We start from the raw sequence: 57,671 nt of genomic DNA on the forward strand, positions 1-57,671 counted from the left end.
CCATGATCTCATTGATCGGAACATTCATATATTCTTCCAGATAATCTTTCATGATATGAGCCAATACGATCTTATATCTTAGGATATGTTTAAAGGATTGATCAAGCGAAGCTTTTTTCTGCATAAAATTTTACCTCCTACTCTTATATATGCGCTCAAGCTTCATTTTTCCCAATTTTTATTCAAACTTTTTTTTACTTTTAATAATAAAAAACCTCTATGCCTTCCGACATAGAGATCTTATCCGATTTTATGAATCCTTTGATTCAAGATCTTTAAATGTGCACCAATTATAGGAAGCTGATCCAATTGTCCGATATCGACCCATCTCACATATTCATCATCCGGTATTTTCCCATCTTGATATTCATATATTTTCATTTTCCATACCTTATGGGAATATACATGTTTCATTTCTTTTATGAATGTATAGCCCTCTGTATCATAGCTTTCATATTGAGGCAAACGATAAAAATCTTTCATCAGGCCATCCCGATCATCTTTACTTAAAAGAATCTGATGATCTTTGATGATCAAAAGTGTCTGATACGTCAATACAGGAGCTTTCTTAGGTTTTGTTTTCACCGGAAAATTCATCTGTGTCTGATGCGCATAGCCAAGACATTTTTGATTCAAGGGACATTCTTTACAAAGAATGACCTGTGGCATGCAGACCAAAGCACCCAGTTCCATTAGGCCTTGCGTAAAATCACTCGGATTGCTTCCAATCATCATTTCACTGACGATTGCCTTTACTTTCTTTACTGTTTTCTGTTTTGAAATATCATCATCTATTTCCAGCAGCCGTGTTACGACGCGCAATACGTTTCCATCAACAGCCGGAGCAGGCATACCAAAAGCAATCGAGGCAATCGCCCCTGCCGTATAAGGACCGATACCACTGATTTTTTCCAGTTCTTCCACATCAGACGGAAGCTGTCCCTGATATTGTTCAATGACCTGTTTAGCACCTTCATGAAGCTTTCGCGCACGATTATAATATCCCAGTCCTTCCCAGCTCTTTAACACCTTTTCCAAGGGGGCGGTTGCTAAAGCAGTAACGGTTGGATATTCTTGCATCCATCTTTCATAATAAGGCAGCATCGTTTCAATTCTTGTCTGTTGCGCCATGATTTCACTTACCCATATCGCATAAGGATCCTTACTTTCACGAAAGGGCAGTTTTCGATGGTTTGACACGAACCATTCACATAATTCCTTTTGTATTTCCATATGATTCTCCAAATAAAAAGCTCGCCATTGAGCTTTTTACATATGTTTGACACGATCTCTTTCTTCAGCCCGCTTTGCATCATTGAAGCGATCGACCGTACCTACCAGATAACCGGTGATACGACGAATCTTTTCAAATGACTCTGGTGCCAAATGAGTTTCAATATCAACATCATCGCCATTGAAGTTCAGCCTGACTTCATCAATTTTCTTGCCGGCATACTTTTTCTGTGCCCATTCAACATAAGCTTTACCTTCTTCTTCGCTTATTTCACAATTACTCGTTACCAGCACATCATTTAACTGAATTTTATAAATCATCCGCTTCACCTCCATATAGCATCATTATAAAACAGCACTATTCAGATGTCGATTCTTTTGACTGATTTATTTCCAATATTTTTTCTGACTGCAAAGCATCGATACTTGATACCTTATCCAGTTTTTTCTGAATCTGCCGAGTACGTACACCGACCAGATTATCCAATTCTTTTTGAGCCATATTCAATTTATTTTGTGTATTTTCTAACACTGTACCAAACTTCTCAAATTCACTCTTGACAGCTCCCAATACTTCCCAGACTTCACTGCTTCTCTTCTGAATCGCCAATGTTCGAAAGCCCATCTGCAGCGAATTGAGAAGAGCGGCCATGGTCGTTGGTCCCGCAATATTGATCTTATAATCACGCTGCAAGCTTTCTACAAAGCCTCGGCGTACCACTTCCGCATAAAGCCCTTCAAACGGTAAAAACATGATCGCAAATTCTGTCGTATTAGGAACATCAATGTATTTATCATGAATATCTTTGGCACTCTTTTTGATAACAGCATCCAATTCCTTCTGGGCAAGTGCGATCTTCGCCGGATCACCTTCATCATAAGCATCTACCAGCTGGGCGTATTTATCTCCCGGGAATTTTGAATCGATCGGCAGATAAACGATTGATCCCGAGCCATCACCGGGAAGCTTTATCGCAAATTCTACGACATTGCTGCTGCCTTTCTTAGTAGCGACATTTTCTTCATACTGCTCCGGAGATAAGATTTCCTCTAAGATGGCCTTCAGTTGAATTTCTCCCAAAATACCACGCGTTTTAACGTTGCTTAAAACCTTTTTCAGATCGCCTACACCGTTTGCCAGCGTCTGCATCTCTCCTAAGCCTTTATATACCTGTTCCAGACGATCATTCACCAACTGAAATGACTGACTGATACGCTTGTCTAAAGTTTCCTGCAGCTTCTCATCTACGGTAAGACGCATCGCTTCCAGCTTCTTGGCATTATCCTCCTGCAGAGAGGTGATCTTGCTTTCAACAGTTAAACGCATCGCCTCCAGCTTGCTTTCATTCTGCAAGGTAAGACCATTCACTTTTTCTTCTAGCTTACTTGTTGTTTCCGACAACTGTTTACGAATGGATTCATTGGTCTGAAATGACATTTCATTCATCCCCTTGATCGTTTCATTCATCTCACGCAAACGTTCGCTCATCAGTTCATTACTGACCTTCTGTGTTTCATTTAATGTTTGAATCTTAGAATGAAGATTTCTCATTTCATCCTTATTTTTATTAGGCTTAAGCAATAAAACAAATAAAAGCACAATGATAACTGCACATAATATATATAAAACTATAAATTCCATTTTCCCACATCCTTATCTTTGTATATTGTAACACAAAAATCATTTTCTTCATAAAAAAAGCTGCTAGCTGGTGGTAATAGCAGCAAAAAAAGCTTTTAGATAAATATCTGATATGTGAGAAACAGATAAACTGTATATCAAACACTTATCTTCATTCTTTGAATATATAATATAAAAATATATCAGTATAATTTTCTAAAAATTCGTTAAATGATCCCATTTAACGCATATCCATTCATTTTCTAAAGAATAGCGCCCCTAAAGGCGCTTTTTTAGACATTATTTGTATTTCTCTTCCAATTCACTTGTATCTGTTCCAAAAGTTTTTAACGGCTGAGCAAAGATCTTCGTATCTTCTTTCTTTTGATTCTTATTTTTAATTTTTTTATAGAAAAAGCGAATCATAAAATAAGCTATGCCGATTACGATCATGACTGTTATGATGTCTTTTCCCGTTATAGGCATATTCATAATAGACCTGCCTGTGGTTTCAAAAGTATCCGCTATCATTTCCTCAATGGATAATGAAGTATCATAATAGTTTTTCTCAAAATTTGCCCAGAAAATAGTGAATGCTTCCTCATCCATGATCTTATCAGCTTCTAAGCCGCTGAGATAACGGAATTCACCGTTCATTTCTTCTTTTGAATCATCTAAAGATGAAAAATAAGCAAAGACGAAATGTCCTTCATCACTGAATTTTTCTCTATATAATTCCTCTAAATATTGATCAGCCGCTGCTTCATCAAAAGAATCCTGCCAAAATTCATCAGTACCTTTGATCAAAATGATATATGGCTGTACGCCTGTTTCAGAATAAAAATAATTCAATCCTTTTGTTAAGAGATTACTGTCATGTATCCATCCCAGTTCATCCTCATACCACTCTGTTTCTATGACGATCCCCTGCAAAGGTTCCCTTTTTGTCGTATTATCAGGAATATTTTCATCTGTTGATGCAGGTGAATAACCAAGAAAGCTCATTATGGTAGAGATCAATACATAAAAGATAAAAAAATATCCGAAGCCTTTTAATAATATCTTGAACCTAAACTTTCTCGGCTTTCTTAGTTTTGAAGGCTTTGGCTTTCTCCTTACCTTTGCTTTTGGTTGTCTTGGAGGAGGTACATGATAAGTACCATGATTTTCTATCCCCTCATCAAATGAAGATTCATCATAATCATCATAAGGCGGTGTGTACACTACTTTATGTTCAAATGCTGAATCAGGTTTTCTTTCAGGTTCTGGACGCTTATTAGAAGATGTGCCGGTTGATGGCTTTGGTGAAGAGGATGCTGTACTTCTTCCTGAAGTACGTCCGCCGGCACTAAAACCACCGGAAGATCTTCCTCCGCCGCTAAATCCCCCGGAAGAGCGTTTATTCCCTAAACCGCCACTGCTATGTGATCCGCTGCTGCTTCGATTTGCTTTACTGCTGCGTGCACTGCTTTCAGAGCTTTTACTGCTGCGCCCGCCACTGCTTCTGCCCATATGACCGCCCCCATTCTTAATTACATATATTATATATTATTTTAAGTAAAACTGGATTCCATAATTGAAAAAAAGAGGCCTCTTAATGAATCTTCATGAATTGCTTTCGTCCTCCTGTATTGAGATAAATAAAGAAGACGATATCAAAAAGTAATAATAGTCCATTCAACAATAGGACGATGATCGTAGGTGAAAGATATTCCGTCAGTTGCAATCCCAAGAAAATAATACCAAAGGATGCAACCATGCCACCAATCGACGTAATATATACCGGCATCGACTGTTTCACGATAACCGCAGCATTATCCCAATCCAGACGATAGAAATGTAAGTTTAAGATCAACCCTAAAGCACTGATGAAGAAACTGCTGGTCAATGCCGTTACTACACATAACAGAAAATCACCCATTGATAAGTTCAAAAAGATAAGTGCCATCACGCTGCATATCAGTGCACAAGGTATGATGACTAATAAATTAACGCTCATCTTCGCCATAAAAATATCCATGACATCGACTGGATAGGATTTTAAAGAATCAAAGTTTTTCCCTTCCAGTGATATCGAAGAATTCGTCGTACAGCTCACCAGCGATAAGAATAAGATTGCCCCGCAGAACACCGGCATGATCATTTCAGGCATGACACTCTGTACAAGCTGAATTTCATCTCTCATAAAAATGCACAGATAGGCAAAACCGATCACCAATAATATCGGCATCACCGCCGTATTCATAAAATATACGGTATTTGAGAAATACGTTCTTAATTCTTTATTGAAAAGAGCTTTAAACGATGAATTTGCTTTCGTGGCTCTAAGTTTAAAGTTTTTTACTTTATAACCGGATTTGATCTGTGAATTTAATTTCATGAAATTCTTTGAGAATAATCCGACAAATAAACCAAAGACCACTACATTGATCAAAATACCTAACACATACTTGAGTATATTTCCAAAGACCATGCCATCAAAAAGAAAAGACATGAACGGAAGATATCTTTCCATATTCGCAACCAGCCCCAACAGCTGTCCCGCTTCCTGATCTAACAGACTCTGATAAGCGAAAATAAGTACGAACACGGCTCCCATCAGAATAATATAGAAAATATTATTCATCAGATTTTTATATTTAAACTTTCCTGCCATATACATAGACAAATAAGCAAGAAGCGCTGCCATTACCATTGGTACCAATGGTATGATCAGCCAGGCAATGAAGCCTAACACATAGTACATCAGACCATAATGGCATACAAGACCGACAATTACGATCGAAGGTGCCAATAAAAAGAAACCATAAAAATATTCAAGAAATAAAAAAGATAAAAATTTACTTACAAGTACTTCTGATTTCTTAATTGGCAGTGACATCAAAAGATCATAATCCTTAAAACCAAAAAGATGTCCTCCGGCACTTTGATAACCAAAGACCAGTAACATAAATATCGTTACCATGCCCATGACATATAAAGCAATATACTGATATCCCTCTGGAAATGCCACTACCATTCCCGAAACATAGACGACTGACATATACATGAATAATATTGCCAGCAGTATCAGCATACCAAATCCCGCAGCCTTCTTTTTCTTATTACGGTGTGTGGTCGTTCTAAACAAAAGGCCCTGGATCTGAATCTTCATTAAAAGCCATAAATTAGTCATGTTCAGCCAGCTCCAAGAAAACATCTTCCAGCGACTGATCACCTACGACCTCTTCAACCGTACCATCCTTGATGATCTCGCCGTTTTTAATGATACATACATGATCACATAGCTTTTCTACAACTTCAAGCACATGTGTGGAGAAGAAGATACATCCTCCTTCATCACAGATTTCACGCATGATCGTTTTTAAGATATGGCTTGCTTTTGGATCAAGACCGACAAAAGGCTCATCTAATAAAAGCAGTTTTGGTTCATGAATCAAAGCGGCAATAATTGCCAGTTTCTGTTTCATACCATGGGAATAAGATGAAATGGAATCACCGAGATTTGCTTCCAGTTCAAAGGCCTCACTGTATTTTTTAATCAATTCCATTCTTCTTTCACTGCTGATTCGATATATATCAGCAATAAAATTCAGATACTTGATTCCTGAAAGCCCATCGTATAATTCAGGATTGTCAGGAATATAAGCCATGATCGATTTACAGGCGATCGGATCTTTTTTAATGGATTTACCATTGATCAGGATATCACCTTCTTCAAAATCAAGAATACCGGCAATGCTTTTTATCGTAGTCGTTTTTCCGGCACCGTTATGACCGATAAAGCCATAGATCTCACCGGATTCAACTTCTAAGTTAATTTGTTTCACCGCAGGCTTTCCATCATAACTTTTAGAAAAATTTCGGATACTTAACATAAATGTCCTCCCCTTTAAACATGCACAGTATATTCTTTTTTCCGATCAGTTACAACCAGAATGACAAATTTGTCAGTCCTTTTTAGAAAAATGCTTTGTAATAAAAAAAACAATAAAAAATCCACATAGGATTCCGGCGCTATCGATCAGTACATCACTTATCTGACCGCTTCTCCCATCAATAAACAACTGCAGCGTTTCATCAAGACAAGCAACCAATATGCTGGTTCCTATGCCTTTTTTCCAACAGCTAAAGGAGAATGCGGCCAATCCTCCTAACACGGCATATTCACTAAAATGAGCACATTTACGAATAAATGTATGAAATAACTCAAAATCTACAGGTAAATGTAATAAGCTGTATAGCTGATACGATAAACTGCCTGATAAGTTACTTGACTGGGTCGCCGGAAGAAGTGAATTAGACCAGATAAAACATATCCAGATAACGTATAAAATAAATATTTTTTTACTTTTCATGATTTTATTATATCATTTCATTTAATTATAAACAAAATAAATTGAAAAAATAAGCAAAGTTGACTATAATAATACCGTTACGTTGCATCTTAAAGAGCGACAGTAAGGAGAAAACTATGTCACAATCTAAAAAAGTAAGACGTCTGGTCTTGCTCAGCATGTTTATCGGAATTGAGATCGTGCTTATGATTACCCCTTTAGGTTTTGTACCGATCGGGCCGATCAATGCAACCACTCTTCATATTCCTGTTATTATTATTTCTATTTTATTAGGTACCAAGGAAGGCGTTATTCTGGGAATCGTATTTGGACTGTCTTCGATTTTCACAGCGACTTTTCGACCCACAGCCTTTTCATTCTGTTTTTCACCTTTTTATTCTATTGGTGAGGTCCATGGTAATTTTTCTTCCATACTGATTGCAATGGTTCCGCGTATTTGCATTGGTCTTGGCAGTGGGTATCTTTATAAGCTTTTACGTAAAAAACTCAGTGAATCACCGGCTATTCTGATCAGTGCTGCGGCAGGTTCACTTATCAATACGATCTTAGTCATGTCCGGTATCTGGCTGTTCTTCGGAAGAGAATATGCCGCTACTGCCGGCTTTGCCTATGAAACATTTATGAATGTCATTAAAGCTACCATCTTTACGAATGGTATCATAGAAGCCATTTTAGCGGCCATAATTTCAGCAGCAGTTATCAAGGCCCTCAAGGCAAAAGGAGCACATATATGAAAAAAACTATCGTTGTCGGCATTACCGGTTGTGTAGGTGCCTTTAAAAGTGTTCAGCTCGTCAGTGATCTGGTGAAAAAAGATTTTGATGTCGAGGTCATCATGACACAGAATGCAACCCAGTTCATCGCTCCCTTGCAGTTTGAATCATTGACCCATCATCGGGTGATGAGTGATACATTTGATCGTCAGCACTCTTATTCCACCCAGCATATTTCAATTGCCCAGAAAGCGGATCTGTTTATCGTTGTCCCGGCAACAGCTAATTTTATCGCAAAAGCCGTGCATGGCATCTGTGATGATATGCTGACGACAACTTTTCTGGCTTGCGACTGTCCAAAGCTGATTGCCCCTGCCATGAATACAAAAATGTACACAAATCCTGTTACGCAGGATAATCTCCGCTTATGTGAGAAATATGGCTATGATATCATATCCCCTGTCAGTGGTCATTTGGCTTGCGGTGATACCGGTATCGGTAAGCTGGCAGCACTTGATCAGCTGATGGACGCCATTGAGGAAGGCCTTGTCAAAGAAAAACCGTTAAATGGAAAAAAGGTATTGATCAATGCAGGTCCTACCCGTGAGAAAATCGATCCAGTACGTTTCCTATCCAATCATTCCAGCGGAAAGATGGGCTATTCCCTCGCAAAAGCAGCTCGCAATCTGGGAGCAGAGGTCACGCTTGTCAGTGGCCCTACCCAGTTAAAAGCACCTCGCAACATAGATGTTATCCATATTGAAAGTGCTGAAGAGATGTTCCAAGAGATGACAAAACGATATAAAGAAGCTGACATGATCATTTGTGCTGCGGCAGTTGCCGATTACACACCTGAACATACCAGCAATCAAAAAATCAAAAAACAAGAAAATGACTTATCCTTAACTTTAAAAAAGACTCAGGATATCTTGAAATATTTAGGTGAACATAAAACACATCAGGTTTTATGCGGTTTCGCAATGGAAACTGAAAATGAAATCGAAAATGGCAGACAAAAGCTATTATCTAAAAATTGTGATCTATTAGTCGTCAACTCTTTAAATAAAGCAGGAGCCGGCTTTCAATATGATACCAATATCGCAACCCTGCTTACTAAAGATGAACAAATTAACTATGATATCATGAGCAAAGATGAATTAGCTTATCATATACTTTCTAAACTGGAGGTTTTATATGCTGCTCGTCATTGATATAGGAAACACAAATATAACGATCGGTATCTATAAAAACGATATGCTGATAGGTAACTATCGTTTAACCACATGGTTCAAAAGAACTTCAGATGAATATGGTTTCATGATCTTAAATTTTTTAATGGACTCTAAAGTAGATGCATCGCAAATCAAAGATGTCATCATCTCAAGCGTCGTTCCTAAGATCATGCATTCATTCACCAACTCTATTCGTAAATATATCAATAAAGAACCTATCCTTGTAGGTCCGGGAATTAAAACAGGCATTTCTATCAAAACGGAAAATCCAAAAAAAGTAGGTGCTGACCGTATCGTTGATTTAGCCGGATGCTTCTACAACTATCAAGGCAATGCCCTTGTCATCGATTTCGGTACTGCCACTACCTATGACTATATTTCTAAAGATGGTGTCTTTAAATACGGTGTAACAGCTCCCGGTATCGGGATCAGTGCAGAAGCACTTTCAACGTATTGCGCAAAACTTCCGGAAATTGAAATTGAAAAACCAAAGACGATCCTTGCGACAGAAACCATTACTTCTATGCAGGCAGGATTGTTTTACGGATATCTAGGAAGTGTTGAATATATTATTCAGAAATTCAAGGAAGAGCTCCATCAGCCGGATATGCTGGTCATTGCGACAGGAGGTCTTGGTAAGATCATTTCACAAAATACTACAATGATCGATATATATGATCGTGATCTAACTTTTAAAGGATTAAAGGTCATTTATGACAAAAACAGGAACTAAATGTTCCTTTTTTTGCCTTTGTACTTTTTGCCAGCATACTTGTATTTTTTATTTACATTCCAACGGCTTTTCGTTATAATGAGATGAGGTGATCACTATGTTTAATAAAACATCTAACTTTTTTTTTCAAAAATATGGAGATACTTATACAACGCTACCAGTCGAGGCCAGTGAATATCCAAAAGAAATACTCCAAATAGATAACAAGGAAGTTTCAACCGCTTTCTACAATGAGGATGATATTTATATCTATGTTGACGAAGGCATCGTCATGCTTTGCATTTCTAAAGAAAACCAATCCAATACCTATGAACAATTTGTGATTCATCATACGATACGCTTAAAAAAACATTCATATTTTAATTTCTTTGCGATAAGTGAAACAGCCACCGTATCCATCTATAAGCGCCATGAAAATGTTGTAACGATCAAACGCATCAATGGTGAACATATCTTCTGTAAAAGAATACTTCCAACGGTTTCTGTCAAAGAAATTCTTGTTTACTACTATCAAGTAAAAAATACAAACTATGTTTTCGCAGGTGAAACACATCCATATTGGGAATTAACCTTCATTGACAGCGGTCAATTGATCACTGAGGTTGAAGGAAAAGAATATTATTTAAATCAATATGATTGCATGTTGTATTCTCCCGGTCAATTCCATTCACAAAAAACAAGCGATAAAGATGCCTGTTCATATTTGACGGTCATTTTTGAAACAACGGATTTCCCTGCTGATTTACTAAATAATAAGGTCTTCCATGCATCACGCGGAATTATCAATACCTTACAGGAATTTATCAATGCTACTGAACGTAAGGATCCTTTCTATAAAGATCTGTGTATCTGTTATCTGAATGAAGTCATCATTCAGTTTCTACAGTTACAATCAACCAAAACAATTAAACCTGCTTACTCACCAATGCAGCAAAAAATTGAAGATGAGCTATTAAATGAAATTATTATCTATATCAATGATAATATCTATTCACCCATTACCGTTGAACAGCTTTGTCATGAATTTTCAACTTCACGCTCATCCCTCCAACAGCTTTTCAATAAAAATTTAAATACTGCTCCTAAACAATATATCAGTCATTTAAAGCTTAAAAAAGCGAAATATCTCATCAAAGAAAATAAATATACGATATCAGAAATATCTGAAAAGCTCGGTTTTACAAGCATTCATTATTTTTCCAGAAAATTTAAACAGGAGTTTAATCTGGCACCAAGTGATTATGCGAAAACCATCTACAAATAAATAGAATTGCCTAAATAAAACACTATTGCATTTGCAATAGCGTTTTTCATATTAAAGCTTTTCCTGATGAGTTGCATACAGATATTCGTCAATCGTATTTACAACCCGATCCTTTACTAAAGCTTCCGGATCATTTATAAGTCTGCCTTCCCTCACCTTCGTATATTGGATCGGCATAAACTGGCTCATAAGATTTAACGGCACTTCCGGCAGGCTCCTTAAATTACTCATCAGCTTAGCAATAGCCTGCTGTACTTTTTCATTTGGAAGATAATAACGGCAACGATCTGAGAATGAGAATTTACGCTTGATCCTCAATTCATTTTCATTACCAGTATAATACTTAGCCCATTTATCCGGTTTTTCAAGCATGGCTTCTTCTAAAACATCAATCAGATGACTTGTTTCAACATCAGTTCCCTTAAAAACTTCTTCTTCAATATAAGATAAAGCAAACAGACCTTCACGCATTGCAAAAGTAAGACCAGGACCAACTTTTAGAATGCCAACGCCATCTTCGATTAATTCTTTCAACTTGATTTTTGTCTGATAATCTGTAGAATGACCCTCAAATACCAAGTTTGGATATTCCTTGATTGCAGCCATTAAATCTTTTGCCTTTTCACGATCATATTCTGTACATCCGGCATCCTTTTCCTCAACTCCCGGCTGAACGACAACCGCAATAACTTCATTCCAGGCTTCTTCAAGTCCTTCTTTCTTGAAAGCTTCTTCAAAAGCACTCACCGTTGCCTTAAAATCTTCTACTTTCGTAACTTGAATACCTGAATCTTCCACAGCACCCTGTGCCCCACCCGGAATCGGCACCTCACTACCAACGACATAAACAGGATGAACAGCATCAGGATTTGTTTTTAGAAGTTCCTGATAAGCATCTTCAGCCACTCTTGCCAGGTGTGCTCCACGACGGGATATGATTTCATCACTTAAGCGGATATTCGGATCATCATCTGCTACCTTCATTGAAGTGTCAATATGAATCTTCGTAAATCCGGCTAATACATAACTGCGAATCAGATCTTCAGCATTTTTCATCGCTTCTTTCTCCGGAAGGTGTGTCCATGTCAGTGGTCCTAAATGATCCCCACCCAGAAATATACGAGAGAAATCATAATCACACTTATCACAAATATCTTTCACAAATTTCGTGAAATCAGCCGGTTTCATTCCTGTATAGCCACCAAACTGATCCACCTGATTTGCTGTTGATTCAATCAGGACTACTGCATGATCTTTTTTGGCACGCTCGATAGCGGCTTCTATAACATAATTATTTGCACTGCAGCAGGAATAAATACCTACATGTTCTCCTGCTTTCTGCTTAGTAACAATTTGTTTTAACGGATTTGTATTCATAATTACCTCCCTTATTAACAAGCTTATTTTAACACGATTCCCATTAATTTTATATATATTAGTTATATTTTACAAATTAAATCATAATTTATGCAAAAAAAGAGAAGTCAATCGACTTCTCTTCATGAAGGTTTAGAGTTAAATATTGTAATATCTTATGCGTGCCAAGGAACTGAAATAGGTGTTGTGTAATCGCCGGCAGCTCCACCAAAGATACCGAATACACATCCTACGATACCAATTACTAAAAGCAATAAGATACACTTAGTTGCAGACCAATTTTTCTTCTTGATCAGCCAGTAGCACAACAATGTGATAGCTAATGATAATGCTGCAGGTAATACACCATCTAACAGTCCCTGAACATCGATATAGTTAGCAACTGTTTCACCAGCATCATTAATTGTAGTACCGTTAGGAATCATCATTCCTAAACTTACGTTAGCATAGTTGCAAGTCAATGCACCAACTACGAATACACCCAGCATAGAAGCTGCACGAGTGAACTCTTTAGCATTCTTCGTTAATACAGCAATAGCGCTTGTACCTAAGCTGTAAGACCAGTACATCAATCCATAACGTAAAGCCATTTCTACACCGAAGCAGATAATGAAGTAAAGGATTGGTCCGATCCAGCTACCATCGATAGCCATATTACAAGTGATACCTGCTGTGATAGGAACTAATGCGAACCAGAACAATGCGTCACCAATTCCTCCCAGAGGTCCCATAGCTGCAACACGTACCGAACGAATCGTGTTAATATCAGCCTTCTGCTGTTCCAATGAAAGAACGATACCCATAACGAATGTTACTAAGAATGGGTGAGTATTGAAGAACTCAAGGTTGTGTTCCATTGAAGCAGATAAGTCTTCTTTATTTGTGTGGATTTTCTGTAATCCCGGTAAAATAGCCCATAGCCATCCTGCAGCCTGCATTCTTTCATAGTTGAAAGAAGCCTGTAACTGACAAGATCTCCAAACCATTCTGTTTAAAGTTTTCTTATCAAGAGGAGCAGCAGGAGTTAAATCTTTATAAGTCGTAGCATTAGATGCCATCACTTACACCTCCGTTTCCGGCATTTTCCTTAATTTTTAAGTTTAATGTGAAGTCATTGATAGCAATAGCAATACCAATGAATGCTATCAGGATCAAAGCAGCTCCTGAAGTAGCATCAACATTACCTAATACTGCAGCAGCAGCGAATCCGGCAAGGAAGATACCCCAAAGGTCGTTAGAAAGCATGATCTTCAATAATACGGCAAATCCGACATTACGCATCATACCACCAGCAGCACCTAAACCAGCCATCAGCCATGAGAAGTCTTCTGAGAACTGAGTCAATGTTTCACCTAATGCTTCTCCACCAAAATAAGCAGCAACAGCCATAGCAGCGAATAATGCACCTAAGATGCACATAGAGATGTTGTTAACCATCGTAATTCCGCTAGGATTTGCTTCAGCAGCAGCCTTATCAGCTCTAGCCATCATTGTTGACATGAAAGTAAATGTCAAAGTAACGGCATACTGTCCAAACAGTGAGAAGATTACGGCAGCACCTAAAGCCTGTTCAGTTGGTAAACCAACATTTACAGCTAAAACAACACCAACAACACCACCAAGAACGGCGTTAGGAGGCTGAGCACCACCAACAGGCATGTTACCAACCATCATTAATTCATAAGTACCACCTACTACAAGTCCTGTCTGAGGATCTCCTAAGATAAGACCAATGATCGGACAAGCAATAATTGGACGATACAAAATTTCAGTTAATGAGAATTGGTCAATAGCAAAAATAAATGTAGCGATTGCTAATAAAATAGCTTGCATATTGTCATTTCTCCTTTTTAATAATGTAATTTTATTTAAATAATTTGTTTACGTCTTCTGCAGCAATATCAGGTACACGTCTGATTTCCAGTTCAACTCCAAGTTCCTGCAGTTTTCTGAAAGCCGCAACATCTTTGTCGTCAACGGCAACAGTTGTTGCAACCTGACGTTTTCCATCAGCCATGTGCATATTACCGATGTTTACTTTCTTTATAGGTACGCCACCTTCTACTAAAGCCAGTACATCAGTAGGATTGTCACATACGATGAAAATCTTTTGAGCATCTGAGGCTTTATGGATAGTGTTAATTGTTTTTTCAATTGTCCAGTAACGCGTCTGAGCGTAACTAGGAGCAGCCATATCCATTAAACCTTGACGAAGTGTATTGCCAGCTACCTCATCATTAGCGACAAGAATCAGGTTTGCCCCGATCACACCACACCACTGTGTAGCAACCTGTCCGTGAATCAGGCGGTTGTCAATACGTGTTAATACGATATTTGTCATAAAGTTCTCCTCCCCTTCATATCAGTTTGTAATTATATTAAGACCTCACAATCTTTAACAATTACACTGATATTGTAAAGCGTTTTCAACTATATTTCTTTACTTTTTTTATTTTTTTATTTGCACTTTTTAATATTTACAATTTTTCTTTTTTTAACATTTATAAAAATTATCTTAAATTATGTGAAAATTATCGCAAATTAAAAGCCCTGAATCCAGGGCTTAAATTCCATCTTCGTCAGCAACATCCTCATGTTTTGTAAGCACAAAATGAACGACCTGATCTTTTCCTGTATTTACAGCCATTTCAACAAGTGCATCCATATCGCTCACAAAACCGCGAGCCATTGAAATCTCAATGATCATTCCTAAGTTGGTTCCACCGAGAACCTCAACTCTTTCTTTTCTGCCGACACCCACTTCGACAGCCGTCTTAAAAGGTGAACCGCCGGCAAGATCAGAAAATACCAAAATACCGTCACAATCGCTTAAGCGATCCATTGCCGCATTCAATTCTCTTGTCAGATCATCGACAGAATAATCTTCTAAAAAATCAACCATTTCATATTTTTCAGGCATGCCGGCAATCAGCTTGACGCTTGAACTGATTCCGGTAGCAAAATTGCCATGACCCGTCACTAAAATTCCAATCATATCTTTTCTCCTTCTATCTATTTTTTTGTATATGGGTATAAAATAACACCCTTCACGACACGGTTCACTTCACCGCTTGGACATGGATTATCCGGTGTGATACCATAAGAGAGCGATTTAAATAAAGCCACGCACTGAGCAACTGTAATATAATCCAATCCTAAAAGCACGTTGTTATGCTTTTCGCCATTAAAGGAATAGTAATAATCAACAAGCTCTTTTACCTCAGGGCGATCTGTATTCGTAACCGCAAAGATCTTATTGCCCTTTCGCTGACCGCTCATTTCCTTGATCAGATCAAGCTCATACTGATAAGAATAAGCATCATCGCTCAAATAAATAACGGTCAATGTATTATCATCAATAATTGACTTTGGTCCATGTCTGAATCCCAATGGTGTATCATACATCGTCGCCACCTTACCGGCTGTCAGCTCCAGCATCTTCAAGGCGCTTTCCTGTGCTACACCCTTTAATGCATTTGCTCCCAGATAAACGATGCGATTGAAATCATAATCCTTTACGATCTCATCAGCCAATGTAAAATCTTTATCTACAAACTGGCTGCCACATTTGATCACGCTTTCTAATTCACTGGCAACTTCATCCAAACGGTCTAATTCAAAGCATAAAAGACATGCTAAATACATATTTGTAAATGAACTTGTCATCGCAAATGACTGGTCATGTGTTTCATCTGTCAAATTGATGGCATAGCAGTGCTTTTCTTCTTTGGCACGTTTTGACAAAGCACCATTCTTATTGCAAGTAATAAATAAATGGTAAAGATTTTCACATACCACTTCGGCAGCCTCAACAGCTCCTATTGATTCCGGTGAATTGCCGCTGCGTCCGAAAGAAATCAGAAGCGTTGGCTTTGTCCTTGAAAGATAGTTTTCCGGTGTTGCGACAATATCTGTCGTACCATAAGACTTACACTTGAAATTAGTTTTCTTATTCAGATAAGAAAATAAGCTGTTGCCCACAAACTCACTGGTTCCTGCTCCGGCTAAAATAATATCATAATCAGCCTGCGAGGTCACCTGTGAAATAAACGCCTTCAGCTCATCCTTGTGATCTTTGATCTGCTGGATCGTTTTTACCCATGTAGCAGGCTGCTGATGAATTTCAGTTGCCGTAAAAACAGCACTTGATTCATCCAGTTGTTCTTTCGTAAAGTTGAATATCATGGTATCCCTCCTATTTTCATCTTAATTATAGTGTTTGAGTTGTAAGATTTCAACAAATTAGTTAAAATAGATAATAGGAATATCAAAATATACAAATGATTTTTCCTAAACATAGTTTAAAATAAGTATAGGTATAAAAAGGGAGGAAAATTTATGATTATTCAAAGCAAAAAAGTCTGGATTGCCAATCAGTTTATTCCTGCACAAATCGAAATCATGAACGGCAAGATCGAAAACATCTACCCTTATGAAAGTAAACAAGTGGATCAGGATTACGGTGAAAAAAGAATCGTTCCGGGATTCTTAGATATTCACACTCACGGTGCTTACAGCTGGGACACTAATGAAGCTACAAATGGCGGACTAGAGAATTGGTTAGCCAATGTCACTCATGAAGGAGTTACCGGCTTATGTCCAACAACAGTTACCCAAAGCGAAGAAGTGCTGACAAATGCTGTCCGCCACGTTGCTGAAGTTTATAAGACAAATCCTAAAGGCGCTGAAATTCTCGGTATTCATTTTGAAGGACCTTATCTTGATATGAAATACAAAGGAGCACAGCCACCTGAATATATCGCTTCAGCTTCTGTTGAACAGTTCAAACATTATCAGAAAGCTGCCGACGGATTGATCAAGATCATTACCTTGGCGCCTGAACATGATACAAATTTTGAATTGACAAAATATTGTTCACGAAACGGTGTCGTAGTCAGCATGGGACACTCAAACGCAACTTATGAAGAAGCTGCCATGGCAGTCGCAAATGGCGCAAGAAGCATGACGCATGTTTATAATGGTATGTCCCCATTCAATCACCGCAGCAATGGTCTGGTAGGTGCCGCTTTCAGATTCAGAGATGTTTTCGGTGAAGTGATCTGTGATGGAAACCACTCGACATTAGCAGCCTTGAATATCTATTTTGAAACAAAAGGACGTGATTATGCGATCATGGTCACTGATTCTTTGATGGCAAAAGGAAATCCTGTAGGAAGCCGCTTCATGTTTGGCGGACATGAAATTGAAATTTATCCGGACGGAAGTGCTCATCTGACAGAAAGTAAATCATTGGCAGGAAGCACGCTGAAGGTAAATGAAGGATTAAGGATCCTTGTGGAAGAAGCTAAGGTTCCATTTGATGCCGCTTTAAATTCATGCACGATCAACCCGGCAAGACTTTTGCGCATTGATGACCATAAAGGTAAATTATGCACAGGTTATGATGCCGATATCGTAGTACTGGAAGATGATTATTCAGTAGCACAAACCTACTGCAAGGGAGAAGCACAGCTATAATGGCCCAAAAGAATCAGCCTTCAGTATCCGGCTTTTCTGTTTATCAGGATAAGCATGGTCGAGATGTCTATTATGACTTTATTACCAAGAACGGTTATCTGATCTTAGAAAGCAATGCCGGCCAATTCAGTTTATATCAAAAACGTTTCATCATACCTTTGATCGTTTTTGCACTTCTTTTAAATTATCGGATCGGCAGCTTCTATTTTGATATCTATATTGCCGCATTAGCTGCCATCATCGTTCTGGTAGGATTAGAGTTTTTATTTCGTTTCCGGTTTTTAAGATCGCTGACGGTCATTCCAAACTTCAGGCCTGAAAGAAAAACCAGCTATCTTGAACAGATCAATGAAACTAATGAAAAAAATGTTCTTTTGATCAAGGCGCTTCTATATCTCTTATTTGGTGTTTTATTAGCTGTTTATGCATTTATGAAAGAAATCACTGAATTAGAGCTGATCATCATGCTGATCATTTCAGTTGTAATCTGTATTTATGGGATCATCTATTTTGTTGCACTGGCCAAAAGAAAAAAATAAAAGATAAGGAACTATATAAGTTAAGTAATTTTCTAAAATTACTGACTATACATAGTTCCTTTTTATTATATTTCTCTTAGATAAACAATTAATTTTGCGTATTGATGCCTTTTTATAAATCATTGATCTTCATTCTCTCAAGATCATCTTTTTTATGCTTTCTTTTCGCCCACGCCGATACACTAAAAATTACGATGCATGGGCAATAGTAAGGAATAAATAAAATCAGATAGTAGAGAAAGATCAAAAAGCTTAACGGCATTTCAAGAGCAACTAAAAACATACTAAATCTAATCAACATGACCACCAATAATACAAGACTGAGGATAGGCAGGACATATCGCCAGCGATATACTTTTGTGTAAATCAGATATTGAGCTAAGCCAAGAAGAATCATAGGAATCAGCATTCTTCCTATTGAAATAAGTACAAGCCATAACATTCCGCTTACCATCAAATTATCCAAACTATTTCTCCCCTTTCTTCTCTTTTCTGTATTCTTGAATCAAAATTTTTGCTTCCTCATATCCAATACGATCATCCAAGGCCATTTTCTTGATCAGTGTGATATAAGGTTCTTCCCTATTTTCACTGCTGATCTTTATTTTTTGGATCAGCCTGTCCAAACGAAGACGAACGGTTGGATATGTCACACCATAAATCTCTGCAATTTCTTTTAATGAACCACTGGCAAGAACAAAATTCTTAATAAAAGTCAGATCTTCATCTTCCAGTGCTTCGATCCACTCTGTTTCCTTCATACCACACTCTCCTTTTCTTCAATAATATTATATCACACTTTAATATTATTAAAAGTATTATTATATTTTTCTAAATAATATTAAAAAAATCATGCTCTTTGCATGACTATCTTTTTAAATATACCCATTCCTTATCATTTGAATAAGAAGCATCATATCCATATCCTAAATAATTAAAATGTCTGATTTCCTCTAAATCTTCAATTTGATGTGAGGCCATATAACGCACCATCTCACCACGTGCCATCTTGGCCTCCGTTCCCTTCACCTTTAGCTTACCTTTATCTAAAGAAGCAAATACACAGGTAATCATTTTTCTATTTTCATTCAGATAAGGTTCAATGCATTGTGAATACTCCTTAGAAGCCAAGTTTAAAACGAGATCATCATCATGAAACAATTCATTCGCCAAATCATCTTTCCAAAAATCATATAAGCTTTTATTTTCATTGATATCTAATCTTGTCTGCATCTCCAAACGATAACAGCGGATACCATCAAAAGGACGTAACAGCCCATAAAAACCGGACAGGATCACTAAATGCTTTTCAACATATTCCAACTCATCACTCGTAAAGACAGCCGGTGCCATATGCTGATACTGCAAGCCCTCATAAGCAAAAAGAGCAGGTATCAAGCCTTCATGAAGATCCATCTTTTGAAAGCGCTCATGATTTAACGTTGCAATTTTTTGATTACATTTCATACAATCTGCAAGTTCTTCAATGCTCATCTTCTGAAGTCTATCTTTCAACATTTCAGTCTTATCTAAAAATAATGGAAGCTGATGCCATCCAAAATCTTCATGATCATTCATTTTTTTAGCGGGTGATATTATTATTTTCATACTCTAATGATAACATAAAAATGGGCCCGATGAGCCCATAATCATTCAAAAATTAAAATTTTAGTAATCTTCTACTTCTAATGCAAAGTAAGACTGAGGATGATCACATACCGGGCAAACAGCAGGAGCTTCTTTACCAATATGTAAATGACCGCAATTCAAGCATTCCCAGACAACTACGTCATCTTTCGCAAAGACAACTTTTCCTTCAATATTTCCTAAAAGCTTGCGATATCTTTCTTCATGATGCTTTTCAATAGCAGCAACGCCTTCCATCATCTTGGCAATATCTTCAAAACCTTCTTCATGAGCAACTGCTGCAAATTCCTTATACATATCTGTCCACTCATAGTTTTCACCTGCAGCTGCATCCTTTAAATTTTCAACAGTACCAGGCATACCGCCATGAAGTTTCTTAAACCATAATTTCGCATGTTCTTTTTCATTTGCTGCTGTCTTTTCAAAATAGTTCGCAATCTGCACATAACCATCTTTTTTAGCTTTTGAAGCATAGTAAGTGTACTTGATAGAAGCCTGTGCTTCACCTGCGAAAGCAGTCATTAAATTCTTTTCTGTTTTTGATCCTTTAAGTTCCATTGTTTTCATCTCCTTTTTTATCATTATACACATAATTCAATTAAATGTTAAGCTTTATTCGAAAGAATATGTTTTCTTTTCAATTCAGCTATGCCTCCAATATGATGCTTGAAAAAAAGCCTATAAAAAACACCGCAACGATTACAACCAGATTCAACATTGACCCATCCTCCTTAATTTTATTTTTATCCGTAAATGAATAAATATTGATTATTATTTATTCTTCATATATTCATATTATATCATTTTTATTTATATATTGATATATTTTTTTGAATAAATAATAACAAGCACCTCTTAAATGAGAATGCTTCTAGGCTTCCAGAATAACGCTTGAGAAGAAGCCGATAAAAAATGCTGCAACGATGGCAATTAGATTAAACATGATCAGATCCTCCTTACATGTTCAGTATACCCACTAATGCAACATTATTTATGTTTATTTAAAAAAATGACCGAATCGGTCACGTTACTTTTATATAAAAATTATTTTTTCATTCTTTTTTTTGGGAAAAATGACCATTTCATGGATATAAAATAGTAGGTGCCATGAAAAGGAGGGAGAAACTATGACACCCGTATTTTTTGTATGGAGGGATTACAGATGGGTTTTGAACCCTTCATTCTTCTCCAACTATTCTATGAGAATATGATAGTTGTGAAAGAATGCTTGCGTTTGATCTTTCTGTTTTACAGAATAAACAAACGATAAGCTGTGATCCTCCCTCCTAAATGAAACCCCAGTGCCACGAACACTGGGGTTTCCTATTTGTATGGAGTTCATCCGTTATTATTCTAGCATATTTTTTTTCATTTGTCATTAACATTTCTTTTTTATGTACTCTGAATGATTCCCGGATAAAGGCCATAAAATCGTTCCTATTCCCCGCTTTTTCCATAATTGGAAAGCACACGTGCGCTTGGATCATCGACCTGACAGCCCTCCCAAGCCTGATTCGGCATCCAGAAACCAGTGATCCATCCGGCTTGCCCCGGATAATATTTTTCGAAGATTTCACGATACAAAAGACTTTCTTTGGTAAAAGGCTTCGCATGATAACTGTATTTCTGACAACGTGCTTCAAACATTTCATCACTGTATTTCTCTTCTGCATATTCTTTTAAATAATCAACCATGGAATGGCCTACCGCATCAGAAAAAGCAGCTTTCTCACGCATCAGGATATCATGAGGCAATAAATCATCTTTTTCAAATGCTTTTCGCAACAGATATTTGCCGATGCCGTAGTGATTCATCTTTAATTTAGGATCGATCGCCATCACGCCACTGATCAGCTTTGAATCACTGAAAGGAACCCTCGCTTCTAAAGAATTGGCTGAAATACAGCGATCCGCACGAAGTACATCATACATATATAGCTCATGGATACGTTTTTCGCTTTCCTTCTGAAACTCGATCTCATCAGGTGCAAAGTCGGTATATTTATAACCAAAAAGCTCATCGCTGACTTCCCCGCTCAAAAGCACTTTAATATTTGTATGTTGTTTGATCTGTTTGCATAACAGATACATTCCGATACTGGCTCGAATCGTCGTAATATCATAGGTTTCCAATGTATAGATGACCTCTTCCAGACAATCTAATACATCTTTTTTGCTCATTAGAAAGGCTGTATGATCACTGCCGATATAATCAGCTGTTTCCTCGGCATATTTTAGATCGATCGCATCTTCACGCATGCCGATGGCAAATGTTTGGATAGGTGTGGATAGCTGTTTCTGGGCGATGGCACAGACAAGTGATGAATCTAATCCGCCACTTAAAAGAAAACCTATAGGTACATCACTATCCAATCTTTTTTTCACAGCTTCATATAGTGTGTCATGAATCATCTGTGCTGCACTGTCAATATCCTGATAGTTTTCTTTGGAAGGAGTTATCGGGTCATGATACTGAATAAACTGACCGTCCACATAGGTCGTGCCGATCGGAAATGGATGGATATCCTCACAAAAATCAATCAATGCTTTGGCTTCTGAAGCAAAGGCAATCTTATGAGTATCTTTGGTATAGCCATAAAATAAAGGACGAATGCCCAAAGGATCACGGGAAGCAATCAATGATTTTTTCTGATGGTCATAGATGACACAGGCATATTCCGCATCCAGTCTTTCAAATAGACCAATGCCATACTTTTCATACAAAGGCAAGATGACCTCACAGTCACTCTTGCTTGAAAATGAAACTCCTTCCTCCTGCAACTCTTTTTTAATCTTTCTAAAGTTATAGATCTCACCATTGCATACCATCACATTTTTCTTATAATGCATCGGCTGCATGCCGCTCGCTTCAATTCCCATGATCGAAAGCCGGTGAAAACCTAAGACAGCCTGATCCTGAATTAAAATTCTTGAACAGTCCGGGCCACGATAAGCAATTTTTTGAAAACTGTTTTTGAATACGGACATATCGATCTGATCATCATTGACACATAATATTCCACACATATCTTTCCCTCCGTTTAATTCATACAATAATATCCCTGATACGGATTCTTGGTTTCCGGCAATAGCCGACGATATTTTGAATGAAGCAGTTTTTCTTTATCCATCTTAAAGATTTCACAAAACTCAGAAATCTCAGCTTCAATCTCACTGCCATCCACGACATCTTCATAATTTCGTTCATCAGAAGAAGCGATGCGTACATAAATGACACCGCCATGCTGACCTACGCCCACATTTTCAACCGGATCAAGTTCATCCCTGCGATTTAAGACAATGATCGTCCCACCGGCCAGATACTCTCCAAGGCAGGCTCCGGCTGTTTCACCGATCATCAATAAAGGCTTGCTGTCACCATATTCTTTCATATGAATTCCGCCGCGTACACCGATATAATCTCGGATGAAGATCTTGCCGCCGCGCATGCCATAGGCACAGATATCACCGCAATGGCCATGGACGATGATCTTTCCGGCATTCATCGTATCCCCTAAGCCTTCTTGGGCATTGCCTTTTAAGATCAGCGTTGAACCATCTAAAAGTCCGCCGCAGTCATTTCCGGAAATTCCTTCAATTTCAATTGTCTTGCCACTGCTGGCAGCTCCGATATAACGCTGTCCGCAACAATTCTCACATACGATTTTTTCACTGCTTTGCATGATCGCTTCATTGATCTTGCGGGCAGTTAAATTCTCACAATTGATTTTCATCTTACTCACCTGCATAACGTACCTTCAATATCTCACATTCTTTTTCATTCAGATCGACGGCTGCCAGCATCAGACGGTTGCCCTTCAAAGATTCGATTGAATTGATGCCCATGCCACCCATGATCTCTCTGATCTCATAGGTCCATGAGCGAATCAGATTCACTAAGGCCTGTTTTCCGATCTGAGGATTTAAGCGGGCACATAAATCTTCTCTTTGGGTCGCAATGCCCCAGTTACAGATACCGCTGTGGCAATTCTGGCAAAGATGGCAGCCAAGAGCAACAAGAGCCGCTGTACCGATCGAAACGGCATCAGCACCTAAAGCAATAGCTTTTACGACATCCGCTGAATTACGAATACCACCGCTTGCAATCAAGGATACCTGATCACGAAGTCCTTCTTCTCTTAATCGTTCATCAACACTGGCAATGGCTAACTCGATCGGAATCCCGACATGGTCACGGATCCTTGTCGGTGCTGCCCCACTGCCGCCGCGATAACCGTCAATACAGATGATATCGGCTCCGCTGCGGGCAATACCGCTTGTAATGGCAGAAATATTATGTACGGCCGCTACTTTCACGATAACCGGTTTTGTATAATGGGTCGCTTCTTTGATCAGCATGACCAGCTGATGAAGGTCTTCAATCGAATAAATATCATGATGCGGTGCCGGAGAAATCGCTTCGCTTCCCTGTTGGATCATCCTCGTCTTAGCGACGATTTCCGTATTCTTATTGCTCGGCAGATGACCGCCGATTCCCGGTTTAGCTCCCTGACCGATCTTGATCTCAACGGCCGCACAGGCATCAAGGACCTTTTTTTCGATACCAAAACGTCCACTGGCTACTTGTACGATCACGTGTTCTTTATCTTTGAAGAAATCCGGATGCAAACCTCCTTCTCCGGCATTATAATATGTATTACATTCCTTCGCCGCTTCTAATATAGACTTGTGAGCCGGATAGGATATGGCCCCTAACGACATGGCACTGAAAAGGATCGGTACATCTAATTTCAAATAAGCTTCATCTTTTAAGATCAGTTTCCCATTTTCGTCACGTGATACATCTCGCGTTTTTTTACCCAGAAAGACTTTTGTTTCCATCGGTTCACGAAGCGGATCGATGCTGGGATTGGTCACCTGTGAAGCATTCAGCATCAAATGATCAAAGTAACACTTCTGCTTTTGGGAAGAACCCATGCTTGAAAGCAGGATACCGCTTTGTGTCGCCTGTTTATAAATTTCCTTGCGTTCTCTTTCTGACCAATAGTCATTGTGGTGCATTTCATTACGGTTCCTGATGATCTTTAGGGCATGTGCATGACAGAACACCACGCATCGCTGGCAGTTGACACATTTCATCTCATCAACGCATAAACGATGATTCTCATCAAAATAATGCACGCCATAACCGCACTGTTTGACACAAACTCCACAGGTATCACAGCGATCGCTTCTTAATACCTCATATTCATTGAGCGCATAGATATTACGCATGCTTTTCACCTCGCTTATAGATTACCGCTTCACTTGCCCGAATACACGATATCTTATCCACATCTTCCTTCAAGGCACGTATCGCACTTTCCTCGGAAGCCAGATAAAGCGTCGATTCATTTTCAGCCATCACCAGACTTCGAAGCTTGCACCTGTCATTTAAAGCCATGATACCGTCTTTAAAGCCTACGATGATGGAAAAAGGGCCGCATATCAGATAATCCGCAAAATTCTTTCGCAAATAGGTATAATAGTTTTTTTGTCCATCTTCCATTTTCTCGATCTCGCTCCAAAAAGGTGCTGCCAGGATATGGGCACATTCTTCAAGAGTAAACCCGTGATGACGCGTCAGATCATCAATCATATAAGCAATCGCTTCTGTGTCTGTCTGCAATGAACATTTATATCCTACCATTTCCAACATCTTACGATTGGTATCATAACTGGAAATCTCTCCATTATGAACCAATGCCATATCCAATAAAGAAAACGGATGTGCACCGCCCCACCAGCCGGGTGTATTGGTCGGATAGCGGCCATGAGCGATCCAGCAGGTTGCCTGATATTTCTCAAGCATATAAAAATCACCAAGATCTTCCGGATAGCCCACACCTTTGAAGACGCCCATATTTTTTCCCATCGAAAAACAGTAAGCCCCTTCAATTCTTTCATTGATATCCAGCATCGTCGCAACCATGAAATTCTCTTCTTCTTTCATGGTTCTCTGTTCCAGCGGTAAGACGAAATAACGCCAGATCAGCGGTGAAGAGACCACACCCGGATTTTGTCTTGTTGGAATTTCCTCATACTTAAATACTTTGAATTTATCAAAAAGCTCACTTTCAAACGTTCTTTTTGCTGTTAGATCATCAAAAAACATATGAATGGCATAATCATCCTGATACTCCGGATAAATGTCATACCCGACAAATCCGCCGCCAAGACCATTGCTGCGCTCATGCATCGTCTGAATCATCGTAATGATCCTGCTGCCATCGACCAGATGTCCGTCTTTAGAAAAAATGGCTGCAATGGCACATCCGGCAGGAATCCTTACTTCTCCCTCTCTTTTCATACAACCTCCAGAAATAAAAAAAGACGCTCTAAAAAATAGAAACGTCTTTGTTTGTGTCTAGTTTACATTTTCTTTCATGAAATGTCAATCATTTTTTTCATCAGAAATTTTATTCAACAGTCACTGATTTCGCCAGATTTTTCGGCTGATCGATATCACATCCCATCTTTGCCGCCAGATGATGGGCAAGCAATTGGTAAGGTACGATCGAAACGATTCCCTGAAGGAATTCACTCACCTTCGGCAAGAAGATCACTTCATCTGCTTCTATGCTCTCATGATAGAGATCCTCACGAATCACAAGAAGTATGCGGGCACCTCGTGCCTTGACCTCTTTCATATTCGAGATGCTCTTATCCACCAGCTTCTCATCACTGATCAGAACCATGACCGGTGTATCCTCTTCAATCAAAGAAATTGTTCCATGCTTCAGCTCTCCTGCCGGATAAGCAACCGCCTGGATATAGGTGATTTCCTTCAGCTTTAAGGCACCCTCCATGGACAAAGCATAATCAATGCCGCGTCCGATAAAGAAAACATTTTTCTTATTCATGATCGAAGCAACGAAACCATCTAAATTTGTATCACTGATCAGCTTATCAATATACATATCTATCTTTTGCAGCTGTTTTTCTATCGTATGCAGCTGCAGCGAAGAAAGCCGGTCCATACATGAATTCAATGCCAATAAACAGCATACAGCCACTTGAGCACAATAGGCCTTGGTCGTCGCAACCGATATTTCTACACCTGCCAGTGTCGGCAAGACATACTTGGCTTCTTTTTCAAGCGAACTTCCCTTTACATTGACAATCGCACAGCTATCCACTCCCATCTTATTCACCATGCGAATGGCTGCCAGCGTATCCGCCGTTTCTCCTGACTGTGAGATACAGATGACCAATGTTTTCTCATCCAATATCGGTGAATTATAACGGAATTCACTGGCAACCTCACATTCACAGCGGATGCGGGCATATTTTTCAATCAGATTTTTCGCAAGGACCCCTGCATGATAAGCACTGCCGCAGGCAACAAAATAAATACAGTGATACTTTTTTAGATCGATCATCGTCTTTGAAAGCTCTTGTAAACTGTTTTTCATATAATGATGGATCGTATCCATGACCACTCTTCCTTCTTCATGGATTTCCTTCAATAAGAAAGAATCATAACCACCCTTTTCAATCGTTGAAATATCCATCTCACTCTTTTGTACCTGCACATCCACACGATTCAGATCTGAGTCATAACATTCAATTTCTTGATTCGTGATCCTGACGATCTGATCTTCATCAATCGTGGCATAGTTACGTGTAAAACGAATAAACGCACTGAGATCACTTGCCAGAAAATTACCCTCTTCACCGATTCCTAAGATCAGTGGTGAATCCTTACGCATACCGTAAATCACACCTTCTTCATCCTCAAACATGATTGCAAACGCATAGCTTCCTTTTAATATCTTGGCAGCTTCCCGAAGAACCTTTAACTTATTTTTTTCACTTCGATATAGGATTGCCAGACATGCACAGGCAACTTCACTGTCCGTTTCACTCTTAAAAACGATCCCTCTTTGTTCATACGCTTTTTTCAAAGCTGCCGCATTCTCGATGATACCATTATGGACAAGCGTGACACCTTCTACCCGGTGCGGATGAGCATTGATCTCATTCGGTTCACCATGCGTCGCCCATCTTGTATGAGCGATACCACAAAAACTTTCAGGCTTATCCTTGATCTTCTTCTCAAGCTCACTGATCTTGCCCTTTGCTTTTATTATCTCAATTTGACCGCACTGAAAAGAAGCGATACCACTGGAATCATATCCGCGGTATTCCAACGCCTTCAGCCCGCTCAACAAAACACCATGCGCACAAGGTCTGCTGCCGGCATAGCCAATTATTCCACACATTATTATTTTCCTCCTATTAAATGAAATCATTTTTGTTTCAATGTTGATTTTGATTTTTGTATGATTTCTAACGATATTTGCATACCGCAGCAGTACCCGCCGAATCTTTCGATAACCTGCTGTCCTCGTCAACTAAACTAGTCCTGGCGCTCAACTAATATAAATTACGACCCTCCTCATTTATACTAATCTAGTCGTTATTATATCATAATGAATTAAAAAATTGAAATAAAAATCATTGAGTTTTTCGTGATGGAATGCTACCATAATCCCATGGAACTAAAAACGATGATCGAACGATATCTTCCCTTGAATGAACAGGAAGAAAAAGATAAACATTTTATTTTAAAAGCTATGGAAATACATGATAACCTGTTGGAAAGAAAAAACAGATTCATGCATTTTTCTGCTTCCTGCTGGATCACCAATCAAACGCGTACAAAGGTATTGATGATCTATCATAACATCTATGATTCATGGTCATGGTGCGGTGGTCATGCTGATGGCGAAGCAGATCTATGTGCCGTAGCTCTTAAAGAAATGAAAGAGGAAACGGGAATTGATCAGTATCACTTGCTTTCTAATACACCTTTTTCTTTAGAAGTTTTAACCGTTGATGGTCATGTGAAAAACAATGAATATGTTTCTTCCCATTTACATCTCAACCTGACATATCTTATTGAGGCTGATGAAAAGACACCTCTTATCCTGAATAAAAAAGAAACAAAGGGCATCAAGTGGATACCTGTTTGTTTACTGAAACAGGAAGTAAGAGAAACATGGATGATGGAAAATATCTATCAGAAGCTGATTGATAAGATGAAAGGAGCAAAAGAATGAAAAATATCATGGTTGTCGCAACCGGAGGTACGATTGCCGGCATTGGGGAAAAAGGCAAGACAGTTGCTTATCATGCCGGTGAGATCAGTGTTGAGGACATCTTGCAATCGATTCCCAGCGTAGAAAAAATGGCACATATACAAGAAGTGCAGCTCTTCAATGTCGATTCCAATGAAATGGATGAAGACAAATGGCTGGTACTGGCAAAAAAGATCAATGAACTGATTCAAAGAGAGGATATCGATGGGATCGTGGTCACTCATGGAACAGATACGATCGAAGAAACCGCCTATTTTTTGAATCTGACGATTCACTCCGACAAACCTGTTGTCATAACGGGAGCCATGCGTCCCGCTACTGCCACAAGTGCCGATGGTCCGTATAATCTCTATCAGGCCATTGCATTGGCAAGCAGCGATCAGTCAAACGGACAGGGAGTCATGGTCCTTTTTTCAAATACGATCTATTCCGGCAGAGATATTCAAAAGGTCAATAACTATAAAATTGATGCCTTTGATCAGAAAGCCTTTGGTTGTCTTGGCTATATGCAAGATGAACATGTCTACTTTTATTCAAAGACCTTTAAATGTCATACCTGTCAGTCAATCTTTTCGAAACAGTTGCCTGACTCCCTTCCAAAAGTAGGCATTGCCTATTTCTATGCAGGAGCCGATCCTTACATTCTCGATCATCTTGCCCAGGACCATGAAGGAATCATCATTGCCGGAAGCGGAAATGGTAATTATTCTCAGAAATGGCTGCAAAGAATCAATGAGCTTTCAGAAAACAAACAAATGATCTTTGTAAGAGCCAGCCGTGTTCCTTTAGGAATCGTCTTTAACGATCATGTCTTCGATCCCCATGAACATTGCATCGCTTCCAATACCCTAAGTGCCCAAAAAGCAAGGATCCTTTTATCTTTGGCTTTATCGATCACACATGATCATAATAAAATAAAAGAAATTTTTGAAAATTATTAGCTGCCTCGCAGCTTTTTTTATATTTAAAAGGACGCCTAAGCGTCCTCTAAAAGTCTTTTCGCAGCTGTTTCATCCCTAAAATATTCATCAAAAACAATCTTTGCTTCATTTGGAAATAAAGCTTCAAACTTATCAAAATCAATCGCCTGTTTTTCATATAACTTTAGACATCTCGAAAGAACTTCATCCATCTTTTCCTCACCGATTTGTTTTTCTAAGGCAATCAGTGCCAATGCACCAAAAGAATAAGAGAGGGCTCCCAATTCTTCATCCGCAAAGCTGTCGATCGGCATCGGAGGTACTTCATAGGTTGTCATGATATTGCGGTAGTCATGTAAATATTCTTTTTCCGTTTCTTTTTTAGATTGGATATGCAGGGCATCACAAACCCGGTACGTAAAATATTGGGTCAGACCTTCATCAAAGAAACGGGCCCGCTGAATATGCTTCTCACAGAGCGGATTCCAATGAATATGAATGATTTCATGGATCAGCTGCCTGGCATCGTTACAGCCTTCTTCTGTAATGAACATCGTATTTGGAAGCACAAAGCTGCCATATCCCTCAGGAATAACGATGATCTTATGATCCTGTATCGCTGCTTTTTTATAATGATTCATGAAATCATTTGTATCATAGATGATCTTCTCAACTTTTTGAATGACTTCCTGTTTTAAATCTTCATAAAAGATCGAACCAAAAAATGTTTCCTGCTGATGATAATTTCCAATCACAAAGGTAGGATTAAAGCCTTTTAGACAGCCATCGATCTCTTTTAAATTGCTTACGACACAGCGGTCATCTTCCATCTCAACACAAGCTTCAAAGCGATCACTGTCATCGGGCTCAAGCAGATGATGCACGTAAGCTTCATCATCCGGTCGAATAAAACAAGGGTAATAGATCGTTTCATGACGTAAGATATAAAAATCATCACTTGTCTTTTCTTTGACATAAGGATAATTGCCACTCGTACCGTCTAAAATACCTTCATATTCTATCTTAAGATTTCCGCTTACCTTGTCAAAATGAATGAGTTTGAAATTAGAATCTGTAATTTCTTCCTGAAAGCATAATTCTTTATCATCACAGAAAAGATGAATGATCTGAAATGACTTATTTATCGCAAAATAATCAGTATCTTTGACATTCCTTATCAATGTTGCTTTGATCTTATTGCTTAAGCGCAGCCATAATTGATTCATGATATCACCTCTTATACAAAAAGGATGAGCAATCCCCATCCTATCCGCTTATTATTTGCAATCAAAGCCACTGCTTTCCAATGAATCCAATGTCTGTTCCAATGAAATATAAGATACGTTTTCACCATCAGCCGTAATCAATTCCGCATCCATCAATTCATTGAAATCTGCCTCGGTAAAATCGATCGTAATGTTTTCAATAAGCATATTTCCTGAAAATTCATAACTATATTCTACACCTTTTACATCATAGGCAGATCGATAACTCTCGGCAATCTGTGCCATTTCTTCTTCACTGTAGCCTGTCGTTGTATAATCCATTTCATTTTGAACCGTCTGGCGGGTGATCTCATCTCCGTTTGATTCAAAGGAATTGGTAACGCTGACACCATTCATATCTGCTGTGCAGACCGTTGTCTTCGTGTCGCCGCCGTTTGAACATCCTGCCAAACATAAAACACATAAAATCGCTGTTAACTTTTTCATTTTTTCTCCTCTTCTTATTATATCCTTCATCATCATTTCCCTTATCATTCTTTTTCCTCCTTTCTTTCTCTGATTCTATTATACACAAATTTGTAAATAATAAAAGGGGAATTGTCCCCTATATTTCTGTATATTTTCTTAACTCATGGACGAGCCGGCACATCGGCAGACCCACTACATTGGAATAATCTCCTTCAATCTTTTTCACAAACATCATGCCTTTTCCCTGAATGGCATAGCTGCCTGCCTTATCATAATGTTCACGGCTTTTAATGTAATCATCAATTTCCTGATCGCTCAATTCACAAAAGGTTACATTTGTCACCTCATAAAAAGCTTCATGAACCTGTTGATTGACAAGTGCGACACCGGTAATGACCTTATGTGTCTTACCTGATAAAAGCTTCAGCATCCTTCTTGCATCATCACTATCCTTCGGTTTTCCCAAGATTTCATCACCGATGACAACGATGGTATCCGCCCCGATGACCAGATTGCCTCCATGGCTTTCATAAACTGCTTCTGCCTTCTGTTTTGCCAGCTTCATGACTCCTTCTTCAATACCATTTGAAAGATCAAGATGCTCCTCTATCTTAGGGCTTGCACAGCTAAAAGGGATCCCGCTTATATTCATCAATTCTCTTCTTCTCGGCGATTCGCTTGCCAGTACCACACTTCTCATATTTTCACTTCTTTCTGATAAAAATTATAAACCCATTAGTCATCTTTTTCAATCAAATTTGATTTTTTCAGATGCTTTTGTATTCCATAATAAAAAAGTAAAGCAATGGCCGCATAACAAATCACAAATCCGGCAACGATCCGCATCACCATACCGAAAAAGAATTCTTCAGGAAACATATTGATCATGATCGAAACCCTTGGATCCAACAGCCACAGATCATTAGAAAAGAAGATCTGATGAAAAACGGTCCAAAACCGATTAAAATCAATCAGTGCATAAACAACAAGAAAAGATACCACGATCACAAAAGCAAGCGTTACCTGACGAAAACCATCTTTTATTGAAACCAGAGCCGTATCCAGCGATATCTGTTTCTTTTTATATACCGCAAAGATAAACAAAAAAGCAGCGATGCCCATACCTGTCAATAAAAAACAAACCACTCTGGCATTCTGATAAAGCATTCTGACATCCACCATATGAGCCGTTTCCCGCTCATCAAACACTTCCCTCTCAACACCATGGACTTCCTGTACACAGCTGATATCTTCTCTGTTGCCTTTGATATAGCTCAATAAAGCATCCGTCGCCTCAAAAAGAGCTTCATTGCTCATACCGATATTTTCAGCTGTATGCAGCTTTGTATATTCACTTTCATAATAATTCAAATTAAACGCATGAAAATCAATATTGCCAAACAGACAGGCCACCAATATGCCCACTGCCACAATAACACCTGCGATCCTACTGCTTCTTTCCAACCTGACTCACCCAGCTTCCTACCTTATCCTTTACTTCATCAAAGCTGATCCTGACATTTTCCGGAATAGAAATGACCTTCTCTTTCATTTCTTTTTGAAACAACGACATCAGCGTCTGAATTTCCACCGATCTGAAATCCTCATCCTCGCTCAACAGATTCTGATGAATACCGATATTATAAAGCACCACATGATACATCTCTTCCAATGAACAGTCATTCTGACAATATTCCATGAACTTATGTACCAGCTTTTTCTTATTTTCTTCATCCAGTAAATTTACAAAATGATTGCTGACAAGATCCGCAAGCTTCGCAAGGATCGACTTCTTAGCAGCACTGACAAAGCAGCCATCCACCTTTTCATATGCCCATATCTGATGTGATTCATAGGCCTCCGTTACACTGAGCCCTTTGCATAAAGAAGCGACCAGTACCGGCTCTTTCACATGTGAAAACATCGAGCTGACAGGATCATTTTCATTCTCGATACATAAGAGCTTATTTTTAAAATGAATATCATCGATCCTTTTCTTATACTGCTGCATCATATCATCATTGATGCCCGGAGCATTGAATGTTACGATCTCATTGATCTGCGCCAACTTTTCATTACTGCAGACCACTCCTAAAAACAAAGCAAGATTGCCGCCCTTCGAATGACCGATCAGATGCAGTCTTTTATTCGTATGCAGGCTGTTGAAATATTTCATTGCCCGTAATTGCTGATGCGTCACACCCAGCCAGATCTCCAGATTATCCAGCCAGTCCTCCCAGCCATTTTCATGATCCACAGCATCATAAGATTCACTGCCCCGATAAATCAGATAACAGTCATCCTTATCCTCCAGCTGATAGAAGACAAGACCGCTATGATTATTTTCATTGACATAATTGACGATTTCCAGATCCATAAAATCATAGAAATTCTGCTTCATCACATAGTCATATAAACGCTGATAAAAATCATTTTCTTTATATCCTTTAAGAAAGCACTGTTCCAGATAAGTAGAAAACAACATCCCTTTTCGATACTCGGGAATATCAAAATATGTCAATGCACATAAAGAAGCATAGTCCTCCGCCCTATATCTTAACATCCACTTCACTTCTTTCCTGACGGATCATCTGCATATTTCCAAGCATCTGGACCGCCTGCTGATAATATGTCATGTCACTGCACTCGGCATTGACCATCAGCATTTCATTTTCCTTGACACACTGGGCCTGCATGTATAGGCCATGCGATCCGTCATGGAGCTGGTGAAGCACGCTTTTGATCTTCATCTGTCCATCATCAAAATTCAAGCTGTCCATGGAATCCACCGTATTCAGATAACGATAGGCAAAATCCATCTTATCCTGACTTTTATAACCGGTGATCTTCACGCTTAAAAGCGTTTCTTCTTCATTTACAAGATCTAAGATCATCGTATGTCCATCAAAGCTTTGAAGTGCATTTCCTTGGAAATAAATAAACCAGTTCCCATAGACATAAAATACCTCATGCTTACGATAGCCGACATCTCCTTTTGGATATTGATCAACATCAAAGATCTTATTTTCACGATTCAAAAGCCGGCATAACATCTGATACTCATCGATCGGCAACGGCAATTCCTTATCCATCTCATGTGCCTTCTCCAAAGCATCACAAATCGATCTTGCAAGATTCAGGGCCGTTTCATCATACAATGAGTTTTCAAATAAACAGTCACACCATAGACTGACCAAAGCAGAATTCCGATAAAAAAGCGCATCCTTTTCTACTTCATTCCAAATATAAAAGCAATGACATGCCTCTTGAAGCGAAAGCTTTTTACACTGATCGGCATACACATAGCCAAACGGTGTGATCACGCTTTTCGGCTTTGCGACAGGCAGATAGCTCTTATCATCCCATGCATATGTAGCCTCATCCTCTTCCTTCATCTTTGAAAAACTATCCATCAAACGATGCATGTAGGGATAAAAGGCCAGATCCTTGATCCGGTTCAGATCATGATCCTCCAGATAATCACATTCATCATCTAAAGATAGATAGATATGACTTTCTTTTTGAAGCTTATCAAACAGCTCACAGACAAAAGCATGATATCCCGGCCCCACAAGAGCCGTATTTGTTTTCAAAACTGCATAATAATTCGCAATATTGACTTCGATCGTACCGCATGGGCAGACATATATCGTACCAATGCCATGATCTATTTCAAAAGGCAGCTTATATTCATGACATATTTTTTCGATATGTTCGATCAGTATATCTTCATCTTCTTTTGTTTTTACGATTCCTTCCAGGCTTACATGTATCATAAATATTCCTCACATTCTTTTCTATTTTACTCGTTTCAGCCATAAAATACTAGAGGTGAGCCATGAAAACTTTATTTCTTTTGATCTTTATCTTCGCTTCTGTTTTTCATTATCAGTCAGTCATACTGGAAAATCAAAAAACATGGCTTTTTTTCATTGAACAGCTCTTGCCCAGCCTTTTTCTATTATGTGTCCTCATCCAAATGATCCCGCTTCCTAAAAAAAATATGCCAACCTTTTTTAATAAGATCTTTCATATGGACACAGCCTCCCTGCTGATCGTAATCAAAGCTATTTTGCTGGGTTCTCCTGCCCAAAGCTATATGATCAATGCCCTTCTGAAGGAGCACAAGCTGACAAAGGCCCAATCACGCCGCCTGATCGTCTGTACAGCCATTCCTTCCTTTAGCTTCATGATGATGAGCCTGGCATTTATGACCTCCCAAAAAACAGCCCTGATTGTCTTTACGATCCATGTATTGAATATTTTCATACTCCTTTTTATCACCCGTAAGACAGCCATCTCTTTGAACAGCCCTTCTACTGCCACCTCCCTTTATCAGGCTGTTTCATTCTCTCTTCATACGATGGCACTGATTCTGGCATATCTATTGATTGCCGCCTCATTAAAGAGTCTTCTTTTGATATACTTAAAACCGTTGTCTTCCCCTATTCAGCTTCTGATGGAATTTTCCAGCGGCTGTGCCTACTATGCCCCATATGACAATCATCTGCCTTATCTTCTGATATGCATCGGCTTTGGCGGCTTCACCTCACATCTTCAGATCATGGGTGGGTGTAAGGAAAGCGAGCTGCGGTATCGTGATTATTTGAAATTTCGTCTATGCCATATCTTCTTCAATCTTTCTCTATATTTTATATTTTCCTTGTTTTGAAAATACCGGTCATTTTATTTGATTTTTTTGAGTCATATTTCACAAAATTGCCTTAAGCGTGATATAATAAGGAGTACGAGGTGATGAAATGCTTCATAATCTTTTCCCATTGTGGATCGCATTATGTGCTAATATCCTGGCACAGGTTATAAAACCTTTTATTTATTATTACCGAAGCGGTAAATTTGATATTCACTATACGATTGCCTGCGGAGGATTTCCAAGCAGCCATACATCAACCGTAACAGCTCTAAGCATTGCGGTCGGCCTTGTAGAAGGGTTTGATTCTACATTGTTTGCGATAACATCCGTTTTCAGCGTGATCGTGATTTATGATGCTGTCAATGTGCGCTATTATGCGGGAAAAAACATTCAGTTGACACAGCAGCTAGTATCGGATCTTGCGGAAATGATCAAGCTGCCTTTAGATGATCCTATCTATCATGAGAAGATGAAGCAGGTATTGGGACATCGTATGATCGAAGCTGTCGGCGGTTTTGTATTAGGTGCCGTATTAACAGTGGTGGTTGCTTTTATATTAGGTCTTTTTTAGGAGGTTTATATGAGTGAGAAAGAAAAAGAAATTATTGCGGTATTAGAAAAGATCCGCCCTTATATTCAAAGAGATGGCGGTGATTTAGAATTTGTCAGCTTTAAGGATGGGATCGTTACGATCAAAATGCTGGGTGCCTGCAGCGATTGTTTAGCCTTGGATGATACGATTTCCATGGGTGTCGAAGCCCTTTTGCTGGAAGAAGTTGAAGGCGTCGTTGGTGTCCAGGTAGCACAGGCTTATTAAACATATCAGGCAGCAAAGCACTGATCATGGGTCAGTGCTTTTTTTCTGTTCAAAATAACCTGTTTTTTGATAACGTTGTTTTTTTTGATCATTTGCCGGTAAAATCAATTCTAACGCGATATAAAAATCTTTTATTAATAAAAGGTATTGAAATTATAAGAGAATTTGCTATAAAATAAATAATGATTTTTAAATATATATTTTTAATTCGAATGGGGCCAATATGAAAAAAGAAAAAAAGAGTAATTTATTCAAATCAATGAGTATCACCATGTTATTGATTTTTTTAATGATAAGCGGATCTTTTGTTGCAGTAAGATGGATCAGCAAAATCGAAGAAGAACAAAGCTTTATGAAGCTTCATGAAGAAACAGATTATCTGGCAGAACATATTCAATTAAACATTGATAACGACCGCGGACAATTGGAAATCATTGCGGCAGTCATTGCCAGAGCTGAAAGTTTCACAGATCAGATTTTATGGGATATTTTAGATTCTTACTCAAATATCGGATTGATTTCAAGACTGGAGCTGCTTTTGCCTGATGATACCATCGTTACCCGTCATGGCGAGATCCGCATACAGGATTCTTTATCCTTTGATAAAGAAGCTGCATTAGGAAGCCATATCACAGACCTGGAAAATGATTTCATAAATGACGGGCAAGCGATCTTACGTCATTATGTTCCCGTCATCCAAAACAATCAGATAACCGCCATGCTGTATGGAGTCATTGAAGTAGCTTCCCTGCCCAGCATTTTAATCAATGATCCCTATGACGGTGAAGCAGCTGCCTATCTCATGGAAGGTGAAACAGGTAATCTGATCGTTGATACATGGCATAGTGAATTAGGCAATCTTTGGGATATGGGTAAACGACAAATGGCTGATGGTTATGATTATGAGCAGTTGAAAGAAGGACTCATTAACGGTAAGTCAGATTATGTCGTATTTGTATCCGAAACGATTGGCAAATATCTTTATTTCTATTATGAACCATTAGGAATCAATGACTGGCGGATTGCCCTCTCCGTACCCGAAGATGTCGTTTTTGAAAATTCTAACCTTGTTAAACATGTGACATCACTTTTTTTGGGATTTGAAATTATTGTTTTTATCATTTATTTCATTTGGATGATTACTTACATAAAAAAAGAAACAAGAGAAAAACAGCTTCAGCTGGATATGATCAATGCTACGAATAATGTAGAGAAATATCTTTTCAATGCTCATGAAAACAGAAATAATATTACGTTGGCATTGAAAGAAGTTGCTAAAATATCTCATGCCGAAGAAATATATTTATATATGAAAGAATCACAGATGCATATTTATAGCTGGCAAAAGAATGAGATCACTTATGCATCGCTTATGGAAAATGAAGTTCCGATCTCCCTGTTTTACTATTTTAAAAAAGGAAATCAGGATTTTATCTCATTTGATAGAGCTGAGATCAATCAACTATTAGGTAAAAAACACCCTTTACCGGTAAAGACCCTAGGTGTAATTTCTATCAGGGATACCGATAATCATATATGTGGTTTTTTGATGGTTGTCAATATGAGTCCACGTGAAAGGATCGCAGATTTTTTAAGAAATATCCGTTATAGCTTTAATATGTGTTACAACAATATCAGTACTTATAACATTATTAAAGAATTTGGAGAAAAGGATATGTTATGCGGTGTTTATAATCGGAACCGCTTTGAAACGAATCTGATCAAATATCCTTCCCTTTACAAAACTTCACTGGCCTGTATTTATATTGATGTGAATGGACTTCATGAATTAAATAATACACAAGGTCATGAGAGCGGTGATGAGATGCTTAAAGCGGTTGCTCAGATGATTCGTGAAAATTTTGAGGCAGAACACACTTATCGTATCGGCGGTGATGAATTTATCATCTTTGTGATCGATACGCCGGAAGATGTGATCACAGAAAAAATAAAACAGCTGAAAGCAACGCTTAACTCTTTCGGCTACTCTATTTCTGTGGGTATGGAGTGGCAGACACAGGTGATTGATATGGACGATCTGGTACGCAGGGCTGAAAAGAAAATGTATGTTGAAAAAAAGAATTATTATAATGATAAAAATCACGATCGCCGGAAGAATCTCACATGAAAGGAGTTGATGCGTCATGAATGAAGTGCTTCGTCAGGAAAAGAAATTTCTGATATCGGCAGATCAGTATTATCAATACAGCCATTATTTTGAAAACATTCTGTCTTTAGACGCTCATAGCCATGGAGATGGTTACGAGATTCGTTCTTTATATTTTGATTCCCTTGATGATCGGGATTTTCAGGAAAAAGAAGACGGTGTTGAAGTCCGTCGGAAGATTCGCCTGAGAAATTATGGGGCAGACAGTCCTTTTGCAATGTTAGAAATGAAACAAAAACAAGGGATCTTACAGAAAAAACGTTCTTTAAAGATGAAACGCGAGGATGCTGGAAATTTAATGACAGGAGAATATTCAGTTCTATTACAGTATCCGGATGACTTTGCGGCAGAATGTTATGCTCTCATGAGCATGCATTGTTATCGCCCGGTCTGTGTGGTCAGTTATATGCGTAAGGCCTTTATCGCAAAAGAAAATAAGATAAGGATCACTTTTGATCATCATATTACCGCCAGTGAATCGAATTTTGATATTTTCTCCAACGATTTAATCCAGAACAGCGTCTTGCATCCATATTTAGCAGTATTAGAAGTTAAATATAATGGCTTCTTATTGTCCTATATCAAAGATACGATCAACCGGATCGACAAAAGCGAAACAGCACTCAGCAAATACTGCTTAGGAAGAACAATCGGAAAACATTATTTGTTTTAGAAAGGGAGGAATTGTCATGAAAGATGTGTTGCGTTTAATTTTGGAACAGGGAACGGCTTTAAGTGTTGAAGAAATCATTTTACATATTATCTCTTCAGGCCTCATCGGTATTGCCATTTATATTTCTTACTGGTATACCCATATCGGTACTGCATACAGCAAGAAATTCAATGTTTCTTTAATTACGTTAACCGTTCTGACAGGTACGGTCATGACGGTCATCGGTAATAATATTGCTTTATCGCTTGGTATGGTGGGTGCCTTATCTATCGTCCGTTTTAGGACAGCAATTAAAGATTCCCGTGATACGACTTATATCTTCTGGGCGATCATCGTAGGTATCTGTTGTGGTGTCGGTGATTATCTGGTTGCCAGCGTAGGTACGATCGTTGTCTTTATCATTCTTTTGATCTTAGGACGCGTCCGCAATGAAAACCGTATTCTTTTGATCATAAAAGCCGCCCGTAATAATGAAACAGCTATTGAAAAGCTTGTGTTTGATTATTTTCATAACAAAGCCTTATTACGTGTCAAAAATACATCTCCGGAATCAATTGAATTTATTTATGAACTGTCAAGACGCACCTATGAGATCACTTATAAAAAAGAAAAAAGCATTACTCAGCTTCTTTATGAATTGGATCACGTTGACTATGTCAATATCGTGACTCAGAATGATGAAATAAGTGGATAGTCATGAAAAGCAAAATTATTTATATCTTAACGATCGTGTGTGTGTTGATTGCTTCTGTCACCTTTTATAGCATAGATATTTCTTCTCAGCGCATTCACCAGCATTTAGATGAACGATGGCAACCATCAGAAGATGATGATACAGCCACCCATTTACCCATCGTTTCTATCCAAACAAACGGGCAAAAGATTCCCGGTTCGCGTATCATACAAGAAGACGGTACAGCCTATACAGAACTTTCAGATTCAATGAGTGAGTCCATCATTACCGATTTTACGCTCATTGACGGACAAAATGGCAAGAATCATATCAGTGATGAAGCAAGTGTAAAATCACTTGCAGATATTCATATCCGAGGAAATTCATCAAGATATTTCGACAAGAAATCTTATTCGATCCATCTGATTGATGAAGATGGCAAAGAAAATCCTCAATCACTCGCCGGTATGTCCGCTCATGATGAGTGGGTGCTCCATGGTCCCTTCTTAGATCGTTCTTACATCCGTAATTATTTATGTATGAACATTGCCGGTGAAATCATGGAATATGCACCCAATGTCCGCTTTTGTGAACTTTGGATCGATGGTGAATATCAGGGCTTATATCTATTGATGGAAACGATCAGTCGTGGTGAAGGCCGTATCGAAATAAACAAAACAAATGATAACAGTTATGTGACAAGCTTTATCGTACGCTGGGATCGTATCGGCAAAGGAGATCATGAATTAAATAACTTTACCTATTATACCTATGAAAGTGATCAGTCAGCCTTAGACATCCGGTATCCGGGAAACAATACATTGACTGCGGAAAAAGAAGAATATATCAGCCAACAGATCAGTCAAGTAGAAAAAATGTTGTATTCAATGAGCCTATGGGAAGAAAATCTCAGCAATTATCTTGATTTAGAGTCTTTTGCGGAATATTTTATTATCAATGAATTTTTTAGAAATATTGATGCCGGTCAATTTTCTACTTTTCTTTACAGCGATGTAAGAGGAAAGATCAAAACAGCTGTATGGGATTTTAATAACTGTTGTGACAATAATGCTGACGGAATCAATAATGAAATTGGTTTTTCCATGCAGAATGGTATCTGGTTCAGCCAGCTTCTGAAAAATCGCAGTTTTGTTGCTTTGGTAGTGGAAAAGTATCATCAGCTGCGTGAGGGCCCTCTGTCGACCGATTATATATTAAATTATATTGATGAAACGGATGCATGGCTGAAAGAAGCGATCATTCGCAATGATGAAGTATGGGGATATGTTTATGATTTAGAGAATTATGATATTTATAATTATTTAAGTCCGGTTGAAAGAAATATGGAAAGTCATGAAGAAGCAATTGAACAGCTAAAACATTTTATTGAAGAGCGTGGACAATGGCTGGATGAGCATATTGAATCTCTCTATCAGTATTGTTCTGAATCAAAAAATGCAAATGAAATGTTAAGGTAGGTAATTGAGATGAAAAAATTTTTATTAGGTGTATTTTCTATAGTTATCTGTATATTCATATATATTTATGCGGTTTATTTCAAAGGCTTCTATATTGACCTTGATCCCCAGGCTCCTATTACTTCCTCTTTTCAAATTGAAGGGAAAGATATCCTTATCGTTCATGATGACGGCAAAACCGAAAAATTGATCATTAAGGGTGTCGATCTGCCAAGCACTGCCGTCAGCCATTATGCCGCTGATTATGCGATTGATTATGATACCTATATGCGCTGGTTTGAGCTTATCAGTGATATGGGAGCTAATACGATTCGTATCTATACGATTTATAATGATGTATTTTATGACGCTTTTTATGATTACAATATCCAACATGAAAAACCTCTGTATCTGCTTCAAGGGCTTCAGGTGAGCGAATGGGCCAATGATTCAAAAAGTGATGCCTATGGCAATGAATTCTACAACAGCCTTAAAGAGGATGCGATCCAAGTCGTCGATGCCATTCACGGAAAACTCATAATGGGTGCCCATCAGCAAAAAGGCAGTGGTTTTTATGACAAAGATGTGTCCCCCTGGGTCATGGGTTATATCATTGGCAATGAATGGAATGCGAAAACGATCGCATATACAAATGAACAGCATTATCCTGCTTCTTATAAAGGAGAGTATATTTCCACAAATGATGAGGCAAATGCTTTTGAAGCAATGTTAGCAGATGTGATGGATGGCTTGATTAGTTATGAAAGCCATAAATATAAGACACAGCGTCTTATCACATTTAATTCGACATATGATACCGATCCTTTTGAATATGATTCATTTTATGCAAGCCAGATGTTGAAGTTTGCCACGCTTGATATCAATCATTTTGTTAAAGAAAAGAATTATCAGAGCGGTCTGTTCGCATCCTATCATCTGTATGATTATTATGATCGATTTTATCAATATTTTTCTGACGGACAAAAAGAAGCATTAGGAGAGATTCTTGAACATTTAGATACGACCAACCTATATACCACTTATACTTCCCTTTTAAATGAGTATCATAATGTCCCTGTCGTGATTTCCGGTTATAGCTATTCCAGCTCCCGTGGCAGTGATTCTTCTTATGGAGGCCTCAATGAAACCCAACAGGGAGAAGCTCTTGTTTCTGCTTATCAGGATCTTTTAAAATATACGAGCGGAGCTTTTATCGACTCATGGCAGGATACATGGGAGAAGCGAATGTGGAACACCAGTTTTGCAATCGATCTTTCCCAAAATAAAAACTGGCATGACATTCAAAGTGAAAGCAGTGGTTATGGTCTTTTATCATATGTTTCTAACCACAATACGATCAATGGCAGCATGGAAGACTGGCCAAGTAGTTATTTGATCCAGGAGTCAGAGAATGTTTCTCTTTATGCCTTTTATGATGAAAAAGGAATTTATTTATATGTCGATGGCATATCTCATCTGCCTGATGATATTTCTATTCCTATTGATGTAACTATGAATAGCGGAACCACGATCGATGCCGACAGCGAAGAACGATTTGAACGTCCTGCTGACTTTCTCATTCAGATTTCTGGCTCAGCAGCCAAAATACTGGTACACAGCCGTTATGATGCCTTACGTGAAAACTATCTCTATCAGATAGAACGAATCGACCCTTTTGCTGAGTATCCAAGTGTTGATGATCCGCATTTTAATGACATCTACATGATCTGTGAAAACCGAACGGTCATTGAACGAAACCATACTGAAGAAGAGCTCTATGAAGCACGGAAAAACCAGGCGTATCTGACAGGTCAGTTGATCGAGGCGTCTGAAGATGCCGGTACGCTTGCCGACTATGCCTTTCAAGATGATGGACTTGAGCTGAGAATTCCTTGGCAGATGCTTAACTTTTCTGATCCGATCCATGCCATGATCCATGACGATTACTATCTTTATTACGGGGTCGAACAGCTTCAGATCTCAGAAATATATCTGGGCATCCTGAAAAATGAACAAGGAGTGATCGAAATGGCATCTTTGCCGCTAGAAGTAAATAAATCCTATGAATATGAGGAATATCTAAAAGAATCCTATGAGATCGTTAAAGCGTATTGGAGTGATCTTTCATGGTAATCAATCTTCTATTATATGTTTATCTGTTTTCATGTTTTGCACTTTTCATCTTTAATCTCTTATATATGATCTTATCATCTTTTTTAAATAAAAGATGTCATCAAAAATGCTCACAATATGAAACACAGATCATGAATGAATCCATATATCTTCAGACACATTCCAAACTTTCTATCTCCCATGAGAGATATTTATTAAAAAGATTAAGAAATATCAATGATTTGATCGCTTTTAACAAGGCACTTGATCATTTTGAAAAGAAGTCTGTTGAGCCCTATCTAACACAATTGCTTCCTATTTGGCAGCAGTTAGCTGTTTCTTATCTGAAAAAAGATAATATGAAAAAAGCTTTCTTTGCCTATGTAATATCAAAACATGGTTTATATTATGGTAAAGAATATCGTCCTCTGATGCAGCTGCTTCTGCAATTTTTAGACCATTCTACCATTTATTGCCGGGAGAATGTATTCAAAGCCTTATGTACCTTGGGGAATATTCAAGCGGTTGAAAATATGATGAATATCATAAATGATAAAGAATGGTTCCATCACCAAAAGCTTATCGCAGATAATCTGAGTGTTTTTCAAGGTGATCAAGAATTACTTATGACAAGGCTCTGGCAGCATGTCAATGAATGGAATGATCATTTGATGGTTGCCGTTGTCCAGTTTATCTCACAGAAGAATGGTAATTTCCAACAGATATTTCTTCCTTATTTACGTTCGCCGCAAACTTCTTTAGAGGTCCGGTTAGCCATGATTCGTTATTATCGCCTTCATCCTTATGAGCCTGTCCGTGAAATTCTTTATTCATTCATAGACGATACCATGATACAGGATGTCAGCTTAACGATCGTCAGTGCCTTTGCCTTAGATCACTATCCGGGCAATAAAACTATTGAACTGTTAAAGAAGGCCCTTTGTCACCATAACTGGTATGTACGTCGTAATGCGGCCGCTTCCCTTGTTCATTTAAAAGTTGCGAAAAAAGATTTAAAGGATATCTACGAAGGCAAAGACCCGTATGCCAAAGAAATCTTGACTTATATGTATAAAAAACAGGAGGTTTAAAATGAAAACGTTTGAATTATTTTTAAATGTCGTAAATATATTCTTTTTCATTTATCTGCTGTTGTATTCTACCTATTTATTTGTATCGGTTCTTATTGGAGCCAATCATCTGTATAAAAAGGAACAGATGAATGTTATCCGGAATCAGCTGACCCATGACTATTATCTTCCGATCTCTTTACTTGTTCCTGCATATAATGAAGAAATAACGATCGTCGACAGTATTCGCTCTCTTGTCAATTTAGATTATCGTCTATATGAAATTATCATTATTGATGACGGTTCTAAAGATAAAACCGTTCAGAAACTATTGGAAGCTTTTAACTTAACAGAGGTATCACGTCCCATTCATATGTCTTTAAGCTGTGCACCTTTGAAAAAAATCTATGAGGGATCTGTTAACCATGTTTCTATTACTTTGATCAGCAAAGAAAATGGCGGTAAAGGTGATTCTTTAAATATGGGAATCAATGCCTCCCGCTTTCCTTATTTTATCTGTATCGATGCCGACAGCATGCTTCAAAAAGATGCTTTAGAAAAAATCATCCAGCCGGTCATGGAAGATGAGAAGGTGATTGCGGTAGGCGGATTGATCAGGGCAGCCCAATGTGCTGAATTGAAAGATGGGAAGGTCATAAGATATCACATGCCGATGAATCCTATTGTTTGTATGCAGGCTGTTGAATATGATCGTTCTTTTTTAGCTTCGCGAATATTAATGGACCAATTCAATGGAAATCTCATTATTTCAGGAGCTTTTGGATTGTTTAAAAAGGATATTGTCATTGCCTGCGGCGGATATGATTCATCAACTTTAGGTGAGGATATGGAACTGGTGGTCCGTCTGCATGTTTTCTGTCGGAATAATCTGATTGATTATGCCATCCGCTATGAACCGCAAGCGATCTGCTGGTCACAGGTACCGGAATCGATGAAAGATTTATGTAAGCAGCGGAGAAGATGGCATTTAGGTCTTTTTCAATCTATGACACGTCATTATAAGATCTTTATGAACTTTAAGTTTGGTTTAGTAAGTTTTATTTCTTATATGTATTATTTATTTTTTGAACTTTTATCGTCCATTATTGAAGTATTTGGCATTACGGTCATGATACTATCCGGGTTATTGGGATATTTAAATATTCCGTTTATGATTGAATTTTTTCTTTTATATTCGATCTATGGTGCTGTGCTGACGATGACTGCTTTTTTCCAAAGAATTTATATCCAGCATTTGAAGCTTACATTCACAGACGTGCTAAAAGCAATCCTATCATGTATCCTAGAAAATGTTTTTTATCGCTATATCTTATCATTTGTAAGAGTTACTGCCTTTATCGGTTATAAAAAAAGAAAACATGTATGGGGTTCTATTCAAAGATATTCGCAATCTTCATAAAAAGTGCATCAGAATGCACTTTTTTAATGATATGGAAATATCTGTGGTACTTCTCCTTGAATATATTCCAGGGCCAAAGGTATCTTCTCTGAGATCGAAAGCTCATTTTTCTCAAAACCAAATAAGACATTTCCCTTGCATTCCACATTCAGAATCAGCTCAATAAAGGCATTATTGATACCTAAGGCCGTTGTTTTGATGTTGTAGCGGGCAATGATGCGGTTGGATATCAAAAAGGTAGCTGAAACATCAGGACCCAGATGCTGAAAGAAAACAACTCCCGTAAAATATCCCAGTGGTATGGAAGCTTCATAGACATCCGGTATTGATTCATTGAGCTGTTCATTGACCCCTATGATCCAAATGTTAAGAGCGTTGGCATCAATGCTGACCTGATCCTCCCTTTTAACCACAAAGCCTTCAGGTACTTCCAAAGTCTTGATGCTGTTCATGATCTCGCTTATGACCTGTTCATGAAAATAAGCCTTTGCCTGTATTTGAAAAACAGGCTGCAGCTGCATATAAAACATACCTGACAATAAGATCAACATACCAAGGATCATCCATAAAAGATTCTTTTTTTTAATTTTCATACATCATCATCAATGCTTTTTTACCTTTCATGCCGATTTCGATTCCCTTATCGATCGCTGACTGGTTCATCGCCTTGACCTCACTGTTTAAACATTCTTCATAGGTCGATGATTTTGACATGATACAGATGCTGGCCCGATTGTGTTTGAACGTATCAATATTGATCTGAGGCCCGCATAGAAAACCTTTTGTATTAAAGACAAATATCATGAGAGTAAAAGGAAGCTTGATCTGCAAACCAATCACTCTTTCTTTATCAATGACAATACTTTTTAGATCAATCATATCGTATCCCTCATTTTGATCTCTATTCTACTATATGAAGACAAGCTTCATTTCAGAAGTTTAGAGTCATTCTCTCTAATCTATGATATGTGCCTATTTCTTTTTTCTTTAGGCAGACGCCTAAAGAAAAAAGATGGTATTGACCATCTTTAAAGCTTTTTGGTATATGAATAATGACTCTGAAGCATTCCTTGTCTTTCATAGAAGGCATGCGCCCTTTTTCTTCTCTGATTCGTTGCCAGCTCGATCTGTTCACATCCCTTTTCCTTTGCATACTGCTGGGCATATGTAAACAGCTGATGTCCTATACCGCTGCTGCGGGCATCCTGATCAACGATGAGCTCCATGATTTCCATGACCTCATTATGATGATGCCATGGATGAAGACGCTGCAAATGGATCATGCCTGATATCTGATCATTTTCCTCATATACAAAGCATGCATGTCTTTCATCTTTTAAATCATAAAGATAAAGCTCATGAAACCTTTCTTTTGAAAATTGTGTTTCTTCTAATTCACATAATAATTGAAGAATTGCCGATTCATCTTTTTCCTGTGCTTTTCGTATCATACCTGCTCCTTTACCTTCATTAGTATCCTTCATTTTGAATTTACAAAACATAAATATAAACTCTGCTCACTTTTTCATTTCTGTGATTTTTTTATCCGTGATCGTTATCCTCGATTCCTTGATTTCAAATCCGGTTCAATATTTTGATGAAAGTATTCTTCGGCTTCGATTCTGGATTCTTCCACTTCTTTCTTATAATCCGGATCCATAGTAGGTCCGAAGAAAAGAAGTGATTTTTCCCTTAAGCTTTCCGGCTTGATGGGACAGTGAATGATTTCCATCATCTTGGGATCCCATGGACATTGATGGTTTTCAAAGAATGTTTCGGCATCTTTGATTTCTGCGGCATGTTTGGTACGGTCAACTTCCCGCCAGGAAGTTGTGGTAAAAGGAATGTTATTTTCTTTCAGCTGTAAACCAATAATGGCTTTTAGTCCGAAAGGTACGAAGAAATCATATTCTTTTGTTTCGATTTGTATGTCTTTAAACGTAATCATAACGAATAACTCCTTTCTGTTGGTTACATCAATCCGCATCCTGTATCATTATTTATAGGATCAGCATTATATCCATATCTACGATCCTTTACCTATTTAGATTATAAGCATGATTTTTTGTTTGTAAAGAATCTTTTCAGATAAAATTATAAAAAAACTTAATTCATTACTACCACCTTATAACTTGATTTTATCATATTAATTATTATGACAAAAGGCTTTATTTTATTTATATTTTAGTTATTATGTAAGTGAAGGAGATAAGAAAGGAGAATAGCTTATGAAAGAAATGGTAAGTTTAAAAAAAATCCTTATTGGTTTAACTGCCTTGATCATTGCTGTTTTCATATATGCTTTCTTCTTTACAGGAACAAAGACGCAGCCCTCAGGTATGACAATAGATCAAATCAATGAAATGTATCATACTTCTTTTCCTGATACTATTGAAACAACTTCAATAGGAGAACAGGTGGACAAAGCTCTGTTTGGCAAAAAAGTACCTGTTCATGTGGTAGTTTTAGTTACCGGTGATTATTACTGTGAATTTGAAATGACAAAAGGTGAGAATACTTTTTCATCACCAAAAAGTGAATATCTAAAATATGAATTTGAAATAAATGTAGATGATATTCTTATCAAAGCAAGGCAATATGACTATGATACTTTAAATACTGAAGATTCTTATAAACCTACTTATATCTTAATTTTTGATCATCAAGATACTGCTTTCTATGTAAAGATTAGTCCAATGAGTGACTCTTTGTTCACATATGAACAGGATGAAGCAATCAAACCAGAAGAATTAGGGCTTTTGGAAGATTTAATTCATGAAAATATTCTTGGAATATAGAACCTTGTACAATCTATACCAAAAATATGTTTTATTTTCAAATAAGAGAAAGGTTAAAATGCGTAAAATATTCTGTTTAATAATATTATTATTTGTTGGAGGGGCCTTCCTTTTCTTCACAAAGCAAAATAATTCCGATAATATCCGGCCTTATATCTATCCAATTCAACCTGGTACTAAAGAATGGAGTGAATTGGAAAATTTGGATGAAATGATTGATTCCACGACGATACCTAAAAAAATTCTAGAAGAAATGGATACAGCTTCTTTGGTCGAAACATGTATCTCTCATCCATTAATGATTGATCCGGCAGCTTTTAATAATTATCAATTATGGTTTGAGGCACTGCTATCCAAAACAATGCATGAAATGAATTGATGACACGAGATGATGCCAGACAGCGCAGATATAATGAAATTTTATTGAATAGAAATGAATTCAAGTAATAAATAAAATAAGATCTTCAATAATATGTATTTTAATGCGTGTTTTTAATGATGTTGATATGTCCACTTACAGCATATTATTCTTTTTAAAAAAAAGCAGAAATACCACAAATATTTCTGCTTATTTGATATTAACCGATCGATCCGCTCATATCCAGCTTCAGAAGCTGGTTAAGCTCAACTGCATACTCCATTGGCAGTTCCCGTGTAAATGGTTCCAGGAAGCCCATAACGATCATCTGCGTAGCGTTTTCTTTGGTCAGACCACGACTCATCAGGTAGAACAATTGTTCTTCACTGATCTTCGATACCGTTGCCTCATGCTCGATCTGACTCGTTTCATTTTTCATGATATTTGTCGGGATCGTGTCACTTGTTGATTCCTTATCCAAAATCAGCGTATCACATTCAACCTTGCTTTTTGAAAACTGAGCCTTCGGCCCGTGACTGACAAGACCACGATAATTGACCTTACCGCCATTTCTTGATACTGATTTAGAAATGATATTGCTTGACGTATGCGGAGCCAGATGAATCATCTTTGCACCGGCATCCTGAAGCTGATTCTTACCGGCAACGGCAATGGATACCGTAATGCCCTTGGCATATTCTCCGGCTAATACACAGGCCGGATATTTCATATTGATCTGTGAACCGATATTGCCATCGATCCATTCCATCGTCGCATTTTCATAACAGATGGCCCGTTTTGTTACCAGGTTCAAGATATTGCTTGACCAGTTTTGTACCGTAGAATAACGGCATTTCGCATCTTTATGAACAAAGATCTCAACCACTGCCGCATGTAAAGAATCATTTGAATATGTAGGAGCCGTACATCCTTCTACATAATGAACATCAGCACCTTCATCCACAATGATCAGTGTTCTTTCAAACTGACCCATTCTTTCAGAATTGATCCTGAAATAGGACTGCAGCGGCTTTTCAAGCTTCACACCCTTTGGTACATAGATAAAGCTTCCTCCTGACCATACAGCACTGTTCAAAGCAGCAAATTTATTGTCGGCATAGCTGACTAACGTACCAAAATATTTCTTGAACAATTCCGGATGCTCGCGAAGCGCACTATCCGTATCCAAGAAGATAACGCCCTTTTCTTCCACTTCCTTCAGCATGTTGTGGTAAACGACCTCTGATTCATACTGGGTAGATACACCTGCCAGAAACTTCTGTTCTGCTTCCGGGATGCCCAGCTTATCAAAAGTATTTTTGATCGTTTCCGGAACATCCTCCCAATTACGTTCCTGTTTTTCGCTTGGTTTGATGTAATACGTATAGTCATCAAAATCAATATGACTCAGATCAGGTCCCCACTTCTGCAAGGGCATGCTTTTAAACTGGCGATAAGCCTTCAGACGATATTCCAGCATCCATTCAGGCTCATTTTTTTTCTTGGAAATCAGCTCAACGATATGTTCATTCAAGCCTTTTCCCGTATTATAGACACTGACATCTTCATCATGAAAACCATACTTATATTCTTCACTTGGGAATTTATTTTCCATGTCTTACTCACTTTCCTTGATCATTTCTTCAATGGCCTTCCAGCCAATCGTCGCACATTTGATACGATTTGCCTGTTTACCAACCGTATGCATACATACTGCCTCTTCCAAAAGATCCTCATCATAATCTTTACCATCGATCATCGCATGATAATTTTCAATGATCTTATTTGCTTCATCAATCGTCTTTCCTTTTAAAAGCTCGCTCATGATTGAAGTAGATGCGGTTGCGATCGTACAGGCAACACCGTCAAAGCGAATATCTTCGATCACATGATCATGGATCTTCGCTTCGACATAAATATCATCAATACATGAATCAGAGGCCATATGACGACTCATATATGTTTCGTCATGGGTCAGCTCATGATTACGTGGATATTCATAATGATCCATGATAATCTGTCGTAAGACCATTGGATCCTGCATTAAATCATTCATAACAAACTCCTTTCTAAAAGAAGACACCTAAACAGTTTTCAATTGACGCCTGTGAACAGATGTCCACAAAACGATCGACCTCTTCTTTTGTATTATAGAACGTACAGCTGGCTCTCAGCGTTGCACTTGTCTGCAGCTTTTGGGTCAAAAGCTTTGCACAGTGATGACCTGCACGCACTGCCACGCCCTGTGAATTAAAGAAAGTTGCGGCATCCTGTGCAAAGACATCTTTTACATTAAAGGTAATGATACATGCATCCGCATGTGGATTGTATAAGGTGATATTGTCTAATTTAGATAATTTTTCAATCGCATATTCATGTAATTCTTTCTCATAAGCATGAATCTCATCCATACCTATCTGATCAAGATACTGAAGGGCTGCCTTAAAACCGATCACCGCTTCGATCGGCGGCGTTCCGGTTTCATATTTATAAGGAGCTTCCTTTAAAAGCAAATTACCGCACATATCAAAACGGGCATTGCTGCCGCCGCCAAGCATATACGGCTCCATTTCAGACAAAAGCTCATACTTGCCATACATCACGCCTAATCCTGTCGGACCGCACATCTTATGAGCGCTAAATCCTGCGAAATCACAGTCAATGTCTTTAACATTTATTTTCATATGCGGAGCACTCTGGGCCATATCCATCACTACGATGGCTCCTGCCTGATGTGCCAAAGCACAAATTTCTTTCATCGGTGCTTCATAACCTAATACATTTGTAACATGGGCCAATGCCACGACCTTGACCTTGCCGTCAAGCAATAACTGTTTTAAGCTATCGATCGACAAACGGCCTTCTTCATCTAATTCGATATATTTGATGATACAGCCTTTTTCCTCTGCGACCCGCATCCATGGCAGGATACTGGAAGCATGCTCCGCTTCACAGCTCAGAATCACATCACCCTGCTTCAAAAAACGGCTGTAACCGTAAGCAATCTGATTCAGGGAAGCACTTGCCCCGGAAGTAAACACGATTTCTTTTTCATCAGCACCGATAAATCCGGCAACCGCCTTGCGTGTTCCTTCATATTCGCTGTCCACCAGATAGCTCAGCTCATAATCACCGCGGTGTGCATTGGCACCTAATTCCGTATAGTAATGCACGACGGCATCAATGACACATTGCGGCTTGAAGGTCGTCGCCGCATTATCAAAATAAATTAAATCATGTCCCTGCATCTTTCTTTTCAAAATAGGGAAATCTTTTCTAATCTTTTCCACATCGATCATGAAAGGCCCACCTTCTTTTCTATCTTCGAGGTCAGTTCCTCTTTTAATGCTTCATCATCTAAAACAGATGCAATCGGCATCAGATAGCCCACGGTAATCAAACCCAAGGCCTGTGTTTTCGTCAGTCCTCTTGTCTGCAGATAATAAAGCTGATTTTCATCGATCTGTCCGATCGTTGTCGCATGACTCGCCTGTACATCATTTTCATCGATCAAAAGGATCGGTGTGATCTCACAAACCTGATCTTCACTTAAGACCAAGGCACGGCTTGACTGGTGAGAATTGCTGCCATAGGCATTCTTAACGATCTTGCCCGTATCGTTCATCTTAAAGTTTCCTTTTTCATAAACGACCGCATAGTTTTCCATATTGCTTTCAGTATATGGCGCTTCATGAACACATTCAATCTCAAAATGCTTCTTATCACTTACAGCAACGGCACTTCTCAGCTGAAGCACGCTTCCCTCACCCTGTAAATAAATCTTTTGGACACTTTGTACCTCACCGCTGTTGATTTCACCAAGATTCAGTTCCATCTTCGCATCTTTTTTCGCAATGACCACATATTCGCTGTTCAAAGCTTCACATTCATTCCAGAACAATGCTTTGAGATGGGCATTCTCTTCCAACGTGACCGTACATTTCAGATCTATCCTGGATGATGTTGCGATATATAAAGAAGCCTCTGCATTTTTTTCTACATAAATTTCCAGTTCTTTTGATTCATGAGCATATATTTTTTCAAAAGAATGGTTTGTCAGAGTTACTTTCTCCATACTATGCCCCTTTTCTTACTTTAGCGGCACAGCTGCCTATGGATGTAACACCCGTTTTACGAGAAGGTGTTTTTTCACTTACATGGATACCATATTCTTTTTCGATCCAGTCATAGCCTTCCGTATCGATCCTCTCAACCAGGGATTCATCGCCGCTTACGACGATCTTGCCATCGACCAGAACGTGGGCATGCGTCGGTTTCAACAGCTGATAGAAACGGGCATAATGGGAAACGACCAGAAGGGCCATCTTGTTTTCTTTTTGTAGATCGACAATGGCATCTGCCACGATCTTCAAGGCATCTACATCCAGACCGGAATCGATCTCATCCAGCATACTGAAGGTCGGCTTCAACATGCTCATCTGAACGATTTCGTTTCGTTTCTTTTCACCGCCGGAAAAACCTTCATTTAAGAAACGATGAGCCAGATCCGGCTTCATCTGCAGCTTGGCAATCGTTGATTCCATCTCTTTGATGAATTTAAATAATGGAATCGGTTTTTCTAAACGGGCATTGATAGCCGCTCTTAAAAAATCAGAATTTGTTACCCCGGCAATTTCCTGCGGATACTGCATTCCTAAAAATAAACCGGCACGGCTTCTCTCATCCGGGCTCATGCTCAGCACATCCATTCCTTTGAATGTGATGCTGCCCTGCGTTACCGTATATTTCGGATGTCCCATGACAGCAGCCAGCAATGTACTTTTACCGTTGCCGTTAGGGCCCATCAGTGCATGGATCTCATTTTCTTCAATAGATAATGATAATCCTTTCAATATTTCTTTGTCTTCTATCGATACATGTAGATCTTTGATTTCTAATAATGCCATAACTACCTCTCTTTTCTGCTTGTATATTATAATACAATTCTTATAATTCTTCACGTAATATGTTCTATTAATTTTTATCGGATATCATTCGTATTATTCCCATTATAAATAAAACTGTCATCTTCTGTGAAGAAATATTGAAGAATACATGAATTTATCTTGAACAATTGAGATTAAATTGATTTTTACCCCTTTTTATTCTATAATAAACAAGTCTAAATACGAGGAGGACGTTATGATTGAAAAACTAAAGGAAAATTGGTTTGTCGTATTAGTGGCAGCTATCCTGATCGCTGCTGTCGGATACTACACCTATGATACCAACAAAGGTAAACTCCCGGGTAAAAAAGTAGACGGCAAGGATGTCGTCGCATCGATCGGTGATACGAACTATTTTGCCGATGATCTATATCTTGAGCTTTATGGAGATGAAAGCAGTGCAAGCTCTGCCGGTACACAGGTACTGTTCAGCTATTTTGAAAGAGCTGTCGTAGATGCTGCCATCAGCGTAGATGATGAAATGAAGACACAAATTGCCACAGCTGTAACCAGCGTCAAGCAGAGCTATGCCGGACAGGAAGCAACGCTATTGACACAGCTGCAGGCAGCCGGATATTCAAGCTTAGATGATCTTGAAGCTTATTTCACGCATTACTATAAGATGCAGAAGCTGATCGGTGATGCTTATGCCGAAGATCTTGAGAATCTGTTCACACCGATCTATGAAGAAAAGAAGCCTCGTGTCGTTTCACACATTTTAGTAAAGATCAGTGACTTTGACAATATCACCGAAGAAGAACAGGCAAAGCTGGATGCTGTCGATAAGGCATTGGCAGACGGCGAGGATTTTGCGGAAGTTGCCAAGGAATACTCGGATGACGGAAGTGCCAGCGATGGTGGCAATCTTGGTTATATGGATGCTGATACAAATTTTGTGAGCGAATTTAAGGAAGCTGCCTTAGCGGCTGAAAAGGGTGTCGTCACTGACTGGATCAGGACAGAATACGGATATCATAAGATACTGGTAACTGAAACTGATAAAGAGGCACTGATGAACGATGAATCGATCCGTGATGATATTTATGCAGCTATTGAAAGTGCCAATCCGGACCTGAATGCCCAGATCATTTGGGAAGCCGGTCAAAAGCTGGGTGTTGAATTTGCCAATGAAAATGTCGAAAATGCCATTAAATCATATCTCGGCATTGAAGACGAAGAGTAAGGAGGTCCATCATGAAAAAATTATTAACAGTGTGTGCATTTGCCTTACTTGTGACATTAAGCGGATGTAAGGACGCTACTACAAGCCTAAGCGATGGAAATGACGCTTTGATTACCGTAGGAAATACGAAAATCACGAAGAATGATGTTTATACAGGCTTAAAATCAGAAAACGGTGTTACTGCTGTCATTTCAAAGCTGACGGCCTATATCGTTGATCAGGAAGTACCGGTCACAGATGAGATGATGAGCGAAGCACAAGAAACGATGCAAAGCTTTAAAGATACTGTCGGTGAAAGCAATTGGGCAACCTTTCTTGCCAATATGGGGTATGATGATGAACAGCAATATCTTGAAGAAAGAGCTCTTCTTTCCGTTCGTGCCGCACAGCTGACAAGCAAATATATCAATGAAAACTATGATCAGATCAAAGAAACTTATCAGATCAGAAAAGTAAGGATCTTCCAGACTACTGATTCTGCTATTGCTGCAGAGGTTCAGGAAAAAGTGCAGAATGGAGAATTAACGATCCAAGATGCCGTTAACCAGTATGATGCGGTAACTACGACCTATGATGGCAGTGAACAGATCCTGACAAATGCTTCCGGACTTGGCAGCTCGATCTGGGAAAACATCATGGCCGTTACAGAAGACAATACGGTCTTAACTCCATATCAGTACAGCTCGGATCTGTCCAATTTCTATGTGATCGAAGTGGTAAGCGTCGATGTTCCGTTAGAGGAAGCACAAAGCACGATCGAAGGCTTATCTACGATTTCTGATGATGCGTTTGCCTATTATCTGAAAAAGTACAATTTTACCGTATATGATATTGACTTGTACAATGGTATCAAATCACAAAAAGCAAGTTATATCGTTCAAGATAAGTAATACTATAAAAACGTCAATATGACGTTTTTATTTGTTTATAAGCTTAACTATCCAAGACAGCTTTTGTTTTATGGATAGTTTTTTTATTATCTGATTTTTCGTATAAATGAAAACAATCATTATTTTAATATCTTATCCTTAAAATAATTTGATTGCATCCTTAACTGCTGATCCAGCTTTTTTAAGCCCAGCTCTTCAGCCAAGGTTTTCCTGCCGCTGAAAAGACTTACTCCTAATCCCAGCTTATCATTTTCAATTTCCACACCCATAGCATTCAATATCGTAGGATATATATCAAATGCCGTAAAGATACGGTCATGATCCGATGACGTTTCCTTTTGCGCATGGATCCATACATTCATGACCGTACGATCATAATCTGAATCATATGTTTTGTGAATATATTCGGCAGCCATGCTCGTATGATCGCCCATGATAACGATTGTCGTATCTTCATAAAATGGCTGCTGCTTCAGCCAGTCGATAAATTCACCGATCTTTTTTGAACTGCCACGAATGATATTTGACAACTGCTCCGGA

At 38.4% G+C, this 57,671-nt stretch carries 60 protein-coding genes (1 of these 60 running past the window's edge); 22 read left to right on the plus strand and 38 right to left on the minus strand.

Annotated elements, in window-relative coordinates; genetic code table 11:
• Positions 1–240: 240 nt before the first annotated feature.
• The 7 genes from mutY to Q0K35_RS03625 form a co-directional block, all read right to left on the minus strand.
• Positions 241–1,233, minus strand: coding sequence for an A/G-specific adenine glycosylase (mutY, locus tag Q0K35_RS03595; RefSeq protein WP_294561309.1), 993 nt, complete (start codon positions 1,231–1,233; stop codon positions 241–243).
• A 36-nt stretch (positions 1,234–1,269) separates the two neighbouring features.
• Entirely contained in the window at positions 1,270–1,554 is a 285-nt protein-coding gene (nrdD, locus tag Q0K35_RS03600; protein WP_294561310.1) for an anaerobic ribonucleoside-triphosphate reductase, read from the minus strand.
• A gap of 37 nt (positions 1,555–1,591) precedes the next feature.
• Complete coding sequence (gene rmuC, locus Q0K35_RS03605) at positions 1,592–2,875, minus strand: DNA recombination protein RmuC (RefSeq protein WP_294561311.1); 1,284 nt, start codon at positions 2,873–2,875, stop codon at positions 1,592–1,594.
• A 279-nt stretch (positions 2,876–3,154) separates the two neighbouring features.
• Positions 3,155–4,366 (minus strand): hypothetical protein, encoded by a 1,212-nt coding sequence (locus Q0K35_RS03610; protein WP_294561312.1) that lies wholly within the window; start codon positions 4,364–4,366, stop codon positions 3,155–3,157.
• Between the two features lie 82 nt (positions 4,367–4,448).
• Positions 4,449–6,029, minus strand: a complete 1,581-nt coding sequence (locus tag Q0K35_RS03615) for an ABC transporter permease (RefSeq protein WP_294561313.1) — start codon at positions 6,027–6,029, stop codon at positions 4,449–4,451.
• A complete protein-coding gene (locus Q0K35_RS03620; protein ID WP_294561314.1) occupies positions 6,022–6,732 on the minus strand; it encodes an ABC transporter ATP-binding protein in 711 nt (236 codons plus the stop codon). The genes Q0K35_RS03615 and Q0K35_RS03620 overlap by 8 nt, the downstream gene beginning before the upstream one ends.
• Before the next feature lie 72 nt (positions 6,733–6,804).
• A complete protein-coding gene (locus Q0K35_RS03625) occupies positions 6,805–7,212 on the minus strand; it encodes a VanZ family protein (protein WP_294561315.1) in 408 nt (135 codons plus the stop codon).
• A 116-nt stretch (positions 7,213–7,328) separates the two neighbouring features.
• On the opposite strand from Q0K35_RS03625, the gene Q0K35_RS03630 reads away from it, so the two are divergent.
• From Q0K35_RS03630 to Q0K35_RS03645, 4 genes are all read left to right on the plus strand, one after another.
• Entirely contained in the window at positions 7,329–7,946 is a 618-nt protein-coding gene (locus Q0K35_RS03630; RefSeq protein ID WP_294561316.1) for an ECF transporter S component, read from the plus strand.
• Positions 7,943–9,136, plus strand: a complete 1,194-nt coding sequence (gene coaBC / locus Q0K35_RS03635; RefSeq protein ID WP_294561317.1) for a bifunctional phosphopantothenoylcysteine decarboxylase/phosphopantothenate--cysteine ligase CoaBC — start codon at positions 7,943–7,945, stop codon at positions 9,134–9,136. Before Q0K35_RS03630 ends, coaBC begins: the two co-directional genes overlap by 4 nt.
• Entirely contained in the window at positions 9,120–9,890 is a 771-nt protein-coding gene (locus Q0K35_RS03640) for a type III pantothenate kinase (RefSeq protein ID WP_294561318.1), read from the plus strand. Before coaBC ends, Q0K35_RS03640 begins: the two co-directional genes overlap by 17 nt.
• 97 nt (positions 9,891–9,987) lie before the next feature.
• Positions 9,988–11,154: a helix-turn-helix domain-containing protein gene (locus Q0K35_RS03645; RefSeq protein ID WP_294561319.1), complete on the plus strand. Its 1,167-nt coding sequence runs from the start codon at positions 9,988–9,990 to the stop codon at positions 11,152–11,154.
• A gap of 51 nt (positions 11,155–11,205) precedes the next feature.
• Here the strand turns inward: Q0K35_RS03645 and Q0K35_RS03650 are convergent, their stop codons facing one another.
• The 6 genes from Q0K35_RS03650 to Q0K35_RS03675 form a co-directional block, all read right to left on the minus strand.
• Positions 11,206–12,534 (minus strand): class II D-tagatose-bisphosphate aldolase, non-catalytic subunit, encoded by a 1,329-nt coding sequence (locus Q0K35_RS03650; protein ID WP_294561382.1) that lies wholly within the window; start codon positions 12,532–12,534, stop codon positions 11,206–11,208.
• Between the two features lie 152 nt (positions 12,535–12,686).
• Positions 12,687–13,589: a PTS system mannose/fructose/sorbose family transporter subunit IID gene (locus Q0K35_RS03655; protein WP_294561320.1), complete on the minus strand. Its 903-nt coding sequence runs from the start codon at positions 13,587–13,589 to the stop codon at positions 12,687–12,689.
• Positions 13,579–14,364 carry a PTS sugar transporter subunit IIC gene (locus tag Q0K35_RS03660; RefSeq protein WP_294561321.1) on the minus strand — a complete coding sequence of 262 codons (786 nt, stop codon included), beginning with the start codon at positions 14,362–14,364 and terminating at the stop codon, positions 13,579–13,581. The genes Q0K35_RS03655 and Q0K35_RS03660 overlap by 11 nt, the downstream gene beginning before the upstream one ends.
• Before the next feature lie 31 nt (positions 14,365–14,395).
• The gene (gene agaV / locus Q0K35_RS03665) at positions 14,396–14,872 is read right to left on the minus strand and encodes a PTS N-acetylgalactosamine transporter subunit IIB (RefSeq protein ID WP_294561322.1); all 477 of its coding nucleotides are present in this window, start codon (positions 14,870–14,872) and stop codon (positions 14,396–14,398) included.
• 222 nt (positions 14,873–15,094) lie between these two features.
• Complete coding sequence (agaF, locus tag Q0K35_RS03670; RefSeq protein WP_294561323.1) at positions 15,095–15,526, minus strand: PTS galactosamine/N-acetylgalactosamine transporter subunit IIA; 432 nt, start codon at positions 15,524–15,526, stop codon at positions 15,095–15,097.
• Positions 15,527–15,543: 17 nt separating this feature from the next.
• A complete protein-coding gene (locus Q0K35_RS03675; RefSeq protein WP_294561324.1) occupies positions 15,544–16,716 on the minus strand; it encodes an SIS domain-containing protein in 1,173 nt (390 codons plus the stop codon).
• 153 nt (positions 16,717–16,869) lie between these two features.
• On the opposite strand from Q0K35_RS03675, the gene nagA reads away from it, so the two are divergent.
• Positions 16,870–18,009: an N-acetylglucosamine-6-phosphate deacetylase gene (gene nagA, locus Q0K35_RS03680; protein WP_294561325.1), complete on the plus strand. Its 1,140-nt coding sequence runs from the start codon at positions 16,870–16,872 to the stop codon at positions 18,007–18,009.
• Entirely contained in the window at positions 18,009–18,548 is a 540-nt protein-coding gene (locus Q0K35_RS03685) for a hypothetical protein (protein WP_294561326.1), read from the plus strand. Before nagA ends, Q0K35_RS03685 begins: the two co-directional genes overlap by 1 nt.
• A gap of 112 nt (positions 18,549–18,660) precedes the next feature.
• Here the strand turns inward: Q0K35_RS03685 and Q0K35_RS03690 are convergent, their stop codons facing one another.
• The 9 genes from Q0K35_RS03690 to glmS all read right to left on the minus strand — a co-directional run bounded on the left by Q0K35_RS03690 (position 18,661) and on the right by glmS (position 28,420).
• Complete coding sequence (locus tag Q0K35_RS03690; RefSeq protein WP_294561327.1) at positions 18,661–19,014, minus strand: hypothetical protein; 354 nt, start codon at positions 19,012–19,014, stop codon at positions 18,661–18,663.
• 1 nt (position 19,015) lies between these two features.
• A complete protein-coding gene (locus Q0K35_RS03695) occupies positions 19,016–19,309 on the minus strand; it encodes a DUF2089 family protein (RefSeq protein ID WP_294561328.1) in 294 nt (97 codons plus the stop codon).
• A 106-nt stretch (positions 19,310–19,415) separates the two neighbouring features.
• Positions 19,416–20,156, minus strand: coding sequence for a peroxide stress protein YaaA (gene yaaA / locus Q0K35_RS03700; protein WP_294561329.1), 741 nt, complete (start codon positions 20,154–20,156; stop codon positions 19,416–19,418).
• 60 nt (positions 20,157–20,216) lie between these two features.
• Positions 20,217–20,753 carry a rubrerythrin gene (gene rbr / locus Q0K35_RS03705; protein ID WP_294561330.1) on the minus strand — a complete coding sequence of 179 codons (537 nt, stop codon included), beginning with the start codon at positions 20,751–20,753 and terminating at the stop codon, positions 20,217–20,219.
• A gap of 879 nt (positions 20,754–21,632) precedes the next feature.
• Positions 21,633–23,222, minus strand: coding sequence for an asparagine synthase B (gene asnB / locus Q0K35_RS03710; protein ID WP_294561331.1), 1,590 nt, complete (start codon positions 23,220–23,222; stop codon positions 21,633–21,635).
• A gap of 14 nt (positions 23,223–23,236) precedes the next feature.
• A complete protein-coding gene (locus tag Q0K35_RS03715; protein WP_294561332.1) occupies positions 23,237–23,929 on the minus strand; it encodes a glutamate synthase in 693 nt (230 codons plus the stop codon).
• A gap of 1 nt (position 23,930) precedes the next feature.
• Positions 23,931–25,430, minus strand: coding sequence for a glutamate synthase-related protein (locus Q0K35_RS03720; RefSeq protein ID WP_294561333.1), 1,500 nt, complete (start codon positions 25,428–25,430; stop codon positions 23,931–23,933).
• Entirely contained in the window at positions 25,423–26,505 is a 1,083-nt protein-coding gene (locus Q0K35_RS03725; RefSeq protein ID WP_294561334.1) for a hypothetical protein, read from the minus strand. The genes Q0K35_RS03720 and Q0K35_RS03725 overlap by 8 nt, the downstream gene beginning before the upstream one ends.
• A gap of 109 nt (positions 26,506–26,614) precedes the next feature.
• Positions 26,615–28,420 carry a glutamine--fructose-6-phosphate transaminase (isomerizing) gene (gene glmS / locus Q0K35_RS03730; protein ID WP_294561335.1) on the minus strand — a complete coding sequence of 602 codons (1,806 nt, stop codon included), beginning with the start codon at positions 28,418–28,420 and terminating at the stop codon, positions 26,615–26,617.
• Between the two features lie 252 nt (positions 28,421–28,672).
• On the opposite strand from glmS, the gene Q0K35_RS03735 reads away from it, so the two are divergent.
• A complete protein-coding gene (locus Q0K35_RS03735; RefSeq protein WP_294561336.1) occupies positions 28,673–29,260 on the plus strand; it encodes an NUDIX hydrolase in 588 nt (195 codons plus the stop codon).
• Positions 29,257–30,240 carry an asparaginase gene (locus Q0K35_RS03740; RefSeq protein ID WP_294561337.1) on the plus strand — a complete coding sequence of 328 codons (984 nt, stop codon included), beginning with the start codon at positions 29,257–29,259 and terminating at the stop codon, positions 30,238–30,240. The genes Q0K35_RS03735 and Q0K35_RS03740 overlap by 4 nt, the downstream gene beginning before the upstream one ends.
• Positions 30,241–30,275: 35 nt before the next feature.
• Here Q0K35_RS03740 and Q0K35_RS03745 read toward each other — a convergent pair whose 3' ends face one another.
• The 6 genes from Q0K35_RS03745 to Q0K35_RS03770 form a co-directional block, all read right to left on the minus strand.
• Positions 30,276–31,445 carry a hypothetical protein gene (locus Q0K35_RS03745; RefSeq protein ID WP_294561338.1) on the minus strand — a complete coding sequence of 390 codons (1,170 nt, stop codon included), beginning with the start codon at positions 31,443–31,445 and terminating at the stop codon, positions 30,276–30,278.
• A 51-nt stretch (positions 31,446–31,496) separates the two neighbouring features.
• A complete protein-coding gene (locus Q0K35_RS03750; RefSeq protein WP_294561339.1) occupies positions 31,497–31,931 on the minus strand; it encodes a DUF1307 domain-containing protein in 435 nt (144 codons plus the stop codon).
• Positions 31,932–32,049: 118 nt separating this feature from the next.
• Positions 32,050–32,613: a Maf family protein gene (locus Q0K35_RS03755; RefSeq protein WP_294561340.1), complete on the minus strand. Its 564-nt coding sequence runs from the start codon at positions 32,611–32,613 to the stop codon at positions 32,050–32,052.
• 35 nt (positions 32,614–32,648) lie between these two features.
• The gene (locus tag Q0K35_RS03760) at positions 32,649–33,377 is read right to left on the minus strand and encodes a TIGR01906 family membrane protein (RefSeq protein WP_294561341.1); all 729 of its coding nucleotides are present in this window, start codon (positions 33,375–33,377) and stop codon (positions 32,649–32,651) included.
• Positions 33,361–34,476, minus strand: a complete 1,116-nt coding sequence (locus tag Q0K35_RS03765) for an Mbeg1-like protein (protein WP_294561342.1) — start codon at positions 34,474–34,476, stop codon at positions 33,361–33,363. Before Q0K35_RS03765 ends, Q0K35_RS03760 begins: the two co-directional genes overlap by 17 nt.
• Positions 34,463–35,689, minus strand: a complete 1,227-nt coding sequence (locus tag Q0K35_RS03770; protein ID WP_294561343.1) for a hypothetical protein — start codon at positions 35,687–35,689, stop codon at positions 34,463–34,465. Before Q0K35_RS03770 ends, Q0K35_RS03765 begins: the two co-directional genes overlap by 14 nt.
• 62 nt (positions 35,690–35,751) lie before the next feature.
• On the opposite strand from Q0K35_RS03770, the gene Q0K35_RS03775 reads away from it, so the two are divergent.
• The 10 genes from Q0K35_RS03775 (at position 35,752) to Q0K35_RS03820 (ending at position 46,956) form a co-directional block, all read left to right on the plus strand.
• A complete protein-coding gene (locus Q0K35_RS03775; protein ID WP_294561344.1) occupies positions 35,752–36,585 on the plus strand; it encodes a hypothetical protein in 834 nt (277 codons plus the stop codon).
• Positions 36,586–36,673: 88 nt separating this feature from the next.
• Positions 36,674–37,138 (plus strand): divergent PAP2 family protein, encoded by a 465-nt coding sequence (locus Q0K35_RS03780; RefSeq protein ID WP_294561345.1) that lies wholly within the window; start codon positions 36,674–36,676, stop codon positions 37,136–37,138.
• Positions 37,139–37,147: 9 nt separating this feature from the next.
• Positions 37,148–37,384, plus strand: a complete 237-nt coding sequence (locus Q0K35_RS03785) for a NifU family protein (protein ID WP_071441537.1) — start codon at positions 37,148–37,150, stop codon at positions 37,382–37,384.
• Between the two features lie 271 nt (positions 37,385–37,655).
• The gene (locus Q0K35_RS03790) at positions 37,656–39,512 is read left to right on the plus strand and encodes a GGDEF domain-containing protein (RefSeq protein ID WP_294561346.1); all 1,857 of its coding nucleotides are present in this window, start codon (positions 37,656–37,658) and stop codon (positions 39,510–39,512) included.
• Positions 39,513–39,528: 16 nt separating this feature from the next.
• Positions 39,529–40,224: a polyphosphate polymerase domain-containing protein gene (locus tag Q0K35_RS03795; protein WP_294561347.1), complete on the plus strand. Its 696-nt coding sequence runs from the start codon at positions 39,529–39,531 to the stop codon at positions 40,222–40,224.
• Positions 40,225–40,240: 16 nt separating this feature from the next.
• A complete protein-coding gene (locus tag Q0K35_RS03800; protein WP_294561348.1) occupies positions 40,241–40,918 on the plus strand; it encodes a DUF4956 domain-containing protein in 678 nt (225 codons plus the stop codon).
• Between the two features lie 2 nt (positions 40,919–40,920).
• Positions 40,921–42,375: a CotH kinase family protein gene (locus tag Q0K35_RS03805; RefSeq protein ID WP_294561349.1), complete on the plus strand. Its 1,455-nt coding sequence runs from the start codon at positions 40,921–40,923 to the stop codon at positions 42,373–42,375.
• 9 nt (positions 42,376–42,384) lie between these two features.
• The gene (locus Q0K35_RS03810) at positions 42,385–44,487 is read left to right on the plus strand and encodes a hypothetical protein (protein WP_294561350.1); all 2,103 of its coding nucleotides are present in this window, start codon (positions 42,385–42,387) and stop codon (positions 44,485–44,487) included.
• A gap of 131 nt (positions 44,488–44,618) precedes the next feature.
• Positions 44,619–45,557: a hypothetical protein gene (locus Q0K35_RS03815; protein WP_294561351.1), complete on the plus strand. Its 939-nt coding sequence runs from the start codon at positions 44,619–44,621 to the stop codon at positions 45,555–45,557.
• A 1-nt stretch (position 45,558) separates the two neighbouring features.
• The gene (locus Q0K35_RS03820; RefSeq protein ID WP_294561352.1) at positions 45,559–46,956 is read left to right on the plus strand and encodes a glycosyltransferase; all 1,398 of its coding nucleotides are present in this window, start codon (positions 45,559–45,561) and stop codon (positions 46,954–46,956) included.
• 23 nt (positions 46,957–46,979) lie between these two features.
• Here Q0K35_RS03820 and Q0K35_RS03825 read toward each other — a convergent pair whose 3' ends face one another.
• From Q0K35_RS03825 to Q0K35_RS03840, 4 genes are all read right to left on the minus strand, one after another.
• Positions 46,980–47,549: a sporulation protein YunB gene (locus Q0K35_RS03825; protein WP_294561353.1), complete on the minus strand. Its 570-nt coding sequence runs from the start codon at positions 47,547–47,549 to the stop codon at positions 46,980–46,982.
• Positions 47,539–47,835, minus strand: coding sequence for a DUF1805 domain-containing protein (locus Q0K35_RS03830; protein ID WP_294561354.1), 297 nt, complete (start codon positions 47,833–47,835; stop codon positions 47,539–47,541). Before Q0K35_RS03830 ends, Q0K35_RS03825 begins: the two co-directional genes overlap by 11 nt.
• A 149-nt stretch (positions 47,836–47,984) precedes the next feature.
• Positions 47,985–48,407 (minus strand): GNAT family N-acetyltransferase, encoded by a 423-nt coding sequence (locus Q0K35_RS03835; RefSeq protein WP_294561355.1) that lies wholly within the window; start codon positions 48,405–48,407, stop codon positions 47,985–47,987.
• A gap of 104 nt (positions 48,408–48,511) precedes the next feature.
• Positions 48,512–48,904: a hypothetical protein gene (locus Q0K35_RS03840; RefSeq protein WP_294561356.1), complete on the minus strand. Its 393-nt coding sequence runs from the start codon at positions 48,902–48,904 to the stop codon at positions 48,512–48,514.
• Between the two features lie 280 nt (positions 48,905–49,184).
• On the opposite strand from Q0K35_RS03840, the gene Q0K35_RS03845 reads away from it, so the two are divergent.
• Both Q0K35_RS03845 and Q0K35_RS03850 read left to right on the plus strand, forming a co-directional pair.
• Entirely contained in the window at positions 49,185–49,754 is a 570-nt protein-coding gene (locus Q0K35_RS03845; RefSeq protein ID WP_294561357.1) for a hypothetical protein, read from the plus strand.
• Positions 49,755–49,812: 58 nt separating this feature from the next.
• On the plus strand, positions 49,813–50,133 hold the full coding sequence (locus Q0K35_RS03850) for a hypothetical protein (protein ID WP_294561358.1): 321 nt from the start codon (positions 49,813–49,815) through the stop codon (positions 50,131–50,133).
• 199 nt (positions 50,134–50,332) lie between these two features.
• On the opposite strand, the gene sufB is transcribed toward Q0K35_RS03850, so the two are convergent.
• Genes sufB through sufC form a run of 5 tightly spaced genes read right to left on the minus strand, consistent with a single transcriptional unit; the run spans position 50,333 to position 55,019 of the window.
• Positions 50,333–51,727, minus strand: coding sequence for a Fe-S cluster assembly protein SufB (gene sufB, locus Q0K35_RS03855; RefSeq protein ID WP_294561359.1), 1,395 nt, complete (start codon positions 51,725–51,727; stop codon positions 50,333–50,335).
• 3 nt (positions 51,728–51,730) lie between these two features.
• Positions 51,731–52,168 (minus strand): Fe-S cluster assembly sulfur transfer protein SufU, encoded by a 438-nt coding sequence (gene sufU / locus Q0K35_RS03860; protein ID WP_294561360.1) that lies wholly within the window; start codon positions 52,166–52,168, stop codon positions 51,731–51,733.
• A 13-nt stretch (positions 52,169–52,181) separates the two neighbouring features.
• The gene (locus Q0K35_RS03865; RefSeq protein WP_294561361.1) at positions 52,182–53,411 is read right to left on the minus strand and encodes an aminotransferase class V-fold PLP-dependent enzyme; all 1,230 of its coding nucleotides are present in this window, start codon (positions 53,409–53,411) and stop codon (positions 52,182–52,184) included.
• Positions 53,408–54,187: a SufD family Fe-S cluster assembly protein gene (locus tag Q0K35_RS03870; protein ID WP_294561362.1), complete on the minus strand. Its 780-nt coding sequence runs from the start codon at positions 54,185–54,187 to the stop codon at positions 53,408–53,410. Before Q0K35_RS03870 ends, Q0K35_RS03865 begins: the two co-directional genes overlap by 4 nt.
• Position 54,188: 1 nt before the next feature.
• Positions 54,189–55,019: a Fe-S cluster assembly ATPase SufC gene (sufC, locus tag Q0K35_RS03875; RefSeq protein WP_294561363.1), complete on the minus strand. Its 831-nt coding sequence runs from the start codon at positions 55,017–55,019 to the stop codon at positions 54,189–54,191.
• A 235-nt stretch (positions 55,020–55,254) separates the two neighbouring features.
• On the opposite strand from sufC, the gene Q0K35_RS03880 reads away from it, so the two are divergent.
• Together Q0K35_RS03880 and Q0K35_RS03885 are read left to right on the plus strand one after the other, a co-directional pair.
• The gene (locus Q0K35_RS03880; protein ID WP_294561364.1) at positions 55,255–56,241 is read left to right on the plus strand and encodes a peptidylprolyl isomerase; all 987 of its coding nucleotides are present in this window, start codon (positions 55,255–55,257) and stop codon (positions 56,239–56,241) included.
• Between the two features lie 11 nt (positions 56,242–56,252).
• Complete coding sequence (locus Q0K35_RS03885) at positions 56,253–57,131, plus strand: hypothetical protein (RefSeq protein ID WP_294561365.1); 879 nt, start codon at positions 56,253–56,255, stop codon at positions 57,129–57,131.
• Between the two features lie 119 nt (positions 57,132–57,250).
• Here the strand turns inward: Q0K35_RS03885 and Q0K35_RS03890 are convergent, their stop codons facing one another.
• On the minus strand, positions 57,251–57,671 hold the final stretch of the coding sequence (locus tag Q0K35_RS03890; protein WP_294561366.1) for an LTA synthase family protein. Its footprint extends 998 nt past the window's final position; the window shows 421 of its 1,419 coding nt (coding positions 999–1,419); its start codon lies off the right edge, out of view — the gene reads right to left on this strand; the stop codon is at positions 57,251–57,253.

This window comes from uncultured Traorella sp., from assembly GCF_944327115.1.
Lineage (GTDB): Bacteria > Bacillota_I > Bacilli_A > Erysipelotrichales > Erysipelotrichaceae > Traorella.

What these genes read in the sequence shown, in the direction of transcription:
- mutY (WP_294561309.1), bottom strand. Translation starts at nt 1,233, where the DNA reads ATGGAAATACAAAAGGAATTATGTGAATGGTTCGTGTCAAACCATCGA.
- Q0K35_RS03615 (WP_294561313.1), bottom strand. Translation starts at nt 6,029, where the DNA reads ATGACTAATTTATGGCTTTTAATGAAGATTCAGATCCAGGGCCTTTTG.
- Q0K35_RS03850 (WP_294561358.1), top strand. Translation starts at nt 49,813, where the DNA reads ATGCGTAAAATATTCTGTTTAATAATATTATTATTTGTTGGAGGGGCC.
- Q0K35_RS03725 (WP_294561334.1), bottom strand. Translation starts at nt 26,505, where the DNA reads ATGAAAAGAGAGGGAGAAGTAAGGATTCCTGCCGGATGTGCCATTGCA.
- Q0K35_RS03735 (WP_294561336.1), top strand. Translation starts at nt 28,673, where the DNA reads ATGGAATGCTACCATAATCCCATGGAACTAAAAACGATGATCGAACGA.
- Q0K35_RS03815 (WP_294561351.1), top strand. Translation starts at nt 44,619, where the DNA reads ATGAATGAATCCATATATCTTCAGACACATTCCAAACTTTCTATCTCC.
- Q0K35_RS03780 (WP_294561345.1), top strand. Translation starts at nt 36,674, where the DNA reads ATGCTTCATAATCTTTTCCCATTGTGGATCGCATTATGTGCTAATATC.
- Q0K35_RS03805 (WP_294561349.1), top strand. Translation starts at nt 40,921, where the DNA reads ATGAAAAGCAAAATTATTTATATCTTAACGATCGTGTGTGTGTTGATT.
- sufC (WP_294561363.1), bottom strand. Translation starts at nt 55,019, where the DNA reads ATGGCATTATTAGAAATCAAAGATCTACATGTATCGATAGAAGACAAA.
- Q0K35_RS03825 (WP_294561353.1), bottom strand. Translation starts at nt 47,549, where the DNA reads ATGAAAATTAAAAAAAAGAATCTTTTATGGATGATCCTTGGTATGTTG.
- sufU (WP_294561360.1), bottom strand. Translation starts at nt 52,168, where the DNA reads ATGAATGATTTAATGCAGGATCCAATGGTCTTACGACAGATTATCATG.
- Q0K35_RS03870 (WP_294561362.1), bottom strand. Translation starts at nt 54,187, where the DNA reads ATGGAGAAAGTAACTCTGACAAACCATTCTTTTGAAAAAATATATGCT.
- Q0K35_RS03645 (WP_294561319.1), top strand. Translation starts at nt 9,988, where the DNA reads ATGTTTAATAAAACATCTAACTTTTTTTTTCAAAAATATGGAGATACT.
- rbr (WP_294561330.1), bottom strand. Translation starts at nt 20,753, where the DNA reads ATGGAACTTAAAGGATCAAAAACAGAAAAGAATTTAATGACTGCTTTC.
- asnB (WP_294561331.1), bottom strand. Translation starts at nt 23,222, where the DNA reads ATGTGTGGAATATTATGTGTCAATGATGATCAGATCGATATGTCCGTA.
- Q0K35_RS03845 (WP_294561357.1), top strand. Translation starts at nt 49,185, where the DNA reads ATGAAAGAAATGGTAAGTTTAAAAAAAATCCTTATTGGTTTAACTGCC.
- Q0K35_RS03715 (WP_294561332.1), bottom strand. Translation starts at nt 23,929, where the DNA reads ATGAAAATCAATTGTGAGAATTTAACTGCCCGCAAGATCAATGAAGCG.
- Q0K35_RS03740 (WP_294561337.1), top strand. Translation starts at nt 29,257, where the DNA reads ATGAAAAATATCATGGTTGTCGCAACCGGAGGTACGATTGCCGGCATT.
- Q0K35_RS03800 (WP_294561348.1), top strand. Translation starts at nt 40,241, where the DNA reads ATGAAAGATGTGTTGCGTTTAATTTTGGAACAGGGAACGGCTTTAAGT.
- Q0K35_RS03720 (WP_294561333.1), bottom strand. Translation starts at nt 25,430, where the DNA reads ATGCGTAATATCTATGCGCTCAATGAATATGAGGTATTAAGAAGCGAT.
- Q0K35_RS03610 (WP_294561312.1), bottom strand. Translation starts at nt 4,366, where the DNA reads ATGGGCAGAAGCAGTGGCGGGCGCAGCAGTAAAAGCTCTGAAAGCAGT.
- Q0K35_RS03795 (WP_294561347.1), top strand. Translation starts at nt 39,529, where the DNA reads ATGAATGAAGTGCTTCGTCAGGAAAAGAAATTTCTGATATCGGCAGAT.
- agaV (WP_294561322.1), bottom strand. Translation starts at nt 14,872, where the DNA reads ATGACAAATATCGTATTAACACGTATTGACAACCGCCTGATTCACGGA.
- coaBC (WP_294561317.1), top strand. Translation starts at nt 7,943, where the DNA reads ATGAAAAAAACTATCGTTGTCGGCATTACCGGTTGTGTAGGTGCCTTT.
- Q0K35_RS03640 (WP_294561318.1), top strand. Translation starts at nt 9,120, where the DNA reads ATGCTGCTCGTCATTGATATAGGAAACACAAATATAACGATCGGTATC.
- Q0K35_RS03820 (WP_294561352.1), top strand. Translation starts at nt 45,559, where the DNA reads ATGAAAACGTTTGAATTATTTTTAAATGTCGTAAATATATTCTTTTTC.
- nagA (WP_294561325.1), top strand. Translation starts at nt 16,870, where the DNA reads ATGATTATTCAAAGCAAAAAAGTCTGGATTGCCAATCAGTTTATTCCT.
- sufB (WP_294561359.1), bottom strand. Translation starts at nt 51,727, where the DNA reads ATGGAAAATAAATTCCCAAGTGAAGAATATAAGTATGGTTTTCATGAT.
- Q0K35_RS03755 (WP_294561340.1), bottom strand. Translation starts at nt 32,613, where the DNA reads ATGAGAAGTGTGGTACTGGCAAGCGAATCGCCGAGAAGAAGAGAATTG.
- Q0K35_RS03750 (WP_294561339.1), bottom strand. Translation starts at nt 31,931, where the DNA reads ATGAAAAAGTTAACAGCGATTTTATGTGTTTTATGTTTGGCAGGATGT.
- Q0K35_RS03625 (WP_294561315.1), bottom strand. Translation starts at nt 7,212, where the DNA reads ATGAAAAGTAAAAAAATATTTATTTTATACGTTATCTGGATATGTTTT.
- Q0K35_RS03785 (WP_071441537.1), top strand. Translation starts at nt 37,148, where the DNA reads ATGAGTGAGAAAGAAAAAGAAATTATTGCGGTATTAGAAAAGATCCGC.
- Q0K35_RS03630 (WP_294561316.1), top strand. Translation starts at nt 7,329, where the DNA reads ATGTCACAATCTAAAAAAGTAAGACGTCTGGTCTTGCTCAGCATGTTT.
- Q0K35_RS03675 (WP_294561324.1), bottom strand. Translation starts at nt 16,716, where the DNA reads ATGATATTCAACTTTACGAAAGAACAACTGGATGAATCAAGTGCTGTT.
- Q0K35_RS03770 (WP_294561343.1), bottom strand. Translation starts at nt 35,689, where the DNA reads ATGATACATGTAAGCCTGGAAGGAATCGTAAAAACAAAAGAAGATGAA.
- rmuC (WP_294561311.1), bottom strand. Translation starts at nt 2,875, where the DNA reads ATGGAATTTATAGTTTTATATATATTATGTGCAGTTATCATTGTGCTT.
- nrdD (WP_294561310.1), bottom strand. Translation starts at nt 1,554, where the DNA reads ATGATTTATAAAATTCAGTTAAATGATGTGCTGGTAACGAGTAATTGT.
- Q0K35_RS03695 (WP_294561328.1), bottom strand. Translation starts at nt 19,309, where the DNA reads ATGAAGGAAACAGAGTGGATCGAAGCACTGGAAGATGAAGATCTGACT.
- Q0K35_RS03765 (WP_294561342.1), bottom strand. Translation starts at nt 34,476, where the DNA reads ATGTTAAGATATAGGGCGGAGGACTATGCTTCTTTATGTGCATTGACA.
- Q0K35_RS03745 (WP_294561338.1), bottom strand. Translation starts at nt 31,445, where the DNA reads ATGAATCAATTATGGCTGCGCTTAAGCAATAAGATCAAAGCAACATTG.
- Q0K35_RS03885 (WP_294561365.1), top strand. Translation starts at nt 56,253, where the DNA reads ATGAAAAAATTATTAACAGTGTGTGCATTTGCCTTACTTGTGACATTA.
- Q0K35_RS03775 (WP_294561344.1), top strand. Translation starts at nt 35,752, where the DNA reads ATGAAAACTTTATTTCTTTTGATCTTTATCTTCGCTTCTGTTTTTCAT.
- Q0K35_RS03830 (WP_294561354.1), bottom strand. Translation starts at nt 47,835, where the DNA reads ATGATTGATCTAAAAAGTATTGTCATTGATAAAGAAAGAGTGATTGGT.
- Q0K35_RS03655 (WP_294561320.1), bottom strand. Translation starts at nt 13,589, where the DNA reads ATGGCATCTAATGCTACGACTTATAAAGATTTAACTCCTGCTGCTCCT.
- Q0K35_RS03810 (WP_294561350.1), top strand. Translation starts at nt 42,385, where the DNA reads ATGAAAAAATTTTTATTAGGTGTATTTTCTATAGTTATCTGTATATTC.
- Q0K35_RS03790 (WP_294561346.1), top strand. Translation starts at nt 37,656, where the DNA reads ATGTTATTGATTTTTTTAATGATAAGCGGATCTTTTGTTGCAGTAAGA.
- Q0K35_RS03685 (WP_294561326.1), top strand. Translation starts at nt 18,009, where the DNA reads ATGGCCCAAAAGAATCAGCCTTCAGTATCCGGCTTTTCTGTTTATCAG.
- agaF (WP_294561323.1), bottom strand. Translation starts at nt 15,526, where the DNA reads ATGATTGGAATTTTAGTGACGGGTCATGGCAATTTTGCTACCGGAATC.
- glmS (WP_294561335.1), bottom strand. Translation starts at nt 28,420, where the DNA reads ATGTGTGGAATAATTGGCTATGCCGGCAGCAGACCTTGTGCGCATGGT.
- Q0K35_RS03620 (WP_294561314.1), bottom strand. Translation starts at nt 6,732, where the DNA reads ATGTTAAGTATCCGAAATTTTTCTAAAAGTTATGATGGAAAGCCTGCG.
- Q0K35_RS03660 (WP_294561321.1), bottom strand. Translation starts at nt 14,364, where the DNA reads ATGCAAGCTATTTTATTAGCAATCGCTACATTTATTTTTGCTATTGAC.
- yaaA (WP_294561329.1), bottom strand. Translation starts at nt 20,156, where the DNA reads ATGAAAATAATAATATCACCCGCTAAAAAAATGAATGATCATGAAGAT.
- Q0K35_RS03865 (WP_294561361.1), bottom strand. Translation starts at nt 53,411, where the DNA reads ATGATCGATGTGGAAAAGATTAGAAAAGATTTCCCTATTTTGAAAAGA.
- Q0K35_RS03835 (WP_294561355.1), bottom strand. Translation starts at nt 48,407, where the DNA reads ATGATACGAAAAGCACAGGAAAAAGATGAATCGGCAATTCTTCAATTA.
- Q0K35_RS03840 (WP_294561356.1), bottom strand. Translation starts at nt 48,904, where the DNA reads ATGATTACGTTTAAAGACATACAAATCGAAACAAAAGAATATGATTTC.
- Q0K35_RS03880 (WP_294561364.1), top strand. Translation starts at nt 55,255, where the DNA reads ATGATTGAAAAACTAAAGGAAAATTGGTTTGTCGTATTAGTGGCAGCT.